This is a genomic window from Legionella moravica DSM 19234 (assembly GCF_000423305.1).
GTDB classification, from domain to species: Bacteria; Pseudomonadota; Gammaproteobacteria; order Legionellales; family Legionellaceae; genus Legionella; species Legionella moravica.
The window spans coordinates 1-50,370 of sequence record NZ_AUHS01000027.1 but is presented as its reverse complement, the minus strand read 5'-3'; the positions used below and the strand labels follow the sequence as shown (position 1 = coordinate 50,370).

Sequence of the window (50,370 nt, the reverse complement as noted above, 5' to 3'; positions counted from 1 at the left end):
TTGGAGCTCGATAATAACCTCGGTGAACGTACCATTAAACCTTTCGTTATCGGTCGAAAAAACTGGCTCTTTCATGGCAATGACCTCGGCGCCAAAGCCGGTAGTATCCTCTTCTCGCTTATTGAAACCTGTAAGCAGAATAAAATCGAAACTTTTTCCTGGTTTAAATACGTCCTTACTCATATTCGCCAGGCCAGCACTCTAGAACAACTGGAGAACCTTCTTCCTTATAACATTGACCACTCATTACTAACTGATATGCGTAGCTTACCCAATCTCATTATGCCTGAGAAGAGTGAGGTTAATTAACCGTTTACAATCCAATTATCATCGTAATAATTAAAAACGAAATAATTGATTTTATAAATCCATAATTACTATGTGTTATTACAAATTTATCTTTATCCCATGAGGTAGTCCCAGTATTTTTTAACTTACTGTATGAAGAAATAAGAGTAAACAAAAAAACAATAGGTATGCCAAAGCCATACCCTTGGCACCAAACCCGGAAACTTCTTACAAAACTGTTATAAAATTTAGGTTTTTTATCATTTACGTCACGAATTTTTATATTAAATAAAAACTTACCTAATGTTGTACCAAAAATGGACAAAAAAATTGGTTCGATTAAAAACCAGCAAAATAAAATTATGAAGCTATTTATTACATTATTATCACTAATAAAATCAGGATAGAATATTCCAAATGAGAAGCCATATACAATCGCTAAAACACCAAGATCAATATTTCTAGCAAAGAACCTATCCCAAGGCTTCACATGTAATTTTTGATATTCTTCTGTTAATTGTGGACTCTTTTGGTCTTTAACAGAGGTTTCATCTGATACCATATTCACATAACTCTCGGCTTCATTTATTAATGGTATCGGAAAAAAAGAAATTATCTTTAGAAAAAATACAGTCAAATTACTCAGAAATTTCAAATTTATTGTTTGATTAGTGGATAATATTTGATGGCATCCTTTAAACACGCATCATAATATTCGTTCAAGTTCTCTGGCAAATTATGAGTATCTTCTAACTGAGGATAAATATCATTATACAAAGAACATACTAAATCGTAAGCGCTGTCAAATTTTGGGATATTCATAATTGTTTTATCATCAAGGTGGGCCACGAATTTATCACGATAGGTTTCTATATAACTAAGATTAAATTTATTAAATTTTTTACCAAAATTATCTTTATCCCTAACTATTTTTGTCCAATAGTATTTATTATTGGTCGGTTTTAGAAATAACTTCGACCACTCCAAAACTGCCATATCTAAGAAGTTATTTTGTGTAGTAATCCAAAAATTATTTTTGTCTATCAAGATTTTCTCATCAAAACCAGCTTTGTAGTAAGCATAGTTTTTAGTAAAATATACGCATACAAGTCCTGCTCGACGTAATTTTTGATTGCGGCTCATAGGAATATCACCCCGATCTAAAGCCACAGAATAAATAACTGATTTAATCACACCTCCCTTAAATGTATCTAATCTATTGTTATCAAGTAAATGCCAGTTTAATGAGGTAAATGCATCATTTTTTGTTATTATTCCTTCTCGCTCTTTACCTGCGTTATCAAGAGCTTTATATCTAATTCTGTCACCGCTCATCACTTCAACATATATTTTTGAACGCTCCAAATTTTTATTTTTAAGTTCTGCTATTAATGCGAGGCTATATTCATTTGTATTATTCATATTCCACTGGCACTTGTTAACCTCTAGAAAGTATAGTCCATTAATGTATCCAAGGGATTTGATGAAAATTCAAACTAATTGCATATTGCTATAAAACCAGCCTGGCGTATGATCACCAACGAAAAACAGGGGTTAAACACCAGTTAGGTTTGGCACTGGCCTTTAAATAGAAACCAAGAATGTAATGAACTCTAAAAAACCGGTACACTTTTCAGATCATTTTAATATTGATAAAGCAAGACTCAATGAACTGGGGGTTTTCGACCCTATATTGAATTTTGATACCAAGGTTTTTGTTGAGCCTCTTTTATTAAAAGATAGCGCAAGTGAAATAATTAGAAACGCCTATAACACCTATAAAACCTTCTTTGCCAATTTGCTTCTCATATTACAAAAATCAAACCAAGTGGGGGATAAATGCTGGCGGACGGCCAAAAGAATGGTTAACTTTCCTGAATACCAATACACCTGCATTGGTTATAGCTCAGGCAATACAGAAGGACGAGGATCAGGTATCGAGTTTAATGACAAGATACTTCAAAGTGCAAAAGAGATTGTTGATTTGGCGGAGGGTAACCCAGAAATATTCTTGCTATTACCATTACTCGAGGACGGTATCGCTGGCGATAGAATCAGCGATATGGTTCAAAATATAATTGATGATGACATTTGTCGATACACACAAGAGATTATGGCCAAGCTTGATTTAAAGGGCAATCGCCTCCATACCTCGAGAAATTGTAACCCTTACAAGCTTCTTTTTAATCCCTACTCAAAACAGGCGATTAAACTTGTTCCCTTCGATATTTTGTCAAATCTGCCTGTTGCGGATAACGTAGACGCCATAGTTGAAGAATTAGCCGCTTATAATGAACGATTACGAGATATAGTAAACAGGGACATAGGTGATATTTGGCTTGAAACTACAAAGGCGTATCGAAAAGAAATATTGCTAAAAGAGTTGAAAACAAATAAAGAGTTTTTTATTGAAACTTTAACAGCTTTAAAAGCTTATAGTCCTCAACATTATGATTTTGAAAAAGACTATGAAGGGCTTTATAAATGGTTAAAAGATAGCCAAGAATTTGTCAATATTGAATTATCAAAAGAAACCAAGGACTGCCCTGATGATCTTGAATCATTAATGCTTGCGGTAACCGGCATTATTCATCACTACAGGGATACCATAGAAAATAAAGAAATGTGGCGTACATTCTGGACGCTACACAATTCAGAGTATAAACATGTCAGAAGCCATTACTCATATATGTTATTTTTTACGGTTTGCAGGGCTTGGTTAATCTCGCAGAATAGTAATATATCCATCAATTTTAAACAGAGGGACGGGCAGCCAATGCTTGAATTCACCATATCCGGTAAGAATCGCCTGATCCTTCACATTAAGCATGCTAATAACACCAGTCTTGCTAAGGGTTATAAGAACGTATTAGAAAAATATAGACACGTGAAGAATGAAAAACACTGCTATCTAATGATGAACTTCAAAGCGGCTCCCGCTATCCAACTAAAGGAAATTAGAGTTATACAAAATCCAATATGCGAGATATTTGAAATCGATGTGAGCAAAAGAAACGATGAACAAACCGATGGGATCTTCAAGCTGCTTGAGCCTGAGTTCGAGTTCAATTTATTAGAATTTGAGGATATGGTGTTTGAAGACAGTCTTTACACAGAAGAAAAGCGCAAGGGAGGGAAAAATTCATATCAGCGTCATAAAGCGCTTAAAGAGCAAGTTCAGATTCTTTGCAGAGAAGAACTAAATAAAAAGACGTACCCCTCCGCTATGCAATTATCCACGCACGTAGCAAAGAGAATGATTGCTGAATCTCCGAAATTACTTCAATCATTTCAACCTTATCAAACGCATCTCATTGACGGCAGTGACTGGACCACCCCTACATTTTATCGATGGTGCAAAAATGCCTATAAGTTACTCAAAAATAAACTCGAAGTAGTCGATTAAGAACAAAAATCTGTGTTTTTACTCCTGCAATATAACGAAATATGATATATTATAAGAGTATAAACACAGGAATTCTCGATGAAGGCATTAAATTTTATCAATGAATTACGGGCACAAGGGCGCTTCTCTTTCACTATTGCAGAGGCAGAAAATGCGCTTGGATTGAAAAAAATCTCTTGTCTTAATGCATTATATCGTCTTAAAAAGGATAAATGGCTTGTGAGCCCTGCTAGAGGGTTTTACTTGATTGTCCCTCCTGAATATCAAGCCTATGAATGTTTGCCAGCCGAGATGTTTATTTCAGATTTAATGCGCTATTGGAGATTACCCTATTATGTTGGCTTCTTGAGTGCCGCTCAATTTTATGGTGCGGCACATCAAAAGCCTCAACGATTCCAGGTCGTGACCCTCAAAAACCGCCCTCCGATTCATTGTGGTCGAATACATATTGAGTTTATTGCTAAAAAACAAATCGATACTCAAATCACACGGCAATTTAATACGTTAGCAGGAACCATACAGGTTGCAAGCCCAGAGTTGTTGGCATTTGATCTTGTCAGCAGCCCTGAACATGCTGCAGGGATAAATAACGCAGCAACTGTTCTTTCTGAGTTGATTGAATCGTTAGACAAGGAAAAATTAGCCGATTTGACACAATACCATATGAAATCATTCGGTCTACAACGATTAGGGTGGTTACTTGATTATTTGGGGGGTGAAACGCTCACTCAGGCGTTGCTAAGTAAGCTTGATGGCAAAACATTGCATTGGGTACGATTATCACCCCATGGGCCCTATGAGCCTATTGAGCGAAATAAGAAATGGCATGTGATTGTAAATACACATTTGGAGGTTGATGAATGATTCCTATGGCCTATATTACACAGTGGCGGCAAATTGCGCCTTGGCCTGATGATATGCAAGTAGAACAGGATTTAATTTTATCACGAGCAATTGTTGAGATTTTTTCTAATCCGTTTTTATCCGAGCAGCTTGCCTTTCGCGGTGGCACCGCGTTGCACAAATTATTTTTCTCGCCCGCAGCACGTTACAGTGAGGATATCGACTTAGTAAGGACGGCAAAAGGAGGGATTAAAGAAATCATTGATGTATTACGTGATTGCCTAGAACCATGGTTGGGACAACCCAAAACGCGACAAACTGGCCAGAGCTTTAAACTCCTCTTTTATTTTTCTCCAGAGGGTTCTGCGTCCATCAAGCAGAAAATTAAAATTGAAATCAATATTCACGAAAGTTTCGCTGTTTTAGATCGCCTCAAAGTACCGTTTTCTGTTAAGTCACCTTGGTTGTCTCAAGAAGCAAAAGTGAATACTTTTCAGCTTGAAGAACTCCTTGCGACTAAATTGCGTGCTTTATATGAGCGCAAGAAAGGACGTGATGCATTCGATTTGTGGTTGGCCATCAAAGAAAAAGAATTTGATGTTACAAAAACAGTTGATGTTTTCTCTGAATATATGGCACGCAGCAATAAAGCAATAACAAAGAAACTATTCATGAACAATTTAAATTTAAAATTACAAGATGCAACATTTCTTGATGATATTGAACCGCTGCTTGCACCTAGATTGAAAAACAACCATTCTCGCACCTTAGAACTACAAGGGAAAACTACAGAAAGAGAAGAATGGAGCCTAACTGATGCGGTGGAAACGATTAAAGACACCTTTATTCATCAATTACCTCGCTAAAGAAATTGATCGTCTCTAGAGGTGATCGATCATCTCTAGATGTTGTTTATATTTTAATCAAAAAATCCGTTATCGTGTGCTTATATCGTTAAAACTTGTATGAGCCATGTCAAATTTGACCAATTCAATTAAAGAGCTTTATGAGGATATCTCAGCAGAAGAAGCAAAGTCTGCTGCAGGTAATCTGATGAGCTTCTTTAAGATTTTAGAAGAGGTTGAAGCAAGAGTGGCTCAGATCAACCAATGTAATGAGCCAAAAAATGAAAATATCAGAAGTGCAGATTGATTTTATCAAGCCTCAAAACGGTTTAATCGCATTTGCAAGCTTCGTTATTGAGGACAGCTTTTATATTTCCAGCGTTGCTATTCACCGTAAATTAGGCGGGGGCGGTTTCCGCTTAACTTATCCAAGTAAAGGCAAACATACTCTGTGTTACCCCATCAATAAAAAGACCAGCCAAGAAATTGAAGAAGCTATTTTTTGCAAACTAAAAAATGTAATGAAGAAGGCAAATCATCATGTTCAAATATTACAACCCTCGACTGATTAAACAATATCGCTCCTACACAATCGAGCAAATCTGCGCTTTGTTCGCAGATAAAAAATTGCATCCGCAAACGGTAAGGGGGTGGGTGAAATCTGGCGAACTGGAAGCCATCACCAAAAAGCCAATCGTCATTTATGGTCAAGTAATAAAAGAATTTCTGGAAAACAGAAATGCAAAGCACAAACAACAACTTGCTTTCAATCAATTCAAATGCCTGAGATGTCAGGAAATAGTTTGTCCTCTTGATAATACGATTTCGCTATATAGAAATAAAAACGGCAGCTTTCAAGCTGTTGGTGCTTGTCAGTTTTGTAAAGCAACAATAAGACGTTTTTATAAGCAAAAAGAACGCTTGCAGTTGGAGGAAACCTTCATTACCCAAGAGGCAGAGGTAACGACAATATGTAATCCGCTATCTAGCGCCTGCAAGACTCACTTAAATAGCTCACAAAATGATGGTCTAAATGAGCCATCTAAAACAGAGCCGGATACATCTTAGCGGCTTTCTACAATGGATATTAAATTTAAGGAGAATACCGGTGAAAAAAATACAATACAACGCCTCAAACGAGTTAATAAAATCCAAATTTTTTGAAATGTTAGAAAATGCTAAAGGGCGTGATCCAAAAACAGTAGATAGCTATGTGAAAGCAATTCACGAGTTTGAAGTTTATACAAAGTTTATCGATTTCAAGAAATTTAACACCAAGCTTGCTGTGGGTTTTAAAGAGTATTTGTCCAATAAAAAGAATAAACGTACAGGCGAGGCTATTTCAATGTCTTATTTGCAACATTATACCTCGCAAGTGCGAGAATTTTTTGAGTGGTTAAGCCGCCAAAAGGGTTATGACAGGTATATCCAATATGATGATGCTCAATATTTTACTTTGACTCGCAATAATCGCAACAGAGCACGAGCAACCAATTTTCAAGAGAGTTATACCATTGAAGAAATCATTACTACCATCCGCATTATGCCAGCCAGCACCCCCATAGAAATGAGAAATAAGGCAATGATTAGCCTAATGCTGCTAACGGCACCAAGAATCAGCGCACTACAAACAGCGCGTCTTGGCTCTATCAAATATTTTAAAAGTTTTGATGCCTGGGCATTTGTGCAAAACCCCAATCTGGTCAATACAAAGTTTGCTAAAAACATCACGGCTTTCTTTATTGGCAATATACCCGATTTATACAATAATATTCTCCACTTTGTCTCTTTTCTAAAAGAACAAGGTTTTACCGATAAGTGCCCACTCTTCCCTAAGATGGTATCCAGCTTCACAACAGAGGGGTTGCCATGTTTGATTTTAGAAAAAGGATTTATTCGCTCGCAGCCAGTTATCAGATCAATATTTAGGCGAGCATTTAATGCAAATCAATTGCCTTATCATAAACCGCATACATTTCGCCATGCTATCACCAGAAAAATGATACACAGTGTAAAAGCTCCCTTGTTACTATCTAATTTGGCACAAAATCTAGGACAGGAAAAAGACCAGGGTGTTATTATTTCGACCTATGGAACAAGTCCCGAACATGAACGTGCGGGTATTCTAAAAGCGTTTGAGTTGGAATAATGATTTGGCTGACTATTGAAAAAGGTAATGAAGAATGAAAGCTGTAATATTTGCAAGAGTATCCTCTAAAGATCAAGAGGACGGACACTCATTAGATGCACAAATTCAAAGCTGCTTTAAGTATGCAATTGATAAAAATTTTACTGTCGTGGAGCAATTTCGAGTTGTAGAAAGTTCTACTGCAATAGGTAGGCCAGAATTCTCAAAGATGGTTAGTTACGTAAAGGCGCAGAAAGATAAAATTGTTGTGCTTTGTTATTGTGTTGATCGGCTACAGCGTGATTTTGATGAACAGTACATTGAATTGCAGCGTTTAATCAAACAAGATCGCATTGAAATTCATTACATTAAAAATGAATTTATTGAGCATCGAGACATGGATAGCTCTGAAAAATTTAGAAAAAACCTGGATGTGCTGCTTGCTAATGATTACCGCAATAAGATTTCAGATAACGTGAAGCGCAGTGCCCGCAAAAAATTAGATGAAGGAACTATTCTGGGTGATTCACCATTAGGCTACCTTAACAGCAAGCGTGTTGATAAGAAAAAGGAAAAGGTTGAGGTAACGATAGATCCCGTCCGAGGTGATTTTATTAAAAAGATGTTTGAAGAGTATGCCACAGGCTTATATTCCATGGATGAGATTCGTTTGCGGCTCACTGAGGAAGGTTTGAGAAGCAAAAAAGGCTGTAAGGTATCAAAAAGCCAAGTCGAAAAAATTCTTCAAAATCCATTTTACTACGGCTATATGCAATACAATGGTCTACTATACAAGCATATTCATCCAACGCTTATTTCTAAAGAGTTATTTGATGAATGCCAGCGAGTACGATCAGGTAAAAGGAAAGTGAAGTCTAAGCGAACTGAAAAACCGTTTATACTGAAAGGACTCATAAAATGTCAGTATTGCGCCTGCAGCTATAGCCCTTATCTTAAAAAAGAAAAATACGTTTATATGAGCCCTACCAAGAGCAAAGGTGATTGCTCTCATTGTTACCATTTAAGTGAGAAAGCCATCCTATCTCAGATTGAAAGTGTCTTAGAAGGAATGAAAATCCCAGAGTCAGTTTTAATTGAATTACATAAAGAACTTAAAAAGAGCTCTACCGAAGAACATGAGCATCAAATCCAAGAGCGTACCAAGCTGCTAAAACAAGCCGAAGCAATTCAAAACCGTATTAAACGAGCAAGAGAGCTCTTTTTAGACACAGCCATCTCCAGAGAAGACTATGACGAGATGATTATTGATCTACAAGCAGAAAGGCACAATCTTGATATGAGAGTACAGCGATTATCCGAGGCTGATGATAGTTTTAATAAAACGCTTGCAACAATATTTACATTCGCATCTAAAGCACATGATTTATTCAAAAGTTCGAAACTAGAGGAAAAACGTCGAATTATTACAATTTTATTCTCGAACTTGGAAATGAACGCAGGAAAGTTAATGTTTACAACGAGGAAACCGTTTGATGTCTTCTTGAATATGCCACATCGACCTAAGTGGCTCCCCGGGACGGGCTCGAACCGCCGACCTAATGATTAACAGTCATCCGCTCTACCGACTGAGCTACCGGGGAATTGAGGCGAAATCTTAAAACGATTCCGCTTAATGGTCAAGTATATTTTTAATTTATTTTTTATTATTCGCTGCAAAAACGCTGTAAACGGTTTAATGCGTCTTTCAATGTATCTATTCCAGTGGCGAATGAGATGCGGATGCAGCCTTCGGTTCCGAATGCGGATCCGGGTACCAGAGCGACTCCAACTTCATTTAATAATTTTTCGGAAAATTCGATGTCGTTGGCGTAGCCGCGTTTCTCGATGATGGCCTGAACACTTGGGAAGATGTAAAAGGTGCCGTCAGCCGGGATGACATTAATGCCTTCGATGCTGTGTAATCGATCTGCTACATAGTCATGTCGTTGATGAAATGCATTCACCATTTCGTTGACACTGTCGTTACTGCCATTTAAAGCCGCTACTGCTGCTCTTTGAGCTATGGAGCAGGGGTTGGATGTGGATTGGGATTGCACGGTTTTCATGGCATTGATTAAAGGCGCTGGACCTGCTGCATACCCAATGCGCCATCCGGTCATGGCATACGCTTTGGAAACACCGTTCAGTACTATGGTTCTGTCGTATAACTCGGGACAGGCATTCAGTATGTTGGCGAAGGGTTGGCTCCAGATGATGTGTTCGTACATGTCGTCGGTAGCAATAAGAATATTGGGGTGTTTTTTCAATACAGCGCCCAAAGCTTTTAACTCATCCAATGTATAGGCTACTCCTGAGGGATTGGAGGGGCTGTTCAGGAATATCATTTTGGTTTTAGGTGTAATGGCTTGTTCTAACTGCTGTGCATTGATTTTATACCGTTGTTCCGGAGTGGTTGAAATAATGACCGGCACTGCTTCAGCCAATAGAACCATATCCGGATATGAAACCCAATAAGGTGCGGGAATAATGACTTCGTCACCTGCGTTGAGGAATGCCTGGCATAAATTATAGCAACTTTGCTTTCCGCCAACGGAAACTAAAATTTGATTCATCTGATAATTCAGACCATTGTCGCGCTGGAATTTATTCTGAATTGCTTCTTTTAATTCAGGAATCCCGTCTACCGCAGTATATTTGGTGTACCCCGCTTCAATGGCTGCAATGGCGGCAAGTTTAATGTGTTGTGGCGTGTCAAAGTCTGGCTCCCCTGTTCCAAGACCGATGATATCAAGGCCTTGTGCCTTCATCTGAGCTGCTTTTGCAGCTACCGCCAGAGTAGGTGAGGGTTTTACTTTTTGTACACGCTTCGCCAATGCGATATCCATCTGTTACTCCTGTGAATTATCAGTGTCCTAGCATATAATATAGAATATGAAAGACTTATTTAAAATTTATTCAAATTACCAACCAGCCGGTGATCAACCTACTGCAATTGCCTCGTTAATTGATGGCCTGGAATCAGGTTTGGCCAAACAAACACTTTTAGGCGTAACCGGCTCGGGTAAAACCTTTACTATAGCCCATGTCATTCAGGCCATGAGAAGACCCGCGTTAATTATGGCGCCGAATAAAACGCTGGCGGCTCAACTCTATGGCGAGTTTAAAGCTTTTTTCCCTGATAATGCAGTGGAATACTTTGTATCCTACTACGATTATTATCAGCCAGAAGCTTATGTCCCTGCTTCCGATACTTTTATAGAAAAAGACTCATCCATCAATGAACACATCGAGCAGATGCGATTGTCAGCAACCAAAGCCTTAATCGAGCGTAAGGATGCCATAATCGTAGCTACAGTTTCTGCAATCTATGGTTTGGGTGATCCCGATTCCTATTTACGTATGGTATTACATCTTTCCCGTGGAGAACAATGCGGGCAGCGTAAAATTTTAAAACGCCTTGCTGAAATGCAATACACTCGAAATACCTTAACTCTGGAGAGAGGTCAGTTCCGGGTGCATGGGGATGTTGTTGATATTTTTCCAGCTGATTCAGAAAAAGACGCGATCAGAGTCGAATTATTTGATGACGAGATAGAAAATATTGCCAGTTTTGATCCGTTAACCGGTGAAATCCTGCAACGTTTGCCGCGCGTCACCATTTTCCCTAAAACCCACTACGTCACTCCACGTGAACGCATATTGGAAACCGTTGAGTTAGTAAAAGATGAGTTGCAGCATCGTCTTGCTGAATTTAATTCACAAAACAAGCTGGTTGAAGCCCAGCGTCTGGAACAACGAACCTGTTTTGATATTGAAATGATGCTGGAGCTTGGGTATTGCTCGGGTATTGAAAATTACTCTCGTTATTTGTCTGGACGTCAACCCGGTGAAGCACCGCCAACCTTGTTTGATTATTTGCCGCCTGAGGCCTTATTGATCATTGATGAGTCACATGTGACTGTCCCTCAAGTTGGCGGGATGTATAAAGGAGACAGGTCTCGTAAGGAAACCTTGGTCAATTATGGATTTCGCTTGCCCTCAGCCTTGGACAATCGTCCTTTACGCTTTGAAGAATTTGAAGATCGTTCACCGCAAACCATTTATATTTCTGCAACACCAGGGCCTTATGAGCAGGAACATTCGTCCAATATTGCCGAGCAGGTAGTTCGTCCCACCGGATTGATTGATCCGGAAGTGGAAATCAGACCAGTACGAACTCAGGTCGACGATTTAATGTCTGAAACGCGTCAGGTCATCAGGGAGGGGGGGCGTGTCCTGGTGACTACTTTAACTAAAAGAATGGCAGAAGATTTAACGGATTATTTAACGGAACATGGAATTAAAGTGCGCTATTTGCACTCCGATGTAGATACAGTAGAGCGGGTTGAAATCATCCGTGATTTACGTTTGGGCGAATTTGATGTCCTTGTAGGGATTAATTTACTGCGTGAAGGTCTTGATATGCCGGAGGTTGCATTAGTGGCCATCCTTGATGCCGATAAGGAAGGATTTTTGCGTTCGGATCGTTCTTTAATTCAAACCATAGGTCGTGCTGCACGAAATGTAAAAGGAAGGGCGATTCTTTATGCAGATAAAATCACTGGTTCCATGCAAAGAGCCCTGGATGAAACAGACAGACGACGGGAAAAACAAAAAGCCTTTAACCTGAAACATGGCATAACTCCCATGGGGATTAATAAGTCTGTGGAAGATATTATGGAAGGCGCTTATATCGGTAAGCGAAAAACGGCTGTGGCAGAAAAAGTACCTGAATACATGCATTGGTCAGAGCAGGAGCTGGTCAAGCAAATTAATCTCCTGGAAAAGAAAATGTACTTGCACGCCAAGAACATGGAGTTTGAACAGGCCGCCAAGGTTAGGGATGAGTATCTGTTGTTGAAAGAGCAGTTAATGAAGGTATAACCCGACAGTCATCGATTTTGAACCCTGGGGTTCAAGTGGGGGGCGGATGAATCGGTTCAGGCTTCCCACTGCTGTGGTGGGCTTGCACAACGCCGATTACAGGATGCTCCCCTGGTTAATGAGCGTTGGTTCTAAAATCACTTGCCATCGGGTTAACTACATTATAGCAGCGCTTTTTTATTAAAACATAGAAAAAAATATTAATGTGATAAAAATAGTTCTAGAGTGGATATTAAATGAATGCCTTGTTGGGGGCATTCATGTTAACGTGGAAATGTTTTATTCAATAGTGATTTAAATTCACTGGCTTTAACGGGATGAGAAAAATACACCCCCTGGCCGGATTGACAGCCCAGCTCTTTTAATTGTTCTAAAGTATCGTGATCAGCAATTCCATCCGCCATCGTTTTTAGTCCTAATGTATTGGCAATTTTTATAATTGCCTCAACAATCTTAATTTTCTTGGGATCATGCGTCATTTTAAATACATAGGATTTTTCAATTTTGACCTCGTTTATTGGGTAGTTGGTTAAATAAATAAACGAGGTATCGCCACTGCAAAAATCTGCAATGGATAACTGTATTCCGATTGCAGAGAGCTTGCCAAGCACTTCTTTGGTTGTAGTTTGTTCTGTTAAACAGGCTCTTTCAGTAAATTCGAGTATAAAACGGGAAGGGGGTACTTTATATCGATCAAGTAATTCTTCGATGAGACCGGGTAGCTCTTTATTTGAAGCATCTTTTACTGACAGATTGACTGATGCTGATAATGCGTAGCCTTCACTTTGCCAACTGGCAATTTGTTGAATCACTCCTTTCAGCATAAATTCGGTTAATTGTTGAATTAAACTCGTACCCTCAACCAAGGGGATAAATTTTTCAGGGCTTAATATGCCGTATTCAGGGTGTTCAAATCGTATATGAGATTCCGCCCCTATGATTTGGCCGGAAGCCAGATTGATGATGGGTAAATAATAAATTTCCAGTTCATTATGTTCAATAGAGCGTTTCAATTCATTGATCATGATTCGATTCTGAACTAAATCATCCTGCATTTCCGGGTTATAGATGGCATAAGGCCTGCCGTCTTTTCGAGCATGATATACGGCAATGCTGGCATGGTTTATCAAGGTTACGTCATCCTGACCGTGGAACGGGTAGACGGCAATACCGGCTGTGGTGTTGATGTTTATATTGATACCATCAATAGCATAATTCGACGGGATTAATTTCAGCATTTTTTCTAATAATTCATTCGTATTGAATTCTTTTTTTAGTCTGGGGAGTAAAAAAGCAAACTCATCGCTTTGCAAGCGCGAAACCATGTTCAACCCGATCGAGACCTCCAGCATATAAGGGTCGATTAACAGATTTTTTAATTGATCGGCAAATTGTTTCAAGAGCGTATTGGCGTTAAATGCACCGAAATTATAATTAATGGCTTGAAAATCATTAATTTTTATTATGATGAGAGCCAATTGCCCCTGGGTGCCTAATTGTTCTATCCCTTGTTTCATTTGCTCGCTTAGCATGCGGCTATTCGGTAAACTGGTTAAATTGTCATGATTACTCTCGTATCGGAGTTTTAACTCCAGATTTCCACTGATATTTAAAAATTCTCGGGTTTGATCAACCAATAGGGTTTGTGCTCTGTTTACCAGGCCTTCACAGAATGCTTGACCCCAATAGACGAACATAAAAGGGGTTAAATCTAATACCCAAATTGCCGGATTGGAACGTTGCGCTTTTATAAAGCCGGCTAAACTCACCGAGCCAGTCATTTGATAGGAAACGATCAGGCTGGCAATCAATATACTGCTTACAGCAATGGCTAACCCTAAAAAAGTATATCTGTTGACATGACTTTTTAGAATAATGGAGCGTGGTGTAAGGCTGTCTTTAATATTCATTTATTTTATAGGCTCTATGTCAGTAAATCGTATCGCAGGCGGATCTTCAAATGTCTGATTTTTAATATAAGCAGCTCGCAGATACAAATCACCTTGAGGCGGCGATGCGAATCCTCCCCACAGTGTGTGTGCTTTTGCTTCATGCAACCCCTTTGATTCGATTTTTACATTTAATGGACCGCCATGGGGAACGCCACAGGGTGCGAGTAAACACTCATGGGGGTACATTTCTATCCAGTGGTTATCCAGAAATCCTCGGGCTGAGCCAGCCCAAATGACAACACATTCATCAGAAACGGGGTGAGTATGAGCAGCGAATAAATCACCTGGAGAACAACGTGTTAAATGAAATCCACATTGACGTGCACCATGACCAGGCCATAAGACAAATCGCATCGGACTGCCATTGGCGGTGAACTCAGCTCCCATAAATACGTTGAACAGTGCTCCTTTTTGTCGTACTTCTCTGGCTTTCATAGTCCAGGCACGAAGCTGCGGGTGAGTGTCGTTAAAATGCATTTGATTTTCTGTGGACAAGTTACCTGGAATAATTCGGTCTTTTGCGGCTTCTGCTGCGTCAAAATCGATTGTTCCCAGGGCCTGAATATAAAAACCTGATTCTTCATAAAGACTAACTAAAGGCGGGGTAATCGAATTCACCAAAACAAAATCTTCTTTATTTCCGGCTGGATTTCGGACAGCATGCGGAATATTTTCAGGAAAATAAGCAATATCACCGGCTTCAATTTCAACCCATTGGTTATGAAGATAGACTTCGCCCTTTCCTTGCATACACAATAAAGCCTCTTCAGAAATCTGATAGCGATACATTGGGCTTTCTAAACCTGGAGCCAAGGTTAATACGTGAATGCTCTCAGTTTGAAAACCATTTCCAGGCCAGGCGATTAAACGAGTAGGTAGGTTATGCAGGATAATTTCAATTCCCTCATTGAGATTGCCAATAGCTCCACCTCGCCGTATCTCCTCATGAGTGCGATTTTTAACTAAATAGCGTTCTCTGATGTCCATATATCGATTCCTTCGATGATGACTATCCGCCAGGCGTTGGGAATACGGTGCACAGCATAAAATGAGTATAGCATAGTTGTCACTATGATGGTCATATTGAGCATATTTGATCGATCAGTTTGGGCCTTACCTATGTTTTACAACTAAAATTTTTCTGGATTCGCCCTGTCCCAAAACTCTCTAAAACTGCCGGGAATATTCTCACCTAGCAATTGACCAGGTGAGAGGTACTCGTACAGTTCATTGAAGGGTTTTACTTCATTAACGCTGATGCGTCTCATTATATGGCTTGGTCTTAAATCACTGGGATTATTTAAACCCAATGCACCAACCATTTCTAAAAAGCTCTTGATGGTATTGTTGTGAAAGTTGGCTACCTGATGTTTTTTTTCGTCGACAACCAAGCCAAATTGCAACCGTTTATTTTGAGTTGCTACTCCGGTTGGGCAGGTGTTGGCATTGCATTGTTTAGATTGCAGACAGCCTACGGCCATCATCATCGCTCTGGCTGAGTTGCACATATCCGCTCCCAGAGCAATATTGGTAACCAAATCAAAACCATTGGTTACTTTACCGCTGCAGATAATTCGAATTTTATCCCGAACATTGATGCCTACAAGGGCATTATGAACAAAAACCAATCCAGCTTCCAATGGCGTGCCTATAAAATTGGCATATTCTACCGGAGCAGCCCCTGTTCCTCCCTCTGCTCCGTCAACTGTAATGAAATCGGGCAATATTTGTGTTTTTAGCATGGCTTTGCATATGGCGAGAAATTCATCTTTGCGGCCAAGGCATAGTTTAAACCCAATAGGCTTTCCTCCAGAAAGATCGCGGAGTTTTTTTACAAAATGCAATAATCCAACCGGGGTATCAAACGTGGAATGAGCAATCGGTGATAGTACATCAGTTCCCATTTTAACTTTTCGCACTGTGGCTATTTCTTGTGTTAATTTGGCTGCTGGTAATATGCCGCCATGCGAGGGTTTGGCCCCCTGGGACAGTTTGATTTCTATCATTTTAACTTCATTGCGATTGGCTTCTTTAATAAATTCCTCATCGTTGAAATTGCCATGTTCATCTCGGCAACCAAAATAGGCAGTTCCTATCTGAAAAATGATGTCGCCACCTTGCAAATGATAAGGGCTTAGCCCTCCTTCACCTGTGTTATGAGCAAAACCACCAATCATTGCCCCTTTGTTTAATGCCATGATGGCATTTGCGGATAAGGAACCAAAACTCATTGCTGAAATATTCAATCGAGAGGCATTATAGGGTTTTTTGCAATCTGGTCCGCCTACCATAATTCGATCTTCAACTTCCGCGGCGTGCTTGGGTACCAGTGAGTGAAGGGCCCAGGTATACCCTATGCTGGTGATGTCGCGCTCTGTACCAAACGGAATCGTATCACGGGTGTTTTTTGCTCGTTGATATACAAGAGAACGCATTTCCCTGTTAAACGGAAGTTCGCTTTCATCAGTTGCTACGAAATATTGTTGAATCTCTGGCCTTATGAACTCAAGAAAAAATCGGACGTGGCCTAGTACGGGGAAATTTCGTAAAATACTGTGCTTTTTTTGACACAGATCATAAACCCAGAGGATGAGTATAGGAATCATGAAGCCGATAAACCATCTGATGTCATGAAACATTGCAAACAGGGCCATTAACGTTAATAACACTACCCCAAATCCAATATACCATTGACGTCGCATGATGAATTCCTTTCAACTAGACCAATACGTTTATTATAGAGTGTCTTAAAGTAAATTATTTGATTAATCTGTTTGTGGCATGTTATCGGCTTCTCCGCCAACGGTCTTATTAATTTTATTTTCCAAAGAAGTGATAAATTGGGTCACTTTAAGTCGTTGCTGTTCTTGTTCTGTTTTGCACAGAATTAACTCGTGACCAATATCCAGGGCCGCAAGTAATAAATTATGAAAATTATCAAGCATCTTAAATTTGCTTTTATTAATCTGCATTTGCTCATTAAGCTTCTCAGCCGCGAGCAGTAAATTGCCTTCTTCGCCTTCCGGGCATTTTATTTCATATGATTTATTTAATATTTTAACTTTACAGGATTTAATAGGAGTCATTATTATGCCTTTGAAGTAGCAATGTACTATTTAAATAGTAGCAATTTTGCTCGAATGCAGCAAATAGTGTGAATTCCTGATTAACGTGATTAATGCAGGTGAACACTCACTGTAAATCGGTTATCATTAATAATTTTTTTAAAACGAGTGAATTATGTCTGTAGAAAATACCCACTTGCATTTACCAGAGTACGCCGATTTTGCCGAATCCATTGCTGTATTGTCACTCAGTATATCTGGTAGTGAACTGCATGGGATGATGTGTGGTTATCTTTGTGCTGGAGCAGACAGTCAGGGCGAGGCTTATTTACGAGCCTTACTGAACAATAAAAAAGATGAAGAAAGCCGGAATGCTTTATTGGTTATGTTTTCTGTTTATGCGATAAGTCAGCAGCAAATCAACAACTTTGATTTTGAGTTTGAATTATTACTTCCCGATGAGAATGAATCTTTAGTAGAGCGAGCACAAGCATTTAGTGAGTGGTGTGAAGGATTTACGCAAGGTTTGACTATGGCTGGAGTGGATGCGGATCAATTTTATGAAGAAGAAGCCCAGGAAGCGCTTCAGCACATTATCGAATTTGCCGAGTTGGACTGTGAGACTCTGGATGTTGATGAAGAAGATGAAAAAGCATTGATGGAAGTAAGTGAATATGCGCGTTTGGCGGTAATCCGTCTCCATGGTGATTTAGTGATGAATGAACGAGAACGGGGCGGTTCGGAAACAACACATTAATTTAAAAGGAAGTGAAGATGGTGCATTTATTTAGCGAATACGAAACCAGAAGAAAAAATTTAGCGCAACAATTAGCTGACGACAGTATCGCGATAATTTCAGCGGCACATGAATCACTGCGTAATGGTGACGCGCATTATAGATTTCGTCAGGACAGTGACTTTTATTATTTAACGGGATTTAATGAACCGGATGCCTTGCTGGTAATCACTTCAGGTAAGTCAAGCCAAAGCATTTTGTTTAATCGTCCACGTAACCCAGCTCAGGAGCAATGGACCGGCAAACGTTTGGGGCAGGATGGTGCCATTAGCGAGCTGGGTATGGATCAGGCCTTTCCTGTCAGCAGTCTTGAGGACGAGTTACCCAAGCTCATGAGCGGGAAGACCGCGGTTTATTTTATCCTTGGCAGGGATTTGTCCTTAGAAAAACGATTAATGACGACTTTGAATACGATTAAATCTCAAGTCAGAAAAGGAATAAAAGCGCCTGAGACTTTTTGTGATCTGGAGCCTTTAATCAGTGAGATGCGGCTGTTTAAGAGCGAAGCAGAACTTGATTTAATGCGACGTGCCGCCAGTATTTCAGTAAGCGCGCATAAACGTGCGATGCAAGTATGTAAACATATGGAGCATGAGTATCAATTGGAAGCGGAACTTATTCATGAATTCAGCCGCCATGGATGCCGAAGTGTCGCATATGATCCTATAGTAGGAAGTGGTGAAAATGCCTGTATTCTTCATTACACTGATAACAATAAGCCATTGAGACGAGGTGATTTGGTGCTTATTGATGCAGGCGGTGAATACGGTAATTATGCAGCAGACATTACTCGGACTTTTCCTGTTAGCGGCACATTTAGCCCAGAGCAAAAAAGCATTTATGAACTGGTACTTAAAGCCCAAAAAGCGGGTATTGCGGTCATTAAACCCGGGATTCCATGGAATACTGTTCAACAAATAATGGTCAGAATATTAACTTCTGGTCTGGTTGAATTGGGACTTTTACACGGGGACGTGGATGAACTTATTGAAAAAGAAGCATACAAACCTTTTTATATGCACAACTCAGGCCATTGGTTGGGTCTTGATGTTCATGATTCGGGACGTTATAAAATAAATAATGAATGGCGGCCTCTTGAGCCGGGCATGGTGTTGACTGTAGAACCAGGAATTTACATTAGCACCGGGATGAGTGGCGTAGACAAACGTTGGTGGGATATTGGGGTTCGAATAGAGGACGATGTAGTGGTTACTCCTACAGGTCATGAAGTATTAACTGCAGCGTTACCTGTTGATGTAGAAGAAATTGAGGCGTTGATGCGTGACTGACATACAGACTGATATTCTCATAGTGGGTGGTGGTTTGACCGGTGCCACCTTAATGCTGGCTTTGAATGGTTTAGGGCATCGTACTTTATTGGTCGAATCGAAGCCATTTAGTGATAAAGTCAATCCTGATTTTGATGCCAGGTCTATTGCTTTATCGCCGGCCAGCAAGCGCATATTAAGCATGCTCGGTGTGTGGGATATTCTTAAAGACTATGTGACGCCGATTACTATGATTCATGTTTCAGACCAGCATCGCTTTGGTGTGTCCCGATTGCAGGGGGATGAAAAAAATCCTCTGGGTTATGTTGTTGAAATACAATATATTAATCAGGCATTACATCAATTATTAGACAAAAATCAATTATTGGCCCCAGCGACTGTCACGGCATTGGATCGTGAGAATAAAACAGTAACCGTTGCAACGCAATCTGGCGACATGCGTATCGAAGCACAATTAATTGTTGCCGCCGATGGCGCTGATTCTGAAATCCGTAAATTATGCGCTTTAACGGCACAATCCAAAAGTTATGGGCAAAATGCACTTGTTGCCAATATAGGTTTGCTAAAGCCTCATAATTTCAAGGCTTATGAACGATTTACCGTTCATGGTCCTCTTGCCCTTCTACCCATGCAGGATAAGAAAATGTCCTTGGTTTGGGCTATGCCTCCAGAAAAAGCAAAAAAATTAATGGCGTTAAGTGATGGCCTTTTTCTTAAAGAACTGCAGCAAGAGTTTGGGTATCGTTTAGGACGATTTGTCCAGGTTGGAAAACGATTTACCTATCCACTAAAACAGGTTTTGATGCCTCAACAAGCCCAATGGCCTGTTGTTTTTGTGGGTAATGCGGCACACACACTGCATCCGGTTGCAGGTCAGGGCTTTAATCTTGGAATACGGGACGTAGCGACTCTCGCGCAATGTATCGCCCAAAAAGGGCTTAACTCGGACATGCTGGATGAGTACCTGCAGTTAAGGCTGCATGATCAGCGGGTGATAACCCGCTCTACGGATGGTTTGATTCAACTCTTTACCAGTCGTTTTCCCGGGGTTGGTCTGGCACGAAATATTGGTCTCATTGCCCTGGATAATATTCCGGCTCTAAAAAACATTCTTGCACGTTATGCACGTGGGTTTGGCGGGTTTATACCTGATTTGGTTTGTGACATTGCCTTAAGCAAACGGGAGTTAGAATGAGCCAGAGATTTGATGTACTTGTAATCGGCGGAGGAATCGTTGGATTATCCGCGGCCATTGCTATGGCTCAACGAAATTACTCTGTTGCCTTGATTGATGCGGGGCCATTAGAAGCCGATGTTTCTGATACGGATAAACGTGTTTATGCGATTAACAGGGCATCACAGTGTTTATTGCAGAAATTGGATGTATGGGACTGTCTGGATGCAACACGGATATCTCCATACAACCACATGCACGTCTGGGACGCTTCGAGTGGTGCGTACATTGATTTTGATTCACGTCTTATTGCGGAACAGAATTTAGGCTCCATTATCGAAGAGTCCATTTTAAAACAAGGATTATTGCAACGGGCTTCGATTGAATCCAATCTCTGTTTGTTTTCTGATTGTGCTGTTGAAGACGTTACCCATATTGAGAATGGGATTAGGATTTCCAGTTCTAATGGTGTCTGGGAAGGGCAATTACTGATGATTGCTGATGGTGCGAATTCGCCAACCCGTAATAAATTAAAGATTGATGTAAGCAGTTGGTCTTATAATCAAAATGCATTAGTTGCAACGGTACAAACGGAGCAACCTCATTTAAAAACCGCGTACCAGGTATTTAATTCAGATGGAACCTTGGCATTTTTGCCCTTAGTCAATGCACATCAATGCTCTATTGTTTGGTCAACTAATCCTGTTCGAGCACAAAAATTGATGGCCCTCGAACCGAGTGAATTTAATACAGAAATTACCCGATCATTTGCTCAACATTTAGGCCTGGTCACCTTAACAAGCGAACGGCACCAATTTCCATTAAGAATGAGGCATGTGAAGCAATACACTGGAAAACGGTGGTTGCTTCTTGGTGATGCAGCCCATACCATCCATCCTTTGGCAGGATTGGGGTTAAATCTGGGATTGGCAGATGTGACTTCCTGGCTAAAACTCCTGGATCAAGGGAATGATACCTTAATATCCAGCAAGAGAATGGGGGCCTATCAACGAGAGCGCAAACATGCTGTATGGCAAACCATTATGCTAATGGAGGGCTTTAAACAAGTCTTTACTCATACGTTTACCCCGTTAACTGCGTTGCGTGGTTTGGGTTTGCGAGTGTGCAATGAATTTAATCCGATTAAGAGATTATTTATTGAGCATGCTGCCGGCTGATTTAAAAATCATACCGGTCTTAGATATCAGGGTGGGTTAAGTATTAATCAATTTATTCCCAACGCCTCTCTTGGCATCGATCGCGAAATGGTCAATCGATTCTAGGGTCTGTTGACAATTCAAGTTTCGACGTCCCGCGACTTGTTCGCGGGATCCAATTCACTCTTTATAGGCGCAATATATTCTTGTTTTGCGCACGATCTATCGATTCCGCGAACAAGTCGCGGAAAGTTGGCTTGAACATAATGAAATGTCAACAGCACCTAAACTCTATAAATCTTTTAATAAATAAGGGCGGTGCTTAATTTTTAGTTAATATTTGCCAGATATAATCGCTTTGATCATGAGAAGCAAAGAGCTTCAGCGTTACAAATCATCGTTATTATAAAGAGGCAAGCTATGTATTCCGCAAAATGGTTTTTGCATTTAAAACACAAAGTGAAGGATAAAGCTCATGAGATAGGGAATACTCTTAATAATTTGGGAAATCCTCGAATAGGGCGTCCATTAGTCAAATTGCAACAGCCAAAATTATTGTTTCGTGTAGACGGTCGAAGTCATGCCATGTTGCATAAGCAGGGGGGATTAATGGCTCGAGCTACAAAAGATGAATTAATGGCGTTACGGTTTTCTGATGTAGAACAGTATCAAAAATTTAATGAGAATCCTTTTGGCTGGGGTGCTTGTTCATCTCTCAAGCATTTAGAACAATTCATAAAAGATAATAGAACGCATACAATTCAATCTTGGATTCATATCTTTTACGGTTCAGCAACGTGTTTAGGAATGCTAAAAATCGATACAGGAATAGAAGCCGATAGCCTGGATAAAGAACATGAACAATTGGTTCTGGAACATCAGCCTTTGGATCAATGGCTCGCATCGACCTGTCCTACATATCAGAGTAAATTTTTAGACGGTCGAATGGTTCCTAATTTAATGGTTGAGTTTAATGAGGATCTTCCAAAGACTATGCGGAAAACGGATTTTATTTCAGAGCGAAATATCCTTAACTGGCTGTTGGTTAACGGCAGTGAAGAGACGTTTGCGGCCTTTTGCCAACATCTTTATACCGATATGTCTCCGGAACGATTGGCAAGTCGCGTTGAAGGAGATGAAAGGATAATTGGTGCCGTTGAATATTCCCTAAAAATGAATAAGACAGATTATTCGATTTAGTCTCCGCTGTACCGAGGGGGAGTAGTGCTGAACATTTATTCCAGCACTACTCCCCCTTTTTTTCGTTCTGAGCAAAAATTCAAATTTTAGAGACGCAGTTGATGTGACCGAGGATCGGCGTCTGCTTCAGGGATGTTTGTTTCTATTTTGAGGTTCTGGCTTCGTAGTTTAGCGATGCTGGTTGCTTCGATTTTCGCTTGGTAATCCTCCATTATTCTGACAGGAATATGATGCTTCATGTCTAACAGTAAAGGATTTGCATGAATCACTTGATCAAAACGTAGGGAACTGTTGTTACCTATCATTGATTCAACGCTGCCAAATCCCCATTCATTGCCTGTATATGCAAAGGCATCGGATGGATTCACCGCGCAGGGAAAATAGATGTCGGTTTCTTTTTCTGTGAACTGTAATACATCTCGGCCTGTTCGGATGACCTCGATGGAGCTTTTATAATCTTCAAAAACTGATTCAAATTGCATGTGTTGTCTTTCGCTAAACAAGGGAAATTCTACTTTAGCAATCCAGGGATAGCTTTGTTCATTGAGTAGTTTTCTGAAGGCTCTTAGAAAATAAGGGTACAGCATATGCTGAATATCATAATGCCCATCAATTTTGGCAAAAAAACCCATTCCTACTGCGGTTGCTTTTAAAAATGCTGGTCTGCCCGTACTCTTTGCCGCATCATTTACAGAGGCCAACAGTAACGAAGTATCTTCTAACAGGTGTCGAAAATATGCTTCTGATTGAAAGATTACCGCATTGGATTGATTAAAGGATGGATAGTAAGTTCCTGAGTACGTTCGGGCAAGGTAGGGTAATCCAGTTCTGATGCGTATTAATGAATGATTTAAATCATAAGTACCTAATTCCATTTTTGCCACTGCAAATTCAGTGGGCAGATTTTTATAAATTGATTCAAATTTAGCGGTATCAATTTTAAAGTTCTTGGGATCAAGCATAAACAATCGATAATGCAGATAACTATTTTCGAAGGTAGCGCCAGGTAAAGAAAAAAGTCCAACATTGATGGGCTTGGGATATACCCTTACTGGATTCGCATTGGGATAACCACCTGAGGCAAAAACATGACTTTCTGAAAAAATCAGCTTTTTTGCCGATATGAGCCGCTCAACAGGAGATAATAATTCAGGATGGCCTTCAGGGATGTTAGCAAAAAAATCAAGATCAGGCGGAAAACTGAGTCCATTTTGGAAATATCCCGATCGGTCTCCTGCGACGTTAACCGCGGGTATCTTCGTTAATGAATTTTGAACAGCAAGTCCGTCGGACAGATAATTGGTGTTGTAATAAACTTTAACTGTAGCCTGAGATTTTTTTAAGTGTTCTCTGGAAATTTTAGCATTTAATCCACTTTCCATCAGTTGCTTTTCAAACCATTTCTGTGGTTGAACGGGGGCGGGTGTGGTCCGGGGGCGGAATAAAAAAGAAGAGATGCCTTTTCCAAACATATCAATCTCTGTAAACAATAGATGGATGATTATATTACAACTCAGTTCAATTTAAAATCAATTTGAGTTTATTTTTTAACCGATTTGTGCTTGGTTTACAAAAAAATTGATATTTGTGATAATATGAGACTAAAAAAAACGGGTTGTAATTGATGTTCGCACGAAATTTCTATCATATGCTTCGTCGCAGTATGCCTCACACTAAGGAGCTGTCGAACGTTCATATAGGCCGTATGGCGGCTGAAACTACTGAAGACATTATCAGAAAAGAATTGGAAGATGAGATTAAAAAGGCAGGCTGGCAAAGTATACGAGACAGGATTCAGGCCGAAGAATTAGTTCTTGTAGATTTATCTTATGAAAAGCACCAGCTGCAACTGGCGATGGAAACGAGCTGTCTTAATCCTTCTATAGAGAGAGCAAGGCAGGGATTTGCTGTTAGAGGATTATTCTGGGAAGAGATGCAAAAGAACTTGAATCACATTGCCCCTTTAGAAAATATACAAGTTCTGGAAGAACAAATAGACTGGCTCAATACACGGCAAAAGATATTTGAAGAGATACAAGCGCGTCCTTCCATTGGTGCCCCTTCTTCCCGATTTTAATTTTGGCTTGTTACCGGGCAAAAAGTTCGCGGCTGAAGGTCACTTTATCCGATACAGATTCCTGCCCATGCTCCATAAACCGGTTTTCAATAGCTCTGTACCGATTTAATCCGCCCTCACGATTGGCAATCTGAATATTTAACCCTGGCCTTGCGTTAAGCTCCAGCATTAAAGGCCCTTGATCTTTATCCAATACTATATCAACGCCCAGGTAGCCTAATCCGGTTAAATCGTAGCAACTCGATGCAATTTCAAGGATTTGGTTCCAGTAAGGTACTTCAATATCCACAATAGGATTCAAAGTATCGGGATGGTAGTCAATGGTATCGTTTTGAAATACACCGCCAAGAGTTTTTCCGGTTGCAAGATCAACCCCCACACCAATTGCTCCCTGATGCAAATTTGCTTTGCCGCCAGAAAGACGCGTGGGCAAACGCACCATGGCCATTGCCGGATAACCCAATAAGGTAATGATCCGAATATCTGGAATGCCCTCATAACTGACTTCGGCAAAAACGGGATCGACAACGACTCGTTTTTCGATGATGGCATAATCAGAGGATCCCCCGAGACTATAGGCACCTGATAAGAGGCATGACAGATGGTAACTTAATTCCTGATGGGTAGTCAGTTTTCCGTTAATTTGTCGATAGCGGCCGTATACTTTATCTTTGAACACTAAAATACCATCACCACCAGACCCACGTGCGGGTTTAACAACGAAATCATTATAGGGAGAAAATCGTTCCTCTATGTTTCGGATTTGTTGTTCTGTTTCTATGATGTCGTATAAGGGGGGAACAGCAATTCCGGCTTTTAGCGCAAGTTTTTTTGTTTTAAGTTTATCGTCAACCAAGGGAAATAACTTTCTTGGATTGTAACGCAAGACAAAATCAGTATTTCGCTGATTAATACTTAAAACGCCGTGTTTTTTTAAGCGACGATAGAGACGGATCATTCTATAGCGCTCGCAAGTGCTTTAAACCGTTTTAGTTCGGAAAGTCGGTAACCGCGGTATTGGCCAAACCACAAAATAAATCCCAGGAGAACAAGAAGCAGTTCTGGGAACGCGAATACCAAGTATTGCACGGGTTCGTAACTCATTGCCCAATAGGATAAAACAGCGGCTACCAGGCTGCCGACACCCGATTTGATTGCCTCGGATGCTCCACGTTCATCCCATGTAATGCACATCCGTTCGATGGTCATGGTTAAAATAACCATAGGGAATAAAGCAACAGATAACCCGGAATCCAGTCCCAGATTTTGACTAACCACACTAATGAATATCATTAATAAAATGACTACCGTGAGAATGGCAGCCAGCCTCGGCACCAAAAGCAATCGTAATTGATCCAGATAAAAACGGGCGAGCAGGCCAAAAGAAACAATGATAACAAAGAGACTTATCCCCCAGACAACGTGCGTTTCTCTAAATGCCAAAGCAATTAATACCGGCATAAAGGTGCCAAAGGTTTTTATGCCTACGAAATTGCGCAGCAACAGGATAATAAAGGCCCCAATAGGTACTGTTAACAGGATTTTATAAGTGGCCTGAACGTTCACCGGGAGCTGAAGAAGTGAAAATCGCAAGAGTTGTGAATCGGATTGCAAGCCTCTGGATTTGGCAACACTGAGTGCGTTAATCGGCGTTGGAGAAACGGTAAGTGAAAATTGGGCTTTATTACCACCAGTTACGTTAAATAAAGGATCATTACCGTATTGCCAGATGAGAAACTCTTTAGGTAATCCTGCTCCGCCAGTACGTGGATTAATGTAGATCCAGCGCTTGCCATTAAATACTGCCAGCAAGGATTTTAAATCCGCTTTGCTCTGCTGGTTCAGATAAATGCCTTTCACCGGCATAGCAAAAATCTTCGATTGATTGAGTAATAAAATGGTTGCATTGATGATGGTTTCATCGTTGAACTCATTCCCAACTAATAATTTGGCATTTCCATCTTTCTTATTTAACTCTTTAATAGTGCTTTGAGCGAAAGTCTGGATGTCTGCAGATGATTGTCTGACCTGGTTGGTAATAGTTTCAACTGCCGATCTTTGGCTGTCATCCAGGGGCTGTGACTTGATGACAGAGGGTTTGGGTAAAGACGATTCATCACTGTCTGTCTGGCGAAAAATGGCTCGGTAATAGAGTGATTGAGCACCATGGCTACGTCTGATAGACCAGACAGTTTCTCTGTTATAACCGTTTAAATTGGTTGTAACCCCATAGCTTCTGGAAACAAAATATTCATCAAGAATCGCGAAATGAGGGGGTAAATAAGGAATGGTAAAACTGGCTTTAATCGGAGTATTGTTGTCTGCAGTAAAGCGTAAATTCGATTCAACCATCCAGCTGTTTATTGTTTCAGTGTCTGTTAGAGGAACGTCCAAAATAATATGCCGATATAAAAATATTCCAGAACCGAGGAGAAACAGGGTAAGGATGAGGCCGTAGACATGTCGCGTGTTCTTTTTCATTATTTAGTAAAGCTCTTGGATTTCAAGGTAAAGGTAAGGGCGGGATCAACTGCGCCATCAAAATCAATAATTGCATCTCGCCCCAGAAGCAGCGGGTAGAGAAAGCGTTTTCTGTTGGTTAAATTAACCTGTATGGCTCTGACTTTATCTCCCAGTTTTACATTTAAAAGGACTACCGGGCGTTTAATTGGAGCGGATTTTTGTAACCCGGGATTTGACTCGTTAGCTCTGACTTTAATTTTTACTTTGCCTATGTATTCGCATTCAAAAATATGATCGCCATTTTTGGTAGGAACAGTAAAACGTAAATAAGGTACACCTTTTACATCGATTTCAGTGATATTTATTGCGTTTAATGATGCGGACTTTGCACCGGTGTCCAATTTTGCCGAGAGAGTAAGATTTTTATCCACCAATGTGGCTTTTTCAACATAACCATAAATTTGTACTTCACTTTTTGCCATAGCAGATCCAGTCAATAGTGACATAAATAAAAAGAGAGCAAGTATTGATCTCATCTAATCCTCAATTAGGGTTATATATATTAATTGGTGCAATATCGTATCAGGTTTGAGTCTTAAGTCACAGTACGTGAAAGAGATTAGTTAAAGAAATTTCAAATTTATTCATATTTTTTCTCTTTGAGTGTGATAAAATCTTAAATCGCCCTTGATTTTTGTATTTTTTTAATTCAGGATGAAAATTTTATTGACATCAAGCGCAATAATGCATACAATGTTGCGCAATCTTAGCTGATGGCCCATACGTGCACTAATGTCTCTTAAGAGTGATGAAAAACAAACTATAAAACCTGTAGATTTAGTTTTCATTCTAGCAATTGCTGGCCGTATCGACGCGCAAAGTCGAATTCTCGCAGAAAAACTCGATAAAGATCGCACCGTATACTACGCTTATGCAGTTCTCGATTCGCTCAGTTCCTCCTACAGCATGTTCAAATATTTTTTTGATCTGTGCATTCCAAGTGGCACCAATGATCAGATGCACGACTTGATGATGACTCCTGGTGGAATCATCGCAATCTCTATTGAAACTCTATTTTTGGTATCATTCTCTTTTCTGGCAACCCTATATGATAAAGAAAAGGGTGACTCGATTAAAAAATACATCGCTACGGATTGGCCTTATTTTCGTGGCATTATGAAGGGGCTGAAAAATGCGTACAAGGGATTCCGAAGTGCGATAGTCGCCATTAGTTTAATTGGAGGGATTGATTTAAAATATCTTATCGCTCCAGTTGGATTATTGCTTGGCATTTTTGCTGCAGTCAATCGAACCTGGCTGCTTAAAATGGTCAATGACCGAAAAGTAATGATGACAGCCAATGCGGAACTTTTGCTTGAAATCAAAAAGTTGAGAACACTAACCAGGGAAGAAAGTGAATCCTACCTGGGAAAAATCAAAGAACAATCACAATCATTTGATACACGTTGCAAGGCGTTTGTTGCAGTAGCTGCTGGTGGTTTCATTGACGGTTTGTATCTGTATGTCGGGGTGTTAGGTCTGGCTATGTTATCGCCTCCCTTGCTGGCATCAATGGCCATTATTTGCGCTATATACACTATTGCCTGTGTTGTAACCCGTTTATATGAAGAATATGATTTTCAGCTCAGATTGTTTGTCACTCATACTAAATGTGAATTGGCTTTGATTACCAAAGAATTGGAAACCAGCTACGCGCAATTATTAGCTTTAAGGGATATACCCAATAAAACTTTAAAGGATTATATCGCCATTCGCTGTTTGGAATTGGAAGTTTATAAGTTAATCAACCGGTTTGAGGATAAACGAAATCTGCTCAAACACCAATCAACCCCTACTTATTTGTCTGCTGCTTTATTAGGAATAAAAAACGGATTGTATGCTTACAGCGCTTTGGCAAGTATCTTATTTTTGGTGGGATCTATATTGGTATTAACAGGTATAGCCTTTCCACCTGCATTGCTTGTTACCTGCGTCACTCTTGGCTTGGTGTTTATGGTCGGTTTTGCAATTCAATCTCTGGTTACAACTTATTTTAAATTAAACAAGAAAGATGATTCTGAACATCATCCATTCGATGAATTGATTGAAATGAAGAACAATCTATTGAGTGGGGCCGCTGATTTTCTTGAGCCAGAGTCTTTTCAGCAATCAATCAGAGATGGTCTTTTTCTTGATCGATCTCCGCAGTTTTTCTTTCAGGAATGGTTTGAAGTGTTTCGTTCCTTATTTTCCGGTTTTGGTAAAGGACAAAAATTTGTTGATTTTGCCGGAAATCCTCTACAGGAGATGGACGAACAGGGGCATTATCAAGATACACCGATAATGTATGTTCTATCCGTATTCAGTGCATTATTCTTTGGTATTATCCTGGCGCTCAGAGCCTTGGCAAGGGGGCTGGGGCGTGCACCTTTAGGACAGGTCGATCTTGCCGCTGAAGTTGAGCCTCAGCCTGTTCATGATCCTGTAACAACGAAGGTACTGCTCCAAACCGAGTCACAGGGGGAGTCAATCCAGAGCAAAAATCCTCGGACTGATTCCCAGAGTACTTTGCCTACCTCTTCATCCCCTTTCGGATTTTTTAATAAAAAACCAATCAAATCAGAGATACGTCACGCCAAGAGCGAACAGGACTTTTCAATATTTACTGCTAGTCCGCAGAGTACAATTCAGGGTTTAACGTAGGATCGTTATACATTTTAAATTGATGATATATTCTGAAGGTGCGTGATTTTTCGTGTACTTCAGTCAGTAATTGTCCTAGACAAAGAGCTAATTGATCTAATTGTTGATGTATGGTCTTCAGTTTCTGTGCGCAGGTGTTTCTATGCTCGTCATTGACATCAGTACGCTTGGTCTGAAGGTTCATATGATAGGATTTGAGTGCTAATATGGAGAGACGGTCAATAATCATCCCTGGTGATTCTGAATTAACAGGACATTGTGCGGGATTGGCTGGGCGCAATAAATGAAACAACCATTCATCCATAGCTTCCATACGATTATTTCGCAGCTGATTACAGGTATCTATTTCACGTTTCGCCTGATATACAAATTCAAAACCCATGTCGTCTCTGCGTGCCCGATCTTCGGCATGCCATAATTGATAATTAAATGCATGATTTTCTTCAACCAATTGAAGAAACTGCGTATGTTGGTGTTCGATCCCTGAAGATTTCCATGCGATGATGCAGTTTTTATGCAGGTTGGTGATAACTGAGGGATTGATATCCTGGTGCATAATCTATCCTACTGATTAAAAAGTTGAATAGTTTAACCTTTTTTATGGGAGCGAATCCAGCATTCTTTCAATGGGGAAATAATGGAGGTCAATCAGCAACTTCCTTGCTAAGGTAGAGGGAAAGTTTATTGTCCTTCACCAAAGTACAGTGTATAGATGTTGAGATAAGTACCATCAGACTCCATACTGAGCAGAGCGGTATTCACTTTATCTATCAAGGCTTTATTGGTTTGCAGTCCGAGAATTCCATAGCCCTCCCCAATAGGAATTTTGTTACCAATCATTTTGATATCTAATGACGCATTGTACACCATGTAATGCGCGAGATGATTATTAATAAAAACGGCATCGATCTTATTATTTTCAAGTCCTGAGATCATATCTGGAAAATTTGAGTATCGCGTAATTTGGCCATCATCATAATTTGAGTTAAGCAATATTTGATACAGTGTATCGGTTATAACACCGATGCGTTTATTTTTTAGATCGCTAATGGTATTCATTTTGTTGTTGCTTAGGGTCACAAATTGACCATCACTGATTAAATAAGGAAGGCTGAATAAATAATTGCCTGTGGCATCATTGGTTATGGGGATTTGAGTGAACTCAAGATCAACAGAACCATCTTGCAACTCCGCCAACTCATTATTAAACGAGATGGCTTTATACACACAGTCTTCTTTGATTCGCTTACAAATTTCATTCATCAGGTCAATGTTAAAGCCATAAAATTCTTTTTTATCCACGTCTGCAAAGACCACATAAGGAGGAGTAATAATAAAGCCGACAGTGATCGGGGCACCAAAGAGAAGAGTACTGCTTATAAACAAGATAAAACCAAATATCTTTTGCATGTTTATAGCCTAATCAAGATTTACTTAAACTCTAGGTGTCTAAATATTATTTGTCAAATTGGTGATTATTTGGGCTTAAATTAGGATTTGTTGACACTGGCTACTCTCCCTACGCTCTGCACTGTCTCGTGAGTAGATCATTGACTAAGCTCAACCTTTAAAAAGTGAAGATCGTTCAGGGGGAAATAGATGAAATGCCAAGAGCTTCTGTTCACTTTTTTCTAGCCAGGCAGCGATCCAAGGCATTGGCAAATGCGGTTTTTTCTTTGATGCTTAATGCTGGTGGACCACCAATACGCTCTCCCGTAGAACGCAATTGCTCATTTATATCTCTTAGGGTTAAGCGCTGTTTGATATTATTTGCGGTATAAATTTCCCCTCGCGGGTTAATGGCCAAAGCGTTTTTTGCAACAACTTCAGATGCGAGAGGAATATCTGCAGTAATGACTATATCATCAGCTTGTACATGACTGACGATGAAGTTATCGGCTTGATCAAAGCCTTTTTCTACCCGTACCGAACGAATGAAAGGTGAGTTGGGGTACGTCAGGAAGGCATTAGCCACCAAGGTCATGTGGGTTTTTGTGCGTATGGCTGCACGAAATAAAATATCTTTAATTATTTTGGGACAGGCATCAGCGTCTACCCATATATGCATTATGTTTCATCCTTACGAAGGTGTGCTGATCATTTAAAATAATGATCCAGTAGATAACATTCTATCAAAATTGTAGTGATCTCATAACCACAGTGTGTATATTATCTAAAGGCGCACTTCTTCATTTTCAAATTAGTGGATTAACTGTATATTTAACGTATTGTTCTTGATGGAATTAAGTGCCAGGGATTTTTGCGGTTTTAAGGAAAAGTGGTATGAAGCTGTTAATCGATATCGTAAAATCACAAATTCACCAATTAACAAGTCCTGTTTTAAAAAATTGGCTGTTAAAGCATTTTAATGAAGATTCTGACAATGTAACGGATCTGTTTTGCAGACAAATTCCGGCACATTTCAATGAAAAACACGCCCGGAGCATTTCAAACATGCAATTTCCAGGGCATTATCCGATTTTTCCCATTGTATCCGTCTATGCCCCAGAAGAATTACGACAGCAATTACGAGAGTTGCTTCTCGCGTCGCTACAATCATTGGATGGCGGTGAGGGGATCGATAATCATGAATTCAATGCTCGAATTTGTAATCAGTTAAATGATTTTGCAGAGGCTTGGCCAATCATTACCGCATGGCAACAGCAAGGACCTAATGAATTAATCAGGGTACTTGAGCAGTCTATGGAACACTCCCTGATGGCTTTGGATCGTTTAAACAAGGATCCCAATCTTCATGCTTTGCTGGAAGTTTTTTTTAGTAAAAGTAATAAGGAATTGGAGGCAATAAAGCGAAACGATTTATTTCAATTTTTACGCCAACCTGATTTTTCCGGATGGTTTAATCGCTATCTTGATTCATTTGCAGAGCAGGCAATACAACTCATGTCTTTTCGACTTTTATTACTGATTTTTTCATCAGGTACGAATGAGATGGACAAACTGACTGAGTTGAGAGCGTCAATTGATGCTTATCCTTTTCCCCTTCATCTAGAGACTCTATGGGCTATTTGTGCGTATTATCAATCCGCACTGGATCATAATACATCGGTTGCTTCGGGATTTATTACGGTACTTCATGATCTGTTAAAGAAGATGGATACCCTGACACAAATTGAATTTCTAAGTGGCTTGAATGCGGATCAATATTATTTCATTGTTGATTTCTGTTTAAAAAAATGTTCTCAGGAGGGTATTGAAGAACAGCGGCTGTATTTGGAAATGCTGTCCTTATTTTGCTACGAATCCTGTGCGCCTGATAAAAAATGCTTGAAGAGGATACAAGCTCGCCTTAAACAAATGGACGATTTTCTTTTCGAGATACCACTGACTCCAAAATTGGCCAAGCCTCTTCAGGATGGATCTCATCATAAAACAGATGAAGGTTTTGACGGCCAGAGTATAGAGAAGCTGTTAATCTCTCCTGATTTTGTGGCCGCACACTCATCAGCAGTATTAAAACAACTAATCGATAGATTGACTTTGCTTGGTTTAACCCTGAGTCAAACTGAATTAAACAAGATCATCTTGGCGTCGAATGAACGTAATACCAATACGGTTGAATTTAAAGAACATTTAAACCGCATTAATTTGCACTTGCAGAAACAATTTGGCCCCCAAGAAGATTGGTTAGCCAAGCGATTTAAAACAATAAAATTGAGTATTGAGCACAGGATAAATAACTTATTGTATCAATTGGAAGAGCAGGCTAATCAGGAGCTGAAAGAGGGAAATGAAATTGGGGATCGCGCTTTGCACGTGCTTTATGGCTATTACAGTCAGGTGCATTCTTCCTTGCGGTTTGATTTGTTGCTCAGAGCTATTGTAATGGAGTATCAGTCGGTATTAAAAATTGAAAACCTATTGAGCACTGACCCCAATCAAGTTCTTCTGCGATTGAATATACAAGGTTCACAAATCCCTATTGAATCGGCTGATTTAGATCGTAAAAAGGACATTGCATTATACAATTCAGCCGGATTGAAGATTGGATTTATCAATCAGGCTAATGACGCAATTACCTTTGTTAATGAAGAGCCTCTACCATTAATTCAGACACGAGCCGTCCAGGAAAATGAACTTCTCTTTGATCTGGCAGGAAAAGCAATCGGCTATTTATCTGAATCAGGCCAGGTTAGAAGTGCCAGTCAATTGCAAAAAGAGTTGAGCGTTCGCGTACTGAGGTCAATTTCGCAGCGGATCTTGGATAGGTCGCCAGCAGGTTTGGCATTATTGATTCAGCACGTGCTTTTTGAAAACTCACTGGACGTGTTCTACGAAATCGGGGGATCTGGTGCTGGAGTTTTGCGAGCTCAGTGGTTTGAACGGCGTGTTTCAGTCGCGGTACAGAGTATGGCAAAGGACATTAATCCTGCTGCTCTTGAATCGATAGTCAATCATTTTAGTGATGATGAGGTATTTGGAGTATTAGCCAATATTCGGCATAAGACTAATGCGATTCAATTATTTCATAGCGTTTTAAAGCACGATAAAAAGCGGGCGCAATTCTTAAGCGGTTCCTATGAAGCTGATGTTCATCAGTTTTTCGAGCGGCATCATGTGACAGGGTGTTTGGCTGAATATATGGCTCAGTATTATGATAAACCCTGGTTTGCGGAGGGTTTATCGCGATTTGCCTATTACAGTAAAAAAAATAATCTGGATTGCATCCTGAGCGATGCTCTTGCTTTAGTGCCCAGAGACAAAAAAGCAGCTCAATTTGATGCGTTGCTGCTGCAGTTGATTGGAACAGAGGCTTGTGCTGCCGTTGTGCTAAAAGAATTTCTAAATGATCGATCTCAAACGGCTGTTCAGCATGTAAAAAATCCTGAAATCAGTCGAGTGACTCAATATTTTAATAAAAATCATGTGATTGCTGTTATCTCTGCTTTAAATAAAACTTCTTTTTGGGAAGGAACAGCACAATATAAATTAGTTTTGCATGTTTTAGATAAACAGCATGCACACTTGTTTTCAAAAGCAGAGCAGCCTCGCTCGGCTAAAGAGCCATGGCAAACTCGTGAATTAGATGAAATGGCAAAATTTACAAATAGGCATTTGAGTAAAAAGCGTTCATTAGATAAAGATTCTTCAATTGGGCATAAAATCCTGGGGGAATTAATATTCAGGAGCGCCAGCTTGGGACAGACTTCATTGTTTTATTATAAAAAAAGATTTAATAAATCGGTTGCCCGTTTGTCCTTTTCACGTGTTTTTCTGGAGAGATTAATTGATAAATTCTGGATACCTGAAGGTACAAAGGAGCAAATATTAGATGAATTTCCCCATAAAAAGGATTGGTTGCCTATTCACATACCCTTGAAAAAGGAACTCAATGATAGTCCAATTTTATTGGACTGGCGGCATTTAATGCTGGAGACCTGGAAAGAAATTAATACCAAAAAACTCCCAATGATTTGCGTGTATCTGTTGAATTATTCGGGCCAAAAAAGATCAGTCTTGACCTTAATACATGATTATTTTGACTCCTTCGATAATCATACAGAATTCTTTCATCCGGTTTCAGGGTTATTACGCCAATTTCCACAGCGCGATGTCAGTTTTGTTTTATTTGATGCCCTGGAAGAGGTGATGTTAAAAAATCCCAAAAAGCTGGATGGGGTGGTATTAAGTGATATGGCTCAGTTTTATGCAAAAAAAATCATGAACTCTGAGATAAAATCCCCGCAGGCTGAACTCAGTTTATTGACTTACTGGGGGCAAAATAAACAGTACGAGTTGGTGCGACAGGGATGTGACGTTCTGGCTAAGACGTGTACTGATAAAGAATTAAAAAAGCGTTTACAAAAAGGTGCAACCGAAGCTGAAGTGGAAAGAAATTTACATGCCAATATAGGCGAATTTTATTTTGGTTTATTAAAAACGATTAAACGATTATGGCATTATGGTATTTTTGCAGAGCAATCGACTTCCAAAATAGTTAAGTTATGTGATGATCATTCACCAGGATTAGAGCGTCGACAAGCCTCTGATGTAGTAAACACACCAGAAACCAGGGGCATAAATACTGATTGTCTAGGGTTTCGTGTGAAAAGAAAGCAATTAATCGGACTCCTGGACACTGTAAAGCGCAGTCCTGTGATAAATGCCCCGGCGATTCATCGCAAGACAAAGAAACACACCTTATTTGGAGCCGCTCAGGAGTCCAAACCTCCGAAGTGGAACGAAGTTGTCGCTAGTCAGAACGATATGATAACTATATAATTCTTTATAAAGCAGTGGAGTCTATTAGAAGATTCGCTACGATTTAACTGCCCGATTTAAATAATTTTGGAACATAACTATGGAGCGTGTCATGAGAATAGTATTCTCTTTTTGCTTACTGTTTGTCAGTGCGTGTCTCTGGGCGGAATCCACCCTGCCTGATGGATGCCAGGCTGTTGCTGTCCAAGGTGAGTCGGTAACCTTGAAATCAAAGAGCAGCAAATTGGTCTTTATTCATAATCTCACCAGTGCTGATCTTTGGATCACTCATCCCGTGACTAATCCTGGAGCCAGTGCTGGATGGACAACGCGATTGCAGGCGGGTAACTGGTCTGCCCTGGCTGTCGATAAACCCCCATTTGAATTAAATTGCATTGAATCCAGACCGGGCCATGAGCAACAGGTTCCCTGCGAAGGAGCCATTGCGGTATGTCAGTGGAAAGGGGTAAAAATTCCCTCTGGAAGTGAAGGCACTTTTTGGGTTGGTGAAGACATGTCCTTAAATGCTTTGACAGCGGCTGTTGGTGGGCGTGGTTTTAAATTACCTGTAGCGAAGTAAAGGGATAATTGCTCATCTTAATCGACTGGGGTTGACGACTTATCAAAACAATTTCAAGGCCTGTTGACTTAAAAATGCAGGTTGTTGACTCACTCTATATAAATGTGTCTATTCTTGCTAGTTATATAGATAAGTGGTAGAACAGATTAAACTGTGTTTAAGTACTAATTATGACAATAAAATATATAAGTGGTGAAAGGTGAGTAAAAAATCAAAAGATCCTTTTTATAAACGGGAAAGTGAAAAGTATGCCGACCCAATACCCAGTCGAGAATTCATTATGGAAGTTCTTGATGAGTATGGCAGACCCATGTCAAGAAATCAGTTATTCGATAAATTGCATTTGAATGAAGAAAGCAAGCAGGAGTCCCTGGGTTTTCGATTGAAAGCCATGTTGCGCGACGGACAAATAATGCAAGACAGAAGAGGACGATTTTGTCTGTTGCAAAAAATCAATCTGCGCCGTGGAACTGTGCAAGGACATCCTGATGGGTTTGGTTTTTTCGTACCTGATGAGGGTGGCGAAGACATGGTACTTTCTGCTAAAGAAATGCGGGCAGTTATGCATGGGGATGTGGTTCTGGCCTACCAGGCTGGAGTCGATCGACGAGGACGACCCGAAGGTAAAATTCATGAAGTGCTGGAACATGCCAATGCTACTGTAGTCGGCCGATTTTTTACGGATCACGGAGTGAGTTTCGTTTTACCTGACAGCAAACGTTTGACCCAGGACATTTCCATACCCCCTGAATTTGCCGATGGTGCTAAAAACGGGCAAATGGTATTGGTCGAATTAATTGCTTATCCCAATAAACGGGCACAGGCTATTGGAAAGGTCATCCATGTTTTAGGTGAGCACATGGCTCCGGGCATGGAGATTCAGGTCGCAATTCATGCACATGGTATTCCATTTGAATGGCCGGATGACGTTCTGGCGGAAGTCGCAAAAATTCCACAACAGGTTACCGAAGACCAACTTAAGAATCGAACTGATTTGAGAGCATTGCCGTTTGTCACTATTGATGGCGAAGATGCTAAAGATTTTGATGATGCAGTATACTGCTATAAAAAACCTAAAGGCGGCTTTCAACTCTATGTAGCTATTGCTGATGTAAGCAATTATGTAGCGCAAGACTCTGCATTGGATAAGGAAGCATCCCGGCGTGGTAATTCTGTGTATTTTCCCGGCAAGGTTGTGCCCATGTTGCCGGAAGCACTATCCAATGGATTGTGTTCATTGAATCCGCGTGTCGATAGATTGTGTATGGTTGCCGAGATGTCGATTAGTATGGATGGCAAAATTACACGTTCTCGTTTTTATCGAGCGGTTATTCATTCTCAGGCCCGATTAACCTATACCCAGGTTGGATTATGGCTTGAAGAGCAGAAAACCGATGAAAAACACCAGCATTTATGGCCTGTTTTGGGATCGCTTTACGAATTGTATCAGGTTTTATTAACTACTCGAAAATTGCGCGGTGCGATGGATTTTGAGACGACTGAAACCCGCATAGAATTTGATGAAAATAAAAAAATAAAATGCATCGTTCCCGTTATTCGTAATGATGCCCATAAATTAATAGAAGAGTGCATGTTGGCGGCTAATGTTGCAACAGCCAAATTTTTGGAAAAAGCAGAAATTCCTACCCTGTATCGCGTCCATGCGGCTCCCGAAGAAGATAAAATAACCGCTTTGCGCCAGTTTTTAGGTGAGATGGGATTGCAACTAACTGGCGGTAGAAAACCAACACCTAAAGATTTTCAAAAAACCATGATTGCGATTGGCGACAGGCCTGAAAAGCATTTAATCGAGACCGTGATGCTACGCTCCTTAAAGCAAGCCCAATATGTTGAGGCGAATGAGGGGCATTTTGGTTTGGCCTATTCAGCATATACTCATTTTACTTCACCAATCAGGCGATTTCCTGATTTGTTGATTCATCGAGCAATTGGCCATTTGTTGGATAATCGCCCTGTTTATGAGTTTAGTTATACTCATGAGGATATGAATCGTTTAGGCAAACATTCTTCCATGACCGAACGTCGTGCTGATGAAGCAACGCGAGAAGTCGTGACCTGGCTGAAGTGTGAGTACATGCAAGATAAATTGGGACAGGTATTCAAAGGAAGAATCTCCGCGGTCACCAGTTTTGGTATTTTTGTTGAGCTTGATGAAATATATGTCGAGGGGCTGGTGCATGTAACCTCGTTAAAAAATGATTATTATACCTTTGATTCAGTAAAACATCGTTTAATCGGTGCCCGCAGCGGTCAAGTCTATCGTTTAGGCGATAAAATGACAGTTTTGGTTGCACGTGTTGATTTAGACGAGCGTAAAATTGATTTTGAGCCTGCAGAGGATGAAGTTAGCAATGAGTGAGCAGTTTGTATATGGGGTTCATGCGGTTACTGCTTTATTGGCTAACCCCCATAGAGTGATAAACACTCTGTTTGTCAGTCAAGACAGAATTGATAAGAGAGTGCAATATGTATTGGATAAAGCAGAACAGGCAAAGGTACGCATTGAAAAATTAAGCGCTCAGAAAATGAATCAACGTTTTGCCGAGTTTACTCATCAAGGGGTTGTCGCTTCAGCCCGTCCATTACCGGAGTATGGTGAATCCGATTTAATTCCTTTATTGGAGGCCAGTAAAAAACCAGGCCTTGTATTAATATTGGATGGTGTTACCGATCCCCATAATTTGGGGGCCTGTTTGCGCTCCGCAGATGCAACCGGCGTGGATTTTGTGGTGATCCCTAAAGATAAAAGTGCCAGCATTACTCCCGTCGTCAGCAAGGTAGCTTGTGGTGCCGCGGAGTCCGTTCCTTTAGTACGGGTTACAAATCTGGCTAGAGCTATGGACATTCTCAAAGAGCAAGGTGTTTGGATCTACGGTGCAGCGGGTGAAGCAGATGAATCATTATATCAAATTGACTGCACCGGTACTGTAGCAATCGCTCTCGGTGCGGAGGGTGAAGGATTAAGACGTTTGACTCGTGAACACTGTGACGGTCTGTTTTCACTACCGATGGCAGGTACGGTGGACAGCTTGAATGTATCGGTGGCTACTGGTGTTTCATTATACGAAGTAATCAGGCAAAGACAAAAAGGCAGTAAGCAATGAGTGAATTGAAAATCAGAGCAGCAAAAGCAGCCATGGCTTTTATTGAAGACGATATGGTCGTTGGCGTGGGTACTGGATCTACTGTAAATTTCTTTATAAAAGAATTAGCGTCTGTAAAACATCGAATTGATGCCTGTGTTGCAAGTTCCAAAGCAACTGAATCCTTATTGCGAGCAGCAGGTATTCCGGTCATTGATCTTAATGCGGTACATGAATTACCTGTTTATATTGATGGTGCGGATGAAGTGAATGAGCACGGAGAAATGATTAAAGGCGGTGGCGGTGCTCTTACTCGTGAGAAAATTGTTGCCAATGTAGCCCAAAAATTCGTGTGTATTGTGGATGAATCTAAAGTGGTAACTCAGCTCGGCAGGTTCCCTGTTGCAGTTGAAGTGATTCCCATGGCACGTAGTTTTGTCGCCAGACAATTAGTGAAATTAGGTGGTGATCCCGAGTACAGAGAAGGATTTGTAACGGATAATGGCAATATCATCCTTGATGTATTTAATTTAACCATTACTCAGCCCATGGCACTGGAAGACAGCATTAACCAGATACCTGGAGTAGTTGAAAATGGATTGTTTGCTCATCGTTTGGCAGATAAGGTGCTGGTAGCTTCAGTTGACGAAGTTAAGAGCTTGAAATAAGCAGGAATACAGCAGGGATTGTAGAGCAATTATCAAAAGCCCCTGGTTAAAAGACTCATTTTATAGGTTTTAAAAAAGATGGATGCACACAAGGTTTTTGTCAATAGAATTATCAACATGAAAAAAATCAAGTTAATTGGTCTGGATATGGATCACACCTTGATTCGATATAATTCAGAGGCATTTGAAGCCCTGGTGTATCAGTTGATTAAAGAGCGATTGGTTGAATTAAAACAATATCCTGAAGCCATCAAAAATTTGCAATTTAATTATCATGATGCCATACGCGGTTTGGTTATCGACAGTAAAAACGGCAACATTTTAAAGTTAAGTCGTTATGGTGCAATTAGACAAAGCTATCATGGAACGAAATTAATCAGTTTTAATGAGCAGCAAAAATTTTACCGAAGTACTTACGTTGATTTAAGTGATCCCAATTACATGGCGATTGATACTTCATTTTCGATTGCTTTTTGTGTGTTATACGGTCAGTTGGTCGATTTAAAAGAGGCGTTTCCAGAAGAAATGCCTAATTACCAGACTATAGCGTTGGATGTGCAATATTGTGTTGATAAAGTGCATTCGGATGGCAGTTTAAAAAATCTTATTATTCAGGATTTAGACAAATACGTTATCAAAGAAAAAGCGGTTGTAGAGGGTTTAAAACATTTTATTCGCCATGGGAAAAAAGTATTTATTTTGACCAACTCGGAATACACTTATACTAAATTGCTCCTGGATTATGCCATTACTCCATTTTTGAATAAGGGCGAAACCTGGCGCGACTTGTTTGAATACGTCATTACTTTAGCAAATAAACCCCGGTTTTTTTACGACAACCTCAGGTTTTTATCCGTTAATCCTGAAAATGGCACCATGACCAATGTGACTGGGGCTATCACTCCAGGGGTCTATCAAGGAGGCAATGCTAAAAAATTCACGGAGCAACTTAACGTTAGCGGTGATGAGATTCTTTATATTGGTGATCACATCTATGGCGATATTTTAAGATTGAAAAAAGATTGCAACTGGCGAACCGCCTTGGTTGTTGACGAATTAGGTCAAGAGATTGCGGCTCAGTTAAAAGCATTACCGACTGAAAGAAAAATAGTCGAATCCATGAATGTTAAAAAAAATCTGGAACAACACTACGTCAATCTGTGTACTCGAAGCATTGATGAAGCATCCAGAGAATACGACAGTCAAATTCATAATTTGCAGGTGGAAATTTCAGCCATAGATTTACAAATTAGCAAATTAATACAAGAGCAAGCCAAATTTTATAATCCCAAGTGGGAGAGAGTATTCCGGGCTGGAGCAGAAGAAAGTTATTTTGCTTATCAGGTGGATAGATTTGCCTGTATTTACATGGAAAAGCTCTCCGATTTTCTGGAACATTCACCAATCACTTATTTCAGGGCGCACAGACGATTATTGGCTCATGATGTCGAGATTTAATTTTAATCCTTAAGTTTTTGTTAAGGTTTACCCCTTATACTCGCTTTGTGAATCTTAGGGAGTTGAGATGCGAGTATTAATTGTCGAGGACAGTGCGTTTAATGCATTTTGTTTACGTCGTTTGTTGGAGTCAGTGGTAGCACAGGTTTCTGTGACGATTGTGAATAACAGTCAGGCCGCTTTATCACTGATTAATAGCCACTATCCGGATATGGTCGTTATTGATGGGGATTTAGGCGTAACCTCTGATGACCAATACTGTAATGGACCTGAGCTTGCCGACATCCTGATTTCAAAACACCCAAAACTTCCCCTGATTGCCTGGACCGATTCCGAATTCATGCGAGAAGCGTTCTGCAAGGTATTTAAGCGTCATAATCATTCATTCAATGAATACAACAGCTGGAACAAAGTCATCAGCATCGACAGGATTTGCAAAACCTGGGCTTATTATTTCGATGAGTTCATGGGAGGACAAGCGGAGGCTTTTTCCAGTCAATCCTGTGTGGTTTCGTGCTGAGCCTGATTATTCAAGATGTATTCTTTTGCAGCCAACCTTCTATACAAATAATGGTTTCTTCAATAGTACTTATTGCCTGAAGATACAGTTGCTTAAACAATTTACGCTCGCCTGATTTCCAATAGCGTTCCAGATATTGGCAAGCAAATTTCATTCGAGTAGTGCCAATATAGACGGCACTGCCCTTGATTTTGTGAGCTATTTTTTCAACCAGAAGATAATTATTTGCCTTGAAGGCATTTTTCATCCCGTCCAAATCTTTAGGAAGTTCGTGAGCCATTAAAGTTAACAATTCTTTTAGCTTCTCCTGAGTTGCGCAGTTTTTCAATGCTTCGTCACTGTTTAAGATAGGAAACTGGTTTAATTGAAACAGTTCATCATCACTGTCAGGCAAGTCTTTTCTTGTTTTGGATGATTCAATTTCTGGAGTTTCATGTCGCTCTGGAATAAATGATTTAAGAATATCTATGGCATGTGCTTGAGTCAGTGGCTTGGTTAATACCGCATCCATTCCAGATTCAATGCAGCGTTGCCTGTTTTCATCACCACCATGTGCCGTGAGCGCAATAATAGGGGTGTTCTTTATTTCAGTGGAGTAATTTCTAATGTGGTGGGTGACTTCATATCCATCCATGCCATCACCTAATCCTATATCCATAAAAATCAAATCATAGTGCTTCTTTTTGCACAGCTCCAGAGCATCAATGCCATTAGATGCAACATCAACAGCACAGGCTAACTGGGTTAATAATGCTTTGGCTACGGTCTGGGCAATATAATTATCTTCAACAACCAAAATCAAGGCCGCTGTTTTATTATGTGGTACGGAGATAGATGGATCTTTGTATGGTTGGTGTTTTGCAGGAGTCATATATGCTGTTTTAGCCTTTAAATCTTCGTGTTCATCAATAATGCCTGAATCATCATCGAGAAGTGGCGCTTGGAGAGGAATTAGACAGGTAAAACAGGTTCCTTTACGAGATTCGCTGGAAACATAAATTTCACCACCGAGCTCTTCCACAAATTGTTTTACCACATAAAGTCCTAATCCCGCACCTTTATAAATACCTTGGTACGACGGGGTCAGTCGTTTGAATTGCAGATAAATTTCTTGCTGTTTGTCTTTTGGAATACCCATGCCAGTATCAGTCACGGTTAGTTTAATGACTAATTGGCGCTCTTCTTTTTTAGCAAGGGTCACATCTACCGACACATAGCCGCTATCGGTGAAGTTAAGGGCATTTCCAATTAATTCAAGAGCTATTCGGTGAATTCGGATTTTATCCCCAATAACAAAGCTGGGGAGGTTGGTATCCACTGTAAGGGATAAGTTTAATTTTTTTTCATGAGCACGCGCCTGGTTTAATGCAATGACCTGATCGAACGTCTTCCTCAGGTTAAATTTGCGTTTAAGCATGGGTATTTCACCAGAACTTACTCTGACGGCCTCAAGAACTTCGTCCATTAAATTCAGTAATGCATGGCTTGATGCGATGAGATTATCAGCATATTCTTTAATGCGAGACTCAGTAGATTCAGATTTTAACAGCTCTGAATACCCTACAATTCCCGCGAGAGGTGTTCGGATGTCATGGCGCATGTTGGTTAGAAACTCAGTTTTTGCATTATTAGCAGCTTCTGCACGTTCTTTTTCCTCTCTAAGCTCTATTTCTAATTGTTTACGTTCTGTAATATCTATAGAAATACCCACCACGCCAATAATATTTTTTTTGTTATCAAACAACGGTACTCGATGAGTTAAAAAGTAGATAATTCGGCCATCATGGTGAGGAATTGGGGGTTCTTCAATATTAAGTTTTGGGGTTCCAGTATGAAGGACGTCCAGGGTATCTTGTTTAAATGATTGTATGGCTGTGTCCGTCCAATGCCCAATTCGCCCCATTTCCTCAAAACTTAAGCCTTTAAACTGTACAATGGAATCTAAACCAAACATCGTCAATACGTTTTTATTGCAACCGACTGTTTTTCCGTGTTTATCCAACCAATACACATTGCCCGGCATACACCCGATAATGGTTTCATAATAATGAACAATATGCTCCAGTAACGTTTCGATATTTAAGTCTTTGTTAGAACCAATATCCAGGATGCGCTCTAATTGCTCCAGTAAAGAATTTGGTGCTGTGTCGTATCCTTTGTCTTTCATTAGACGATCTTTTTAATGGCATGTATTTCAATTCTAGTACGTTTATAGTTTTTTTGTTTCTGGAACCACCTCTTGGAACTCTATAGAATCTGGTCTTAGTGCGTCATCTGGTTCCGCGCCATCAGTTCGGTTTTTATTAGCGAAAAGGCCTATGTTTCTTGAAGCATGCTGGATAATTTTTTTATCAATCAACAAGGTGGATAGTGTTTTAAGATTGCTCGCGAAATAAAATAAAAGCCCAGTGGTTGTCGGGGAGTAAGTAATAACCGGATCAAAAGTTGTAAGATTAACGGTTTGGGGATAAAGGTTTTTTTCGCTCGGAAGATGTTTAGACCATTTATCAACATATGCTGCATAGTGCAGTTGGATTTGTTTTTCAGATAAGGGGAGAAGAGAACATGTCTCATAATCGGCTTTCCCTCTAGCAGCCATTGCGACCATTACTGCATTGGCTATTTTGAATAAGCCTTCAATTGTATTGGGTATCTGATCTTTCTCTTCGAGGTTTAGGAAGTCTTGCCATACTGCGCGTTGTTCCAGATTTATCTCGTTCGTACTGAGTTGTGACAAAAAATATAAAACCATATTTTCTTCTTGTTCTTCACCCCTTTGAAGGGAATAGGGATTAATCTTTAATTGTTCAAGTAGTGATTCGGTGGGCGTTACACTATCGAGCTCACCAAATAGGTTATCAAAAGGAGATTGAAAGGTAACCTCTATCCCATGTTGGTGACACAACGCTCCAAGGGACGCCTTATAAAACTCCTTTTTAGCGAGCACGGCTTTGATGAACGTATCTAAAGCGTCATAAGTCATTTGATGACGAACAAAAAGTTCAATACCAAATAACATATAATCATGAGAAGGCAGATGATAGAACAATCGTTTTGCCTCATTATCCTTAGCACATGCTTTTATTATGAGGCAATTTTTTTCAAATTCACTAAAAAGAACGTGCTCATATGGGTTTCCTGTACTCTCGTCATAATGAAGAGAAGTAATTACTTGTCCCGGGCGAAGTCTTATTTGATGGTTAATCAACTCCAGCGTTTCTCCATCATGAGTAATCGCTTGTAAGCTTGCCCCAAACATACAGCCAGCAGTAACAAATTGGCTGAAACCAGAGAAATTAGAAAAAGGTGTCTTTGCTTTAGCTATCCAGGGATAAAGATAAAGGGCATGGTCTGTTGTATCACCAAATAACAGGGGTAAAAATATTTCATCTCGTCGTCGTTTGTTAAATAGAACGACTGGTTTTTCAGCAAGTGGGTTAATAACCGTCTCACGCGTGGCTGCAAAAGTTATTAGTGAGGACATTAAAGCATAAGTTTTTTTAAACGAGCGAGATTCTGGTTTTTGCGAGGAAGGTGTCTTGGGTAGGTGAAAGATAAATTCTCTTTCTTTAATCACAAAACGTTCTTGTTCATCTGAAACTAACTCATCGTTATTAGGTGTTGGTGAAACCAGCAGAAGACCACGTTTAAAGAATAAAGGGTTGATGTATAAATCGTTAAATAAAAGCCAGGTTAGTTCAGGCGCATTCGATACATTGAGGTATTCTTCGGTGTTTGTCTTGTCACATTTTTCTTCCATAAATGTTCCTTTTAAAGAGGTGGTATGCTAAGAAATGAATGCTGTTGATTGATTTTAAGTCATTGATATGGTTTTGTCGAAACAAAATTGATTAAATTACTGCTAATAAATCCTATTTCAGTAAAGGTATTGGGTGCCAGTTGTTTCATAACTGAATGTTACCGAAGGGATAGTGATTAATAATTGTCAAATGGCTTATATTAACCTATAATGCTCAAATTTTTACCTACAAAAAGGTTAATTAAGTCCGCATGATATCTTTAAAAAACCCGCTGCAACACGCCGCTCACCCCATAGCTCGTCGTATTCCCTGGACGATATGGAAACATGAATTTGATTATCAAGCGGATGCTCGGGAGTTTGGGGCCATGGATTTGGATTTCGACACCTTTTTGCAGCGTGTGAACCGTTGGTACCAACCTTACAACGCTTTGTTGTGCATGCTGTTGGGGCATCAGGAGGCTTCGCCTGCAGAATTGCTACCTACGCTTTTGAATATTGATAAGAAGCATTTGTATGTTTTGCTCAAGGCGCTGTTGGTTACGGGACGAACAGACCTTCTGGAGCGTTATATCACGCACCCTGATGTCAAAATCGCTCCCCAAACCCTGCAACGTTTTTGGACTCGAGCATGTATTATTTCTGCAAAATACGGCAATCTGTCTTTCATGCAATTTTTGGCACAGCGTGTAACACCCGAACAGTGGCAGAGGATGATTGCAGCCAATGATTTCGCTGTGTATATTGAAGCAGCAGCAAATGGCCAAATGGCTTTTCTTCACTATCTTGAAAATTACCCCTATCCTGTTAACCGATGTGTGGCTGTACTGGTTCAGAATTCTCGGGCATTCAGAGAAGCGTTATCCAATGGGCATACTGAGATAGTAATACATCTGGATTCCCTGATGTCGCCGGCATTCAGGAACATAGTGCTTGCAGCGGATGGCTTTGGCGCTCTGTTAAAGGCCGCGGCAAACGGTCATACCGCTACCCTGGAATATGCTGAACGATGGATGACGGAAGAGCGCATCATGGCCATGGTTCAGACCAACCGATTTGAGGCATACCGAAAGGCGGCTGCCAATGGACATGCGGATACCTTGCGGTACCTGGAACGCCGAATGAGTTCAGAAGACATCAATACCGCGATTCGGGAAAATCACTTTGAGGCCTATCGAGAGGCCGCCGCAAAGGGATGTGTTGACATACTGCAGTATCTTGAGTCGCACATGACGAAAAAACAACGAATCGCTGCAGTTGTCGCCGGTTATTATCAGGCATACCGCCAAGCTGCTATAAACGGCCATGTCGCTACCATGCAGTACCTGGAGCCACGAATGCCCTATGGACGCAAACATGCCGCATTACGAGCAAATCAATATAAGGTGGTGCGAGCTGCAGTCAAAAGAGGGGATGTTTCGACACTCGAGCAGTTGCAAACAGGATTAGAAGACAGCATCTGGAAAGAAGCACTGAGTGCCAATGGTTACGAAATCTATGGCATGGCTGCAGAACAGGGGGATATGGTCACCCTGCAGTACTTGGAAGGTTGTATGGGCGCGGCACAAAGAAGCATAGCGATTTCAATGTTTAACCCCGAAGGTTTGGGTTGCACGCCTTATATTCGGGCCATTAGAAACGGTCATATAGAGATGGTGCAGCACCTTGAGTCATTAATGACACCTCAACAAGTACTCGAAGCCTTAAAAAACAGTACTTTTAATCCATATTACCTTGCGATCTCTTGCGGTCACCTTCATATACTCAAACATCTCGAATCCAATATACTCAAGGAAGCAACACGTTTATTCATAAGTGCAGGTTCGTGGTTAGCATACCGCAAGGCGCTGTGTGGCAATAATACCGCCATCGTTGAGCATCTTGAAACCTACATGACTGATGCAGAAATTAAAATGATTTTAAGGGCATCGAATTACAAATTATATGAAGAAGTGATGCGGTCTGGCTGTCTTTCGAACCTTAAGCACATAGAAAAGCATCTTTTTAAAGCAGAAACTCAGACAGTTCTTCGAAATCAGAATTGCCACAATTATGCTCTTGCCATATCTCACGGTACTGTTCAAATATTGAAATACTTTGAGTCTGAAGGCTTTATAACCCGTGAAGAAATTAGACAGGTACTACCGAAATATGATTATGGAGTGTTTCGAAACGTTGTATCTAGAGGTGATATTGAAGTCGCTGAGTACTTAAGTGGTTTTATGAGCCATGAAGAAATAAGGAATGTGTTCCAGCGAGAACAATTTCAGGAATGGGGCACGGCCATATGCCGAGAGCATTTTGAAATCCTGGCATTTCTTGAAGGGTTCATGTCTCTTGACGACATGAAACAGATACTTCAAAACGATAATTATAGAATAGTGATTGATGCTGTCACAAAAGGCAATATCGACTTATTTCAGCATTTGTTTGAAATAATGCCTTCTGGTTTCCTGGAGGCGGCGCTTCAGGCCGATAATTATGCAGCATACAGAAATGCTCTTAAACTGTGGAAGATTGACGTCTTGCCTTACCTTGAGTTTTACATGCCTCGAAGGCAAATCTATAGAGCGATTTTCGCCGATTATTATCTTACTTATTCTTGCGTAATGGGAACTCCCGAAAGCGCGTACTATGTGGAACGACAATTAAAGAAGTGGCGACATCCCGAAATTCCTGATCGAATTATCGCCAACATATACGTTGATGCTGCGGCAAATGGGAGAACCTCCATTCTGCGGCACCTGGAACGCTCGATGACACCAGAGTTTTTGAACACTGTACTCCGATGTCTTTGTGGAATTGACGATTTTCAGGTGGTGTTCAATGACTGCCCGGCTGATAATTTTCGTCTCACTCAATGCGCTCAAAAACATCCTGATACACTGTGGCATCTTCTGAACCACCCGATATTTATGGATTGGGCGCTCTTGCATCAGGCGGAGTGTGGTGATGTATTGTCGGTATTTTTGTACGAGCGCTGTGAATCATGGCATGCTGAAGCAGTAGCCTTTGCCAAAAGTAATCCAGACTCAGTCTTTACGCTGGATGAGGCGAACACCGCTTTTGCCCTGCGTGCGGCAATAGCACTTACTCGACATAACAGTCCTGCATCGCAACAGCTTTTGCGCTTTTTACTGCGTATCCCCAGCGTACGTGCCCAGGCACATACGATGCTTCTCAATGAGGAAAACGCACTCCTGCGCACAGCAATTCGTCACCAAAACCAGGGAGCGATTCAATTGCTCATGGCAATACCGCAGGTGCATGATCTGGCGCAAGCCCATAATTATTATGCAGATGACGTTACCGGTGATGTGGACATCCGAGCCATAGCACTGGACAGGGAATCGTCTTTACGTGCTTTATCACCGTTGGAGCAACTTCGCTTCTCTCGTCTTAAAGAGCATTATGCGCATACGGCTTTCCTCAGCACAGACCATTTATTGGAAGAGCTACGTGACTATCTACGCACACGTTATGAAGCCAAACCGGCTCGCATCACTCTTCATGGAAAGGACTTAGTCCTGCCCCTGACCTGGGATGCGTTTCAGCAGCTTGGCCTCAGCGGGGAAGCGCGCGCCAGTGCATTGAGGGCTTATTACGCACATGATGTGCATACTGCGCTGCGCTGGATACTGAAACCCAACCCATGGATGGCTGCTAATGCATCTTTTGCTGAGGGAGAGCCGGAGGCGGGATTGGGTTATGCGCCATTTGAGGGATACAGCAAAGAGATTGTACTTCTTTGGGCTGCGGCAACCGACGAAAAGGCGGAGCCAACCCAG

40 protein-coding genes, 1 tRNA gene, 1 other RNA gene and 1 pseudogene are annotated in these 50,370 nt (G+C 40.5%); 25 read left to right on the top strand and 18 right to left on the bottom strand.

What is annotated here, in order from left to right; all coding sequences use genetic code 11:
* Positions 1–309 (top strand): transposase domain-containing protein (locus G543_RS17425; RefSeq protein WP_155824927.1); only part of this gene is annotated, 309 nt, incomplete at its 5' end.
* A 4-nt stretch (positions 310–313) separates the two neighbouring features.
* Here the strand turns inward: G543_RS17425 and G543_RS0107815 are convergent.
* Together G543_RS0107815 and G543_RS0107810 are read right to left on the bottom strand one after the other, a co-directional pair.
* The gene (locus G543_RS0107815; RefSeq protein ID WP_058388995.1) at positions 314–850 is read right to left on the bottom strand and encodes an RDD family protein; all 537 of its coding nucleotides are present in this window, start codon (positions 848–850) and stop codon (positions 314–316) included.
* A 95-nt stretch (positions 851–945) separates the two neighbouring features.
* On the bottom strand, positions 946–1,710 hold the full coding sequence (locus tag G543_RS0107810) for a hypothetical protein (protein ID WP_028384030.1): 765 nt from the start codon (positions 1,708–1,710) through the stop codon (positions 946–948).
* A gap of 184 nt (positions 1,711–1,894) precedes the next feature.
* Between G543_RS0107810 and G543_RS0107805 the strand changes: the two genes are divergently transcribed.
* From G543_RS0107805 to G543_RS19550, 8 genes are all read left to right on the top strand, one after another.
* Complete coding sequence (locus G543_RS0107805; protein ID WP_028384029.1) at positions 1,895–3,694, top strand: hypothetical protein; 1,800 nt, start codon at positions 1,895–1,897, stop codon at positions 3,692–3,694.
* A gap of 78 nt (positions 3,695–3,772) precedes the next feature.
* On the top strand, positions 3,773–4,558 hold the full coding sequence (locus tag G543_RS0107800) for a type IV toxin-antitoxin system AbiEi family antitoxin domain-containing protein (RefSeq protein WP_028384028.1): 786 nt from the start codon (positions 3,773–3,775) through the stop codon (positions 4,556–4,558).
* A gap of 5 nt (positions 4,559–4,563) precedes the next feature.
* The gene (locus tag G543_RS17420; protein ID WP_162145884.1) at positions 4,564–5,403 is read left to right on the top strand and encodes a nucleotidyl transferase AbiEii/AbiGii toxin family protein; all 840 of its coding nucleotides are present in this window, start codon (positions 4,564–4,566) and stop codon (positions 5,401–5,403) included.
* Between the two features lie 106 nt (positions 5,404–5,509).
* A complete protein-coding gene (locus tag G543_RS0107790) occupies positions 5,510–5,689 on the top strand; it encodes a hypothetical protein (protein ID WP_028384027.1) in 180 nt (59 codons plus the stop codon).
* Positions 5,664–5,954: a septation protein SpoVG family protein gene (locus tag G543_RS0107785; RefSeq protein ID WP_028384026.1), complete on the top strand. Its 291-nt coding sequence runs from the start codon at positions 5,664–5,666 to the stop codon at positions 5,952–5,954. The genes G543_RS0107790 and G543_RS0107785 overlap by 26 nt, the downstream gene beginning before the upstream one ends.
* A complete protein-coding gene (locus G543_RS0107780) occupies positions 5,923–6,450 on the top strand; it encodes a helix-turn-helix domain-containing protein (protein WP_028384025.1) in 528 nt (175 codons plus the stop codon). The genes G543_RS0107785 and G543_RS0107780 overlap by 32 nt, the downstream gene beginning before the upstream one ends.
* A gap of 40 nt (positions 6,451–6,490) precedes the next feature.
* Positions 6,491–7,531: a phage integrase SAM-like domain-containing protein gene (locus tag G543_RS0107775; protein WP_028384024.1), complete on the top strand. Its 1,041-nt coding sequence runs from the start codon at positions 6,491–6,493 to the stop codon at positions 7,529–7,531.
* Between the two features lie 34 nt (positions 7,532–7,565).
* On the top strand, positions 7,566–9,077 hold the full coding sequence (locus G543_RS19550; RefSeq protein WP_420795227.1) for a recombinase family protein: 1,512 nt from the start codon (positions 7,566–7,568) through the stop codon (positions 9,075–9,077).
* On the opposite strand, the gene G543_RS0107770 is transcribed toward G543_RS19550, so the two are convergent.
* Positions 9,036–9,111, bottom strand: a tRNA-Asn gene (locus tag G543_RS0107770). The two genes, G543_RS19550 and G543_RS0107770, sit on opposite strands and share 42 nt — an antisense overlap.
* A 63-nt stretch (positions 9,112–9,174) precedes the next feature.
* Positions 9,175–10,356, bottom strand: a complete 1,182-nt coding sequence (locus G543_RS0107765; RefSeq protein WP_028384023.1) for a pyridoxal phosphate-dependent aminotransferase — start codon at positions 10,354–10,356, stop codon at positions 9,175–9,177.
* Positions 10,357–10,402: 46 nt separating this feature from the next.
* Between G543_RS0107765 and uvrB the strand changes: the two genes are divergently transcribed.
* A complete protein-coding gene (gene uvrB / locus G543_RS0107760; RefSeq protein ID WP_028384022.1) occupies positions 10,403–12,394 on the top strand; it encodes an excinuclease ABC subunit UvrB in 1,992 nt (663 codons plus the stop codon).
* Here the strand turns inward: uvrB and ssrS are convergent.
* From ssrS to G543_RS0107740, 5 genes are all read right to left on the bottom strand, one after another.
* Positions 12,389–12,551, bottom strand: a non-coding RNA gene (ssrS, locus tag G543_RS18690) — 6S RNA. The genes uvrB and ssrS overlap by 6 nt on opposite strands.
* 106 nt (positions 12,552–12,657) lie before the next feature.
* The gene (locus tag G543_RS0107755; protein WP_028384021.1) at positions 12,658–14,304 is read right to left on the bottom strand and encodes a putative bifunctional diguanylate cyclase/phosphodiesterase; all 1,647 of its coding nucleotides are present in this window, start codon (positions 14,302–14,304) and stop codon (positions 12,658–12,660) included.
* Positions 14,305–15,333 (bottom strand): cupin domain-containing protein, encoded by a 1,029-nt coding sequence (locus G543_RS0107750; protein WP_028384020.1) that lies wholly within the window; start codon positions 15,331–15,333, stop codon positions 14,305–14,307.
* Positions 15,334–15,476: 143 nt separating this feature from the next.
* Positions 15,477–17,048, bottom strand: coding sequence for an FMN-binding glutamate synthase family protein (locus tag G543_RS0107745; RefSeq protein ID WP_028384019.1), 1,572 nt, complete (start codon positions 17,046–17,048; stop codon positions 15,477–15,479).
* A gap of 63 nt (positions 17,049–17,111) precedes the next feature.
* Entirely contained in the window at positions 17,112–17,432 is a 321-nt protein-coding gene (locus tag G543_RS0107740) for a cell division protein ZapA (RefSeq protein ID WP_028384018.1), read from the bottom strand.
* A gap of 154 nt (positions 17,433–17,586) precedes the next feature.
* Between G543_RS0107740 and G543_RS0107735 the strand changes: the two genes are divergently transcribed.
* From G543_RS0107735 to G543_RS0107715, 5 genes are all read left to right on the top strand, one after another.
* Complete coding sequence (locus G543_RS0107735) at positions 17,587–18,168, top strand: UPF0149 family protein (RefSeq protein ID WP_028384017.1); 582 nt, start codon at positions 17,587–17,589, stop codon at positions 18,166–18,168.
* 17 nt (positions 18,169–18,185) lie between these two features.
* The gene (gene pepP, locus G543_RS0107730) at positions 18,186–19,496 is read left to right on the top strand and encodes a Xaa-Pro aminopeptidase (protein ID WP_028384016.1); all 1,311 of its coding nucleotides are present in this window, start codon (positions 18,186–18,188) and stop codon (positions 19,494–19,496) included.
* Positions 19,489–20,691: a 2-octaprenyl-6-methoxyphenyl hydroxylase gene (gene ubiH / locus G543_RS0107725; protein WP_028384015.1), complete on the top strand. Its 1,203-nt coding sequence runs from the start codon at positions 19,489–19,491 to the stop codon at positions 20,689–20,691. The genes pepP and ubiH overlap by 8 nt, the downstream gene beginning before the upstream one ends.
* A complete protein-coding gene (locus G543_RS0107720) occupies positions 20,688–21,848 on the top strand; it encodes an FAD-dependent oxidoreductase (protein ID WP_028384014.1) in 1,161 nt (386 codons plus the stop codon). The genes ubiH and G543_RS0107720 overlap by 4 nt, the downstream gene beginning before the upstream one ends.
* 399 nt (positions 21,849–22,247) lie before the next feature.
* The gene (locus G543_RS0107715) at positions 22,248–23,027 is read left to right on the top strand and encodes a hypothetical protein (RefSeq protein ID WP_051190640.1); all 780 of its coding nucleotides are present in this window, start codon (positions 22,248–22,250) and stop codon (positions 23,025–23,027) included.
* Between the two features lie 86 nt (positions 23,028–23,113).
* On the opposite strand, the gene G543_RS17415 is transcribed toward G543_RS0107715, so the two are convergent.
* Entirely contained in the window at positions 23,114–24,499 is a 1,386-nt protein-coding gene (locus G543_RS17415; RefSeq protein ID WP_081675647.1) for a type IV secretion protein Dot, read from the bottom strand.
* Between the two features lie 152 nt (positions 24,500–24,651).
* Between G543_RS17415 and G543_RS0107705 the strand changes: the two genes are divergently transcribed.
* Positions 24,652–25,104 (top strand): hypothetical protein, encoded by a 453-nt coding sequence (locus G543_RS0107705; RefSeq protein ID WP_133141367.1) that lies wholly within the window; start codon positions 24,652–24,654, stop codon positions 25,102–25,104.
* 10 nt (positions 25,105–25,114) lie between these two features.
* Here the strand turns inward: G543_RS0107705 and G543_RS0107700 are convergent, their stop codons facing one another.
* Genes G543_RS0107700 through G543_RS0107690 form a run of 3 tightly spaced genes read right to left on the bottom strand, consistent with a single transcriptional unit; the run spans position 25,115 to position 28,103 of the window.
* Positions 25,115–26,062 (bottom strand): alpha-L-glutamate ligase-like protein, encoded by a 948-nt coding sequence (locus tag G543_RS0107700; protein WP_028384011.1) that lies wholly within the window; start codon positions 26,060–26,062, stop codon positions 25,115–25,117.
* Positions 26,059–27,585, bottom strand: a complete 1,527-nt coding sequence (locus G543_RS0107695) for an inactive transglutaminase family protein (protein ID WP_028384010.1) — start codon at positions 27,583–27,585, stop codon at positions 26,059–26,061. Before G543_RS0107695 ends, G543_RS0107700 begins: the two co-directional genes overlap by 4 nt.
* Positions 27,585–28,103 (bottom strand): ATP-dependent zinc protease family protein, encoded by a 519-nt coding sequence (locus G543_RS0107690; RefSeq protein WP_028384009.1) that lies wholly within the window; start codon positions 28,101–28,103, stop codon positions 27,585–27,587. The genes G543_RS0107695 and G543_RS0107690 overlap by 1 nt, the downstream gene beginning before the upstream one ends.
* A 256-nt stretch (positions 28,104–28,359) precedes the next feature.
* Here G543_RS0107690 and G543_RS0107685 point away from each other — a divergent pair, with 256 nt between their 5' ends.
* Entirely contained in the window at positions 28,360–30,270 is a 1,911-nt protein-coding gene (locus G543_RS0107685; RefSeq protein WP_028384008.1) for a hypothetical protein, read from the top strand.
* Here the strand turns inward: G543_RS0107685 and G543_RS0107680 are convergent.
* From G543_RS0107680 to G543_RS0107670, 3 genes are all read right to left on the bottom strand, one after another.
* Positions 30,236–30,826 carry a DUF4254 domain-containing protein gene (locus tag G543_RS0107680; RefSeq protein ID WP_028384007.1) on the bottom strand — a complete coding sequence of 197 codons (591 nt, stop codon included), beginning with the start codon at positions 30,824–30,826 and terminating at the stop codon, positions 30,236–30,238. The genes G543_RS0107685 and G543_RS0107680 overlap by 35 nt on opposite strands.
* Before the next feature lie 125 nt (positions 30,827–30,951).
* Entirely contained in the window at positions 30,952–31,680 is a 729-nt protein-coding gene (locus G543_RS0107675) for a transporter substrate-binding domain-containing protein (protein WP_028384006.1), read from the bottom strand.
* Between the two features lie 211 nt (positions 31,681–31,891).
* Entirely contained in the window at positions 31,892–32,338 is a 447-nt protein-coding gene (locus G543_RS0107670; protein ID WP_028384005.1) for a YaiI/YqxD family protein, read from the bottom strand.
* Positions 32,339–32,553: 215 nt separating this feature from the next.
* On the opposite strand from G543_RS0107670, the gene G543_RS17410 reads away from it, so the two are divergent.
* The 7 genes from G543_RS17410 (at position 32,554) to G543_RS0107635 (ending at position 42,822) form a co-directional block, all read left to right on the top strand.
* Positions 32,554–36,513 carry a hypothetical protein gene (locus tag G543_RS17410; protein ID WP_051190639.1) on the top strand — a complete coding sequence of 1,320 codons (3,960 nt, stop codon included), beginning with the start codon at positions 32,554–32,556 and terminating at the stop codon, positions 36,511–36,513.
* 91 nt (positions 36,514–36,604) lie between these two features.
* Positions 36,605–37,072 (top strand): hypothetical protein, encoded by a 468-nt coding sequence (locus tag G543_RS0107660; protein WP_028384004.1) that lies wholly within the window; start codon positions 36,605–36,607, stop codon positions 37,070–37,072.
* 199 nt (positions 37,073–37,271) lie between these two features.
* On the top strand, positions 37,272–39,452 hold the full coding sequence (gene rnr, locus G543_RS0107655) for a ribonuclease R (protein ID WP_028384003.1): 2,181 nt from the start codon (positions 37,272–37,274) through the stop codon (positions 39,450–39,452).
* The gene (rlmB, locus tag G543_RS0107650; protein WP_028384002.1) at positions 39,445–40,197 is read left to right on the top strand and encodes a 23S rRNA (guanosine(2251)-2'-O)-methyltransferase RlmB; all 753 of its coding nucleotides are present in this window, start codon (positions 39,445–39,447) and stop codon (positions 40,195–40,197) included. Before rnr ends, rlmB begins: the two co-directional genes overlap by 8 nt.
* On the top strand, positions 40,194–40,844 hold the full coding sequence (rpiA, locus tag G543_RS0107645; protein WP_028384001.1) for a ribose-5-phosphate isomerase RpiA: 651 nt from the start codon (positions 40,194–40,196) through the stop codon (positions 40,842–40,844). The genes rlmB and rpiA overlap by 4 nt, the downstream gene beginning before the upstream one ends.
* A gap of 78 nt (positions 40,845–40,922) precedes the next feature.
* A complete protein-coding gene (locus G543_RS0107640) occupies positions 40,923–42,302 on the top strand; it encodes an HAD-IG family 5'-nucleotidase (RefSeq protein WP_028384000.1) in 1,380 nt (459 codons plus the stop codon).
* Positions 42,303–42,369: 67 nt separating this feature from the next.
* Positions 42,370–42,822 carry a response regulator gene (locus G543_RS0107635; RefSeq protein ID WP_028383999.1) on the top strand — a complete coding sequence of 151 codons (453 nt, stop codon included), beginning with the start codon at positions 42,370–42,372 and terminating at the stop codon, positions 42,820–42,822.
* Positions 42,823–42,832: 10 nt separating this feature from the next.
* Here G543_RS0107635 and G543_RS0107630 read toward each other — a convergent pair whose 3' ends face one another.
* Positions 42,833–44,989 carry a PAS domain-containing hybrid sensor histidine kinase/response regulator gene (locus G543_RS0107630; RefSeq protein ID WP_028383998.1) on the bottom strand — a complete coding sequence of 719 codons (2,157 nt, stop codon included), beginning with the start codon at positions 44,987–44,989 and terminating at the stop codon, positions 42,833–42,835.
* Positions 44,990–45,031: 42 nt separating this feature from the next.
* Positions 45,032–46,582 carry a hypothetical protein gene (locus tag G543_RS0107625; protein ID WP_028383997.1) on the bottom strand — a complete coding sequence of 517 codons (1,551 nt, stop codon included), beginning with the start codon at positions 46,580–46,582 and terminating at the stop codon, positions 45,032–45,034.
* A gap of 251 nt (positions 46,583–46,833) precedes the next feature.
* Here G543_RS0107625 and G543_RS18375 point away from each other — a divergent pair.
* Positions 46,834–50,370: pseudogene (locus G543_RS18375) on the top strand (hypothetical protein); the annotation flags it as partial.

Coding starts and splice junctions, on each gene's coding strand:
- G543_RS0107815 (WP_058388995.1), bottom strand. CDS start 850: ATGGTATCAGATGAAACCTCTGTTAAAGACCAAAAGAGTCCACAATTA.
- G543_RS0107810 (WP_028384030.1), bottom strand. CDS start 1,710: ATGAATAATACAAATGAATATAGCCTCGCATTAATAGCAGAACTTAAA.
- G543_RS0107805 (WP_028384029.1), top strand. CDS start 1,895: ATGAACTCTAAAAAACCGGTACACTTTTCAGATCATTTTAATATTGAT.
- G543_RS0107800 (WP_028384028.1), top strand. CDS start 3,773: ATGAAGGCATTAAATTTTATCAATGAATTACGGGCACAAGGGCGCTTC.
- G543_RS17420 (WP_162145884.1), top strand. CDS start 4,564: ATGGCCTATATTACACAGTGGCGGCAAATTGCGCCTTGGCCTGATGAT.
- G543_RS0107790 (WP_028384027.1), top strand. CDS start 5,510: ATGTCAAATTTGACCAATTCAATTAAAGAGCTTTATGAGGATATCTCA.
- G543_RS0107785 (WP_028384026.1), top strand. CDS start 5,664: ATGAAAATATCAGAAGTGCAGATTGATTTTATCAAGCCTCAAAACGGT.
- G543_RS0107780 (WP_028384025.1), top strand. CDS start 5,923: ATGTTCAAATATTACAACCCTCGACTGATTAAACAATATCGCTCCTAC.
- G543_RS19550 (WP_420795227.1), top strand. CDS start 7,566: ATGAAAGCTGTAATATTTGCAAGAGTATCCTCTAAAGATCAAGAGGAC.
- G543_RS0107765 (WP_028384023.1), bottom strand. CDS start 10,356: ATGGATATCGCATTGGCGAAGCGTGTACAAAAAGTAAAACCCTCACCT.
- uvrB (WP_028384022.1), top strand. CDS start 10,403: ATGAAAGACTTATTTAAAATTTATTCAAATTACCAACCAGCCGGTGAT.
- G543_RS0107755 (WP_028384021.1), bottom strand. CDS start 14,304: ATGAATATTAAAGACAGCCTTACACCACGCTCCATTATTCTAAAAAGT.
- G543_RS0107750 (WP_028384020.1), bottom strand. CDS start 15,333: ATGGACATCAGAGAACGCTATTTAGTTAAAAATCGCACTCATGAGGAG.
- G543_RS0107745 (WP_028384019.1), bottom strand. CDS start 17,048: ATGCGACGTCAATGGTATATTGGATTTGGGGTAGTGTTATTAACGTTA.
- G543_RS0107740 (WP_028384018.1), bottom strand. CDS start 17,432: ATGACTCCTATTAAATCCTGTAAAGTTAAAATATTAAATAAATCATAT.
- G543_RS0107735 (WP_028384017.1), top strand. CDS start 17,587: ATGTCTGTAGAAAATACCCACTTGCATTTACCAGAGTACGCCGATTTT.
- pepP (WP_028384016.1), top strand. CDS start 18,186: ATGGTGCATTTATTTAGCGAATACGAAACCAGAAGAAAAAATTTAGCG.
- G543_RS0107720 (WP_028384014.1), top strand. CDS start 20,688: ATGAGCCAGAGATTTGATGTACTTGTAATCGGCGGAGGAATCGTTGGA.
- G543_RS0107715 (WP_051190640.1), top strand. CDS start 22,248: ATGTATTCCGCAAAATGGTTTTTGCATTTAAAACACAAAGTGAAGGAT.
- G543_RS17415 (WP_081675647.1), bottom strand. CDS start 24,499: ATGTTTGGAAAAGGCATCTCTTCTTTTTTATTCCGCCCCCGGACCACA.
- G543_RS0107705 (WP_133141367.1), top strand. CDS start 24,652: ATGTTCGCACGAAATTTCTATCATATGCTTCGTCGCAGTATGCCTCAC.
- G543_RS0107700 (WP_028384011.1), bottom strand. CDS start 26,062: ATGATCCGTCTCTATCGTCGCTTAAAAAAACACGGCGTTTTAAGTATT.
- G543_RS0107695 (WP_028384010.1), bottom strand. CDS start 27,585: ATGAAAAAGAACACGCGACATGTCTACGGCCTCATCCTTACCCTGTTT.
- G543_RS0107690 (WP_028384009.1), bottom strand. CDS start 28,103: ATGAGATCAATACTTGCTCTCTTTTTATTTATGTCACTATTGACTGGA.
- G543_RS0107685 (WP_028384008.1), top strand. CDS start 28,360: ATGTCTCTTAAGAGTGATGAAAAACAAACTATAAAACCTGTAGATTTA.
- G543_RS0107680 (WP_028384007.1), bottom strand. CDS start 30,826: ATGCACCAGGATATCAATCCCTCAGTTATCACCAACCTGCATAAAAAC.
- G543_RS0107675 (WP_028384006.1), bottom strand. CDS start 31,680: ATGCAAAAGATATTTGGTTTTATCTTGTTTATAAGCAGTACTCTTCTC.
- G543_RS0107670 (WP_028384005.1), bottom strand. CDS start 32,338: ATGCATATATGGGTAGACGCTGATGCCTGTCCCAAAATAATTAAAGAT.
- G543_RS17410 (WP_051190639.1), top strand. CDS start 32,554: ATGAAGCTGTTAATCGATATCGTAAAATCACAAATTCACCAATTAACA.
- G543_RS0107660 (WP_028384004.1), top strand. CDS start 36,605: ATGAGAATAGTATTCTCTTTTTGCTTACTGTTTGTCAGTGCGTGTCTC.
- rlmB (WP_028384002.1), top strand. CDS start 39,445: ATGAGTGAGCAGTTTGTATATGGGGTTCATGCGGTTACTGCTTTATTG.
- rpiA (WP_028384001.1), top strand. CDS start 40,194: ATGAGTGAATTGAAAATCAGAGCAGCAAAAGCAGCCATGGCTTTTATT.
- G543_RS0107640 (WP_028384000.1), top strand. CDS start 40,923: ATGGATGCACACAAGGTTTTTGTCAATAGAATTATCAACATGAAAAAA.
- G543_RS0107635 (WP_028383999.1), top strand. CDS start 42,370: ATGCGAGTATTAATTGTCGAGGACAGTGCGTTTAATGCATTTTGTTTA.
- G543_RS0107630 (WP_028383998.1), bottom strand. CDS start 44,989: ATGAAAGACAAAGGATACGACACAGCACCAAATTCTTTACTGGAGCAA.
- G543_RS0107625 (WP_028383997.1), bottom strand. CDS start 46,582: ATGGAAGAAAAATGTGACAAGACAAACACCGAAGAATACCTCAATGTA.